Raw genomic sequence first — 57,671 nt, 5'->3', positions numbered from 1 at the left:
CGATGACCGCCGTGCAGCCCGCCGGCCTCGACTTGTGGAGCGCGCGCATTCCGCTGGAACGCGTGGGCCGTCACGAGTTCGTCGTGATGGCGTGGCGCGACGACTACGCGTCGCTGGTCGATCACATGCAGAAGAAGCTGAAGGCCGGGCAGACTGTAGAACTCGAAGTGGAGGAAGCGAAGCATCTGTTCGCGCTGATCCTCGCTGAAGTCAAGACCGCCGACGACGCCGACTCCAATAGCGCGCCGCTCGACGCCATCGTCAAGGAATTCACCAAGGCCAACGACGCGCGCAAGCTGGAACTGGTGCTTGCACCCGCGACCGCGAAGGCCGTGGCGGCGGCGCGGCACCGGCCGTTCCTGTCGCGCGATCCGGTGGTGTATCGCGTGGACGCCGAACGCGCCGCCGCGCGCTTCGCGAGCTGGTACGAGATCTTTCCGCGTTCGATGAGCGACGACGTGAACCGTCACGGCACGTTCATCGACGTGATCGGCAAGCTGCCGCGCATCCGCGAGATGGGCTTCGACGTGCTCTACTTTCCGCCGATCCATCCGATCGGCGTGGCGAACCGCAAGGGCAAGAACAACACGCTGACGGCCGAGCCGGGCGACGTGGGCAGTCCGTATGCCATCGGCGGCAAGGAAGGCGGACACACGGCGGTGCATCCGGAACTCGGCAATCTCGATGACTTCAAGCGCATGCTCGAAGCCGCGCATGAACATGGTCTGGAGATCGCGCTCGACTTCGCGGTGCAATGCTCGCCCGATCATCCGTGGCTGAAGGAGCATCCGACGTGGTTCGCATGGCGTCCGGACGGCACGCTGCGTTACGCGGAGAACCCGCCGAAGAAGTATCAGGACATCGTGAACCCGGACTTCTATGCACAGGACGCGAAGCCTGAGCTGTGGACTTCGCTGCGCGACGTGTTCCTGCACTGGATCGACGCGGGCGTGCGCATTTTCCGCATCGACAATCCGCACACCAAGCCCTTCCCGTTCTGGGAATGGGTGATCGGCGACGTCCGCGCGCGCCATCCCGACGTGATCTTCCTCGCGGAAGCCTTCACACGGCCGCGCGTGATGAACCGGTTGGCGAAGCTCGGCTTCTCGCAGTCGTACACGTACTTCACGTGGCGCGAGAGCAAGCGCGACTTCATCGAGTACATGCACGACCTCACGCAGACCGATGCAAAGGAATTCTTCCGTCCGAACTTCTTCGTGAACACGCCGGACATCAACCCGCGCTTCCTGCAAAGCTCGGGACGGCCGGGCTTTGTGATCCGCGCGGCGCTGGCCGCCACCTTGTCCGGCCTGTGGGGCGTGTACAGCGGCTTCGAACTGTGCGAGTCCGCCGCGCTGCCGAACAGCGAGGAGTATCTGAACTCCGAGAAGTACGAGCTGCGTGCGTGGGACTGGAACCGGCCCGGCAACATCGTCACCGAGATTACGGCGTTGAATCGCATCCGCCGCGCGAACCCCGCGTTGCAGTCGCATCTCGGCATCAACTTTTTGCCTGCGCATAACGACAACATCCTGTTCTTCGAGAAGGCAAACGCGGCGCGCGACAACGTCGTGCTGGTCGCGATCAATCTCGATCCATTCAACGAACAGGGTGCGGACATCGAACTGCCGTGGCAGACCCTCGAAGCCTGGGGCGTGCGCGAATGGGACGCCGTGAGCGTGGAAGACCAGGTGACGGGGGAACGTTTTGAATGGCGCGGTCGGCGTCAGCACGTGCGGCTCAATCCGCATTCGCTGCCGTTCGCGATATGGCGCATCGCGCCGACCTGGGGCCTGCCGAAACCTCAGCCGGACACGGCGGCATGAACCCGTAAGGCACAGACAGCAGCAGCGAGAGAGCACACCAGAAACAAGGGCGAACCGATATCGGCGGGCCCGACAGAACATTGGAGCGAAACCGTGGATACAAGGGTGAAGCGCAACAAGAAGGCGTCGATTCTCAACGACGATCCGCTCTGGTACAAAGACGCGATCATGTATCAGGTTCACATCAAGTCATTCTTCGATGCGAACAACGACGGCATCGGCGATTTTCCCGGCCTGCTCGCGAAGCTCGACTACATCGCGGAGCTGGGCGTCGATGCAATCTGGCTGTTGCCGTTCTATCCGTCGCCGCGTCGCGACGATGGCTACGACATCGCCGACTACCGCAACGTGCATCCGGACTACGGCACGATCGCGGACGTCAAGCGCTTCATCCAGGAAGCGCACGCACGCGGCATTCGCGTGATCACCGAACTGGTTATCAACCATACGTCGGACCAGCATCCGTGGTTTCAGCGCGCGCGCCATGCGAAGCCCGGCTCGGCGCACCGCAACTACTACGTCTGGTCCGACACGGACAAGAAGTACGAAGAGACGCGCATCATCTTCATCGATTCGGAGCCGTCGAACTGGACGCATGATCCGGTCGCGGGCCAGTACTACTGGCACCGTTTCTATTCGCACCAGCCGGACCTCAACTTCGATAATCCAGCGGTCCTGAAGGAAGTGCTTTCGGTGATGCGCTTCTGGCTCGACATGGGTATCGACGGCCTGCGGCTGGACGCGGTGCCTTACCTGGTCGAACGCGAAGGCACGAACAACGAAAACCTGCCGGAAACGCACGACATCCTGAAGAAGATCCGCGCGACCATCGACGCCGAGTATCCGAACCGGATGCTGCTCGCGGAAGCGAACCAGTGGCCGGAGGACGTGAAGGAATACTTCGGCGATGAAGACGAATGCCACATGGCGTTCCACTTCCCATTGATGCCGCGCATCTACATGTCGATTGCGAGTGAAGACCGCTTCCCGATCACCGACATCATGCGGCAGACGCCGGACCTCGCCGAGACCAATCAATGGGCGATCTTCCTGCGCAATCACGATGAACTCACGCTCGAAATGGTCACGGACTCCGAGCGCGATTACCTGTGGAACACCTATGCGAGCGACCGTCGCGCGCGTTTGAACCTCGGCATTCGCCGCCGGCTCGCGCCGCTGATGGAACGCGACCGTCGGCGTATCGAACTGATCAACTCGCTGCTGCTCTCGATGCCGGGCACGCCAGTCATCTATTACGGCGACGAGCTCGGCATGGGCGACAACATCCACCTGGGCGACCGTGATGGCGTGCGCACGCCGATGCAATGGTCGTCGGACCGCAACGGTGGTTTCTCGCGCGCCGATCCCGAACAACTGGTGCTGCCGCCCGTGATGGGCTCGCTCTATGGCTATGACGCGGTCAACGTGGAATCGCAGAGCCGCGATCCGCACTCGCTGCTGAACTGGACGCGCAAGATGCTCGCGGTGCGGCGCTCGAAACATGCGTTCGGGCGCGGCACGATCCGTTTCCTGCGGCCCGCGAACCGCAAGATCCTCGCGTATGTTCGTGAACTCGAAGGCGAGCCGCCGATCCTGTGCGTGGCCAACCTCTCGCGCGCGCCGCAGGCGGTGGAGCTGGACCTGTCGGAGTTCGCTGGCTCGGTGCCGCTGGAAATGACCGCCGACTCGCCGTTCCCGCCGATCGGCCAGCTGACCTATCTGCTGACCTTCCCGCCGTATGGCTTCTTGTGGTTCCAGCTGTGCCCGGGCAACATGCGGCCCGCGTGGGCGCAGGCGCCGTCCGAGCAGTTGCCGGAATTCGTCACGATGGTGATCCGCGCCGGCCAGACCGGACCGACGCCCGAGAACGTGCGCCTGCTCGAATCCGAAGTGTTGCCGAGTTATCTGAGCAAGCGCCGCTGGTTTGCGTCGAAGGATCAGAAGCTGCATGCGGTGCGCCTCGCCGCGTTGACGACGATCGAGAACGCGGGCTTTGCCTTCACCGAAATCGAAGCCGATGTCGGCGATCACTGCGAACGCTATGTGCTGCCGCTGTCGATTGCATGGGGCACGGAAACCACCTCGCCGCTGTACATGCAGCTGGCGCTGGCGCGCGTGCGCCGCAATCGCAACATCGGCCATTTGACCGACGCGTTCTCGGTGCCGCAATTCGCCTACGGCGTGCTGCGCAAGCTCAAGGAACGCGCGGTCGTGCCCACCGTGCAGAAGAGCGAGATCCGCTTCCTGCCGACGGAACGCCTCGACCAGCTCGACTTCAATCCGGCCCAGCCGCCGGAAATCCGCTGGCTCGCGGCCGAGCAGAGCAACAGCTCGCTCGTGGTCGGCGATACCGTCGTGCTCAAGCTGGTGCGGCGCGTGGTCGGCGGCATTCATCCGGAAGCGGAGATGAGCCGCTATCTGACGAGCCTCGGCTATGCGAACACGGGGCCGCTGTTTGGCGAAGTGGTGCGCGTCGATCCGGAAGGCGTGCCGCATACGCTCGTGATCCTGCAGGGCTTCATCGACAACCAGGGCGATGCGTGGAACTACGCGCTCGACTATCTGCGCCGCACGGTCGATGAACTGGCTGTGGTCGTCGAAAACGACGAGAACACCCAGGAACGCGATGCACAGGCCGAGGGCTTCACCGGCTACGCGAACATCGCGGGCGTGATTGGCAAACGGCTGGGCGAACTGCACGTCGCGCTCGCGAGTCCCACTGACGACGCGGCGTTCGCCCCGCAGCGCGCCAGTGAGGAAGACGTGAAGAACTGGAGGGACGGCACGCTGAAGCTGCTGGAATCGGCGCTGGATATCGTGGCGCAGAAGATCGGCGAGTTCAACGAACACGACGCGTTCCTTGCGCAGAGCCTGCTGGACCGGCGCGACATGCTGATCGAGGCCGTGAAGAAGCTGGTTGCGCCGTCCGCTGATGCACTGTGCATTCGCATTCACGGCGACTTCCACCTGGGTCAGGTGCTGATGGCGCAGGGCGATGCGTATCTGATCGACTTCGAGGGCGAACCGGCGCGCGCGCTGGACGAGCGCCGCAGGAAGACGAGCCCGCTGCGCGACGTGGCTGGCCTGATGCGTTCGCTGTCGTATGCGAGCGCTGCGGCGCAGTCGACCACGGAAGTGGCGCCGGCGTTGACTGCGGACCGCAAGCGCGCGTTGTTCGAACGGCTGCGGGCGATTGCCGAGGAAAGCTTCTTGCGCGAGTACATGGAAGCCATCGCCGCGTCGCCTGAACAGATCGCGGCTGAAGATGTCTTCGAACCCTTGCTCGATCTCTTCCTGATCGAGAAGGCCGCCTACGAAATCCGCTACGAAGCAGCGAACCGGCCGACCTGGATCGGCCTTCCGTTGCGGGGTCTCGCGTCGCTCGCGAGCCGCCTGCTGGGCGACACGGGCGAACCGCCCGCACCTGGCACGCGACCTGTGTACGGAGCAACCAAGGACAATCCGGATGGAACCCACCATGAACAATCGTAGCGATCCGGCGGATACCAGGAATCCGGCGCACGGCCTCAATCCGCTCGATATCGACGCGCTCGTCGACGCGCGCCATCCCGACCCCTTCTCGATGCTCGGCATGCATCAGACGGATGTCGGCCACGTTGTGCGCGCCTATCTGCCGGGCGCATCGGGTGCGAGCGTCGTCGATGCGGCGAGCGGCGAGCATCTGGGCGCGCTGACACGGATTCACGACGCGGGACTGTATGCGGGCTTCGTCGAACGGCCTGCGGCTTACCGCCTGAAGGTCGACTGGCACGGCACGCCGCAGGAAACGCACGACGCCTATTCCTTCGGCCCCACGCTCTCCGATGAATGGCTGACGCGTCTGTCGCACGCCGATCCCTATGCGGTGCTCGAGTGCCTGGGCTCACGGCCGGTCACGCATGGCAACGTGGCGGGCGCGCGCTTTGCCGTGTGGGCGCCGAATGCACGGCGTGTGTCGGTGGTGGGCGACTTCAACACCTGGGACGGCCGCCGTCATCCGATGCGTCTGCGTCACAACGCGGGTGTGTGGGAACTGTTCATTCCGGGCATCGGCGCGGGCACGCGCTACAAGTACGAGATTGTCACGCGCGACGGGCATACGCTGCCGCTCAAGGCCGACCCGTGCGCGATGCAAAGCGAGAAGCCGCCTTCGACGGCTTCGGTGGTTGCGGATGCGGATGCCATAGAACATTACGCGTGGACCGATTCCGACTGGATGGCCTCACGCGGCGGCAAGCAGACGGCCCAGTCGCCTATCACGATCTATGAGGCGCATGCCGAATCGTGGCTGCGCGTGCCGGAGGAAGCCAATCGCGGCATGAACTGGCATGAACTGGCGGAGCGTTTGATTCCGTATGCGAAGGGCATGGGGTTCACGCACCTCGAATTCATGCCGATCGCCGAGCATCCGTTTGGGGGCTCGTGGGGTTATCAGCCGCTTGGGCAGTTTGCACCTTCAGCGCGCTTTGGCACGCCGGAGCAGTTCGCCGAGTTCGTGAACCGCGCGCACGAGGCGGGACTGGGGGTCATCATCGACTGGGTGCCGGCGCATTTTCCGAACGATGCGCATGGACTGGTGCAGTTCGACGGCACGCCGCTCTATGAGCACGCGGATCCGCGCGAGGGCTATCACCAGGACTGGAACACGATGATCTACAACCTCGGACGCAACGAGGTGAGCGCGTTCCTGCTTGCATCGGGTCTGGCGTGGCTGAAGCGCTATCACGTCGACGGGCTGCGTGTGGACGCGGTGGCATCGATGTTGTATCGGGACTATTCGCGCAAGGCGGGTGAATGGGTGCCTAACATTTATGGTGGACGTGAGAATCTCGAATCCATTGCGTTTCTCAAGCGTCTCAATCATGAAGTGCGGCAGATTCCTGGTGCGATCACGATTGCGGAAGAATCGACAGCGTGGCCTGGGGTGACGGCGAGCGTCGAGAGCGGCGGACTGGGTTTCGACTTCAAGTGGAACATGGGGTGGATGCACGACACGTTGCATTACATGGAGGAAGACCCGGTTTATCGCCAGTACCACCATCATCTTTATACGTTCGGGATGGTGTATGCGTATTCCGAGCGCTTTGTGCTGCCGTTGTCGCACGATGAAGTGGTGCATGGCAAGGGCTCGTTGATTGGCAAGATGCCGGGGGATCGGTGGCAGAAGTTTGCCAATTTGCGCGCGTACTTTGGCTTCATGTGGACGCATCCGGGGAAGAAGCTGTTGTTCATGGGCGGTGAGTTCGGGCAGGTTGCGGAGTTCAATCACGATGAATCGCCGCATTGGCATTTGCTCGATGACACGCTGCATGGTGGGCTGCAGAAGTGCGTGCGCGACTTGAATCTGCTTTATACGGGTGAGCCGGCGTTGCACAAGCTGGATAGCGATCCGCGCGGGTTTGAATGGATCGTCGGGGATGACAATGGGAACAGTGTGTATGCGTATCGGCGGACGGATGCCGAGGGGCGCGATCTGGTTGTTGTTTGCAACATGACGCCGGTGCCCAGGCTGGCTTATCGGATCGGCATGCCGCGGGCTGGGCGCTGGAGTGAAGTGTTCAATTCGGATGCTTCGGTTTATGGAGGCTCGAATCTTGGGAATGGCGGGGTCATTCATACGGATGACTATCCGAGTCACGGGAAGGGGCAGTCGGCGGCGTTGACGTTGCCGCCGTTGGCGACGGTGGTTTTGCGGGCCGATTAGAAATTGGGGGTTGGGCGGGGCTCTTCGCTCTGGGCCTTCGCTTGGTTTGTTTCTGCTTGCTTGTGCTTCTATGGACTTCCTGCATTCATGTCGGTCTATTGGGACTGCCCCTCCCCGGGGCGGGGGTAACTTTCTTTGCGGCTGCAAAGAAAGTCACCAAAGAAAGCAGCTTTCTTATCGCCCAAGGTCCACTTAGCGGCGTGACACAGAACTGCCTCACTGGCCCGGCACTAGCGAGTGCCCTCATAGGCCTCACCGGGCGTGGATCGCGGACCCACCGTGAAATCGCACCACTGAACAGACTGGTGCAGCCATTGAAAGCGCCGGCCCAGCGCTACGCGCTGCCGAAGGGTATGCAAGGGAAACCAACGAGGGGCGGGGCGGTACAGTGAGATGGACGCGTTAGCCGAGATTGATGGGTCAGCAAGCAAGCACCGGCAGACCCGATGGACCGGACGGCGGCGCGTAGCGCAGCGCCGGAGCTTTGAGGGGCTGTACCAGTCTGTTCAGTGGTGCGATTTCACAGTGGGTCCGCGATCCAAGCCCGGTTGGGCCTATGAGGGCACTCGCTAGTGCCGGGCCAAAAACAAGGTTCTGTGCTGCGCCTGTAACTTGACCTTGGGCGGGAAGAAAAGCTGCTTTCTTTGGTGACTTTCTTTGCAGCCGCAAAGAAAGTTACCCCCGCCCCGGGGAGGGGCAGTGCTAATAGACCGACGTGAATGCGGGAAGTCCATGGAAGCGTATGGCAGACACAAAGAACCATGCGACGGCCAAGAGCGAAGAACCCCGCCCCGGGGAGGGCCAGTGCCAACAGACCGACGTGAATGCGGGAAGTCCATGGAAGCGTATGGCAAGCACAAAGAACCACGCGACGGCCAAGAGCGAAGAACCCCGCCCCGGGGAGGGGCAGTGCCAACAGACCGTCCATAGAAGCGCAAGCAAACATAAACCAGCGAACCACAAACCGCGCGCTATCGAACAGACAAATCCCCTGCGATCAGCAGTAAAGAAACCCAAACCCACAACCCAAAACCGCACCGAAACAAAGGCATAAACTTAACCCCTGCCGAACCGGCAGAAACTAAAAAACGAGGACGGGGCACATGGCAAATGCACTTCCCGACAAGTTGCTCCCTGGCGCGCCCTATCCGCTCGGAGCCAACTGGGATGGACTAGGCGTCAACTTCGCGGTGTTCTCATCAAACGCACATCGCATCGAGCTGTGCCTCTTCGACAGCACAGGCCGCAAAGAACTGATGCGCTTCGACCTGCCCGAATGCACCGACGAGGTGTGGCACGGCTATCTCCCCGGCGCGCATCCGGGCACCGTCTACGGCTTCCGCGCCCACGGCCCCTATCAGCCGCAACACGGCCATCGCTTCAATCCGCACAAGCTGCTGCTCGATCCCTACGCGAAAAAACTCGTCGGCCCCTGGCGCTGGTCGGACGCGCTGTTCGGCTATCGCGTCCATTCGAATCGCCTCGACATGTCCATGGACCGCCGCGATTCCGCCCCCGCCATGCCCAAGTGCATCGTCACCGACGACGCCTTCGACTGGTCGCGCGACGTCCGCCCCGACACGCCATGGGGCGAAACCATCATCTACGAAACGCACGTGCGCGGCACCTCGATGCTGCGCGACGATATCCGCCAGCACGAACGCGGTTCGTTCGCGGCGCTCTCGTCGCCGTGGTTCATCGAACATCTGCAGAAGCTGGGCATCACGGCCGTGGAATTCCTGCCAGTACACGCGTTCCTCAATGACCGCTTTCTCGTCGAACGCGGCCTCAAGAATTACTGGGGCTACAACACCGCCGCGTTCTTCGCGCCAGAGCCGTCGTATCTGTCCACCCACCGGCTCAACGAAATGCGCATCGCCGTGCGCCAGTTGCACGCGGCAGGCATCGAAGTGATCCTCGACGTCGTCTACAACCACACCTGCGAAGGCAACGAACTCGGCCCGACGGTCTCGTGGCGCGGCCTCGACAACGCCAGCTATTACCGCCTGATTCCCGGCGACGAACGCCATTACATCAACGAGACCGGCTGCGGCAATACCGTGAACCTGTCGCATCCGCGCGTGCTGCAAATGGTCATGGACTCGCTGCGCTACTGGAGCACGGCGTTCAACATCGACGGCTTCCGTTTCGATCTCGGCGTCACGCTCGGCCGCGAAGGTCATGGCTTCGATCCCGGCTCCGGCTTCTTCGACGCCATCCGCCAGGATCCGATCCTCTCCACCCGCAAGCTGATTTCCGAGCCGTGGGACATCGGACCGGACGGCTATCAGGTCGGCAACCATCCGCCCGGTTTCGCGGAGTGGAACGACAAGTATCGCGACGGCGTGCGCCGCTTCTGGCGCGGTGACGCCGGCATGCGCCCGGATCTCGCCGCGCGGCTCACGGGCTCGGCGGAACTGTTCAACCGGCGCTTTCGCAAGCCCTGGGCGTCGGTCAACTTCGTGGCGTCGCACGACGGCTTCACGCTCGCCGATGTCACCGCCTATTCGCAAAAACACAACGAAGCGAACCAGGAAGGCAACAACGACGGTCACAACGAGAACTGCAGCGCGAACTGGGGCGTGGAAGGCGCAAGCAACGACCCCACCCTGCTTGATGTCCGCGCCCGTCTTGCGCGTTCGATGATTGCCACCACCATGCTCTCGCTCGGCACGCCGATGATGCTGGGCGGCGACGAATTCGGCCGCACCCAGCGCGGCAACAACAACGCCTACTGCCAGGACAACGAGATCTCGTGGATCGACTGGGCAGCGGCGGCGCGCCCGGAAGGCGCCGAGATGACGGAGTTCATCGCGCGGGTTATTGCGCTGCGAAAAAACTACCCGGTCCTGCGCGAAACGCGCTTTCTCTACGGCGATCGTGAGGTGCTCCCCGGTCTCTACGATGTCAGCTGGTTCGACGAACGCGGCAACGCGCTTGCCATCGAGGCGTGGCAGGATCCCGAAGGACGCGCGCTGACGCTGCGGCGCGCGGGGCCGGGCGTCGACGGCAAGATCGACGTGCTGCTGCTCATGTTCAATGCATCGGCCCAGCCGCTCACCTTTGCACCGCCCGCGCCGCACTTGGAATGGAATGTGCTCCTCGATAGCGCGGAACCCGACGCGATCACGCGGCCGCTCGTGGGGAGCGAACTGGAGGTGGCCGCGCACAGCATCGTCGTGCTGCTGGCCGAGCCCACCGGCGAGGCGGACTGGCAGGCGGTATGGATGGCAGGCGCGCATCAGGGGCCGCGTCTTCTGACCGCACTGCCGCCCGATCCCGGCACGATGTCCCCGCAACGCGCGCCTGACGCCGATCCGTCCCATTGACACGCGGACCGCGCAGGGGCGCGGAAATCGTCGAAACACACTGCATTGCAGTCACGAGAACCAGGCAAGCCATCATGTCCGAACGTCCGATCGATCCGCACAAGCATCACCATGCGTATTGCCTTCCTTTCGGCGCTCATTTGACGGGCGCAGCGCGCGAACATCCGCGCACGCGCTTTCGTTTCTGGGCGCCGTCGCGCGAGTCCGTTCAAGTCGAGATCCAGCACGCAGGCGGCACGCCCGAGCGAATCGACATGCAGCCCACCGGCGACGGCTGGTTCGAAGCGGAAGCCGATGGCGGTGCCGGCACGCTGTATCGCTACCGGCTCGACGAGGATCTGGCCGTGCCCGATCCCGCCTCGCGCTTTCAACCCGAGGATGTGCACGGCCCGAGCGAAGTGATCGACCCGCGCGCGTATCGCTGGACCCATACGAACTGGCATGGCCGGCCCTGGGAAGAGACGGTGCTGTATGAACTGCACGTCGGCGCAATGGGCGGCTATGCGGGCGTCACCGCGCGCCTGCCCGAACTCGCGCAACTGGGCGTGACGGCCATCGAACTGATGCCGCTCAATGACTTCTCCGGCAGCCGCAACTGGGGCTATGACGGCGTGCTGCCGTACGCGCCGGACTCGTCGTATGGCCGCCCTGACGAACTGAAGCAGCTGGTCGATACCGCGCACGGATTGGGTCTGATGGTGTTCCTCGACGTGGTCTACAACCACTTCGGCCCGGACGGCAATTACCTGGATGCGTACGCGAAGACCTTCTTCCGTGAAGGCGTGCATACGCCGTGGGGACCGGCGATCGACTTCGAACGGCCTCAGGTGCGCGACCTGTTCTTCGACAATGCCCTGTACTGGCTCAACGAATATCGCTTCGACGGCCTGCGCCTCGATGCGGTGCATGCAATCAACGACGACGAGTGGCTGCGCGAGCTGTCGCAACGCATTCGCAGTACGGTGGAGTCTGGCCGGCATGTGCATCTCGTGCTGGAGAACGAACACAACACCGCGAACCTGCTGGAATCGCACTTCGAAGCGCAATGGAACGATGACGCGCACAACACGCTGCACGTGCTGTTGACGGGCGAGAGCGAGAGCTACTACGGCGCGTACAGCGACCGTCCCATCGAGAAGCTGGCGCGGATCCTCACCGAAGGCTTCGCGTATCAGGGCGATCCGTCGCCGATTCACGACGGCAAGCCGCGCGGCGAGAAAAGCGCGCATCTGCCGCCAACCCGCTTCGTCATGTTCCTGCAGAACCATGATCAAGTGGGCAACCGTGCGATGGGCGACCGTCTGCGCGCGCTGACCGACGACGAAGCGCTCTACGCGGCGACGGGCCTGCTGCTGCTTTCGCCGCAGATTCCGCTGCTGTTCATGGAGGAGCAATACGGCTCGACGCAGCCGTTCCTGTTCTTCACCGACTATCACGACCAGCTTGCCGACGCAGTGCGCGAAGGCCGTCGCAAGGAGTTTGCGAAGTTCTCCGCGTTCAGCGATGAAAAGCGCCGCGCGCAGATTCCCGATCCGAACGACATCAAGACCTTCGAGATGTCGTCGCCTCATGCGACCAGCAACACCGCCAATTCCACCCACAAACAGGATGAGGAAGACCGGCTCGCCTGGCTGCACTTCTACCGGTCGGCGCTGACGGTGCGCGCGAAGCTCGTCACACCGCGCCTGAAGGGAGCGAAGGCGTTGGGCGCGCAAGTGCTCGGCGAGAAGGCGTTGATCGCGCGCTGGAAACTCGGCGACGGCCAAACGCTGACGGTGGCACTGAACCTCGATGAAGCGCCTGTCGCGCTCGGCGAGACGCCCCAGGGCAAGCTGATCTTCGAGACCCCCGCGCGTGCGCAGGATCGCGGCCGCGACGGCGAACTCGGCGGCCGCACCTTCCTCGCGTGGCTGACCGGCGACGTGAACGAATACGCAATCGCGCATGATGCGCGCCGCTTCGAACCGGCGTCGGCCGAGGGGAAACGCCTGTGAGCGCCGCCGACAAATTCGCTCCCGGTTCGCCGAGCAGCATCGAAACCCTCGCGGCGCGCGCCGGCTTCGAGGTCGAATGGCAGGACGCGCACAAGGCCATGCGGCGCGTGCCCGAAACGACGCTGCGCATCCTGCTGGAAAAGCTCGGCCTGCCCTGCGGCAATGCCACGCAGATCAAACAGAGCATGAGCACCATCGATGCCGAAACGAGCGGCCGCAAACTGCCGCCGCTCATCACGGCCGAAGTGGACCGCGCCATCGCGCTGCCGGTGTCGGCGGCAAAGTCGGGGGCGCGCTATCGCATCGAACTCGAAAACGGCGCCGTGATCGACGGGCGATTCACGTCGCCGAAGGGCGAGACCGCGCTGCTCTCGCCCATCGCCGAGCCGGGCTATCACACGCTCGTCATCAACGACCATCGCACAACGCTGGCCGTCGCGCCCGCGCGCTGCTACACCATCGACGACGCCTGGCGCGCGCTCGCCGATGACGCCGAACACGCGCCGCCGCTGTGGGGCGTCGCGGCCCAGGTCTATGGCCTGCGCCGCAACGGCGACGGCGGCATCGGCGACTTCACCGCGCTTGCCGCGCTCGCCACGCAAACGGCCCGGCGCGGCGGTCATGCCGTCGCCATCAGCCCGATGCATGCGATGTTCAGCGCCGAGCCGAACAAGTTCAGCCCTTACTCGCCGTCGTCGCGGCTGTTCCTCAACGTCGCGCACGTCGATCCCGCCGCCGTGCTCGGCGCGCCCGCCGTGCGCGCCGCCATCGAACATGCCGGTCTCGCCGATGAACTCCGCGCGCTCGAAGCACTGACGCTGATCGACTGGCCGCGCGCCAGCCAGGCGCGCCTCGCCATTCTTCGTGCGCTGTTCGACACCTTCTCGCAGGATCACGACTCCGCTTTCGCGAAGGACTTCGCCACGTTCGTCGAAGAAGGCGGACGCCCGCTCGAAGACCACGCGCGTTTCGAGGCCTTGCAGGCCGCGCAACTCGCCGCGAACGGCGAAGGCCACTGGCGCAACTGGCCCGAGGCGTTGCGCGATCCGCGCAGCGAGGCGGTTGCCGAGTTCGCCCGCGCCAATCGTCGGGAAGTCAACTTCCATCTCTTCACGCAATGGCTTGCGGCGAAAGGGCTGCTGCATGCCCAGCACGCCGCGCGCGATGCGGGCATGGCGGTGGGACTCGTCGCCGATCTCGCCGTGGGCTGCGACAGCGCCGGCAGTCACGCCTGGTCGTATCGCGATGAAATGCTCACCGGCGTCTCCGTGGGCGCGCCGCCCGACCTGTTCAATCAGGCGGGCCAGTCGTGGGGACTCACCACGTTTTCGCCGCGCGCGATGCGCACGCAAGGCTTCTCCGCGTTCATCGACATGCTGCGCTGCGCCTTCAAATGCGCGGGCGGCATCCGGATCGATCACATTCTCGGCTTGCGCCGCCTGTGGCTCGTGCCGGAAGGCGAGAGCGCGAAGGACGGCGCCTATCTGCGCTATCCGCTGGAAGACCTGTTGCGGCTAATCGCGCTGGAATCGTGGCGGCATCGCGCGATCGTGGTCGGCGAGGATCTTGGCACGGTGCCGCCTGGTTTCACCGAACGTTTGCAGGAACATGGACTGCTTGGCATTCGCGTGCTGTGGTTCGAGCGTGAAGTGGGCGGACCCGGTTTCAAGCCGCCGCGCGAATGGGACAGCGGCGTCACCGCGACGACCACCACGCACGATCTGCCGACGGTCGCCGGATGGTGGCGCGGCGAGGACGTCGTGTGGCGCTCGAAGATCGGCCAGACAATGGCGCGCGCCGACGGCCGCGATGCGGTGGAAGTAGCGCTGGAAGAGCGTGGTGAAGATCGCGAACATTTGTGGCGCGCGTTCCAGGACGCAGGCATTGCGCCCGCCGACGTCGCTGCGCCCGATCTCGACAACGCGCCGGTGGACGAGGCACTGGCCTTCGTCGCCGCGACGCCCGCGCCGCTCGTCACCTATCCGCTCGAAGACCTTCTGGCGCTGGTGGAGCAGCCCAACCTGCCCGGTTCCATCGACGAGCATCCGAACTGGCGCCGGCGGCTGGCCCTGCCCGTGGATGAACTGTTTCTGGACGACGCCTTTGCCGACCGGCTGCTGGCCGTCGATACCGCGCGCAAGCGTTCCGCCCAACCGAACGAACCCACTTCGAATCCGACCGACTCACCATGACCGTTCCGCGCTCCACGCTCAGGCTCCAGCTGCACAAGGATTTCACCCTCGATCACGCCGCCGCGCTCGTGGACTACTTCGCGTCGCTCGGCGTGAGCCATGCGTATGTGTCGCCGATCACGACCGCCACCGCCGGCTCGACGCATGGTTATGACGTCGTCGATTACACGCGGATCAATCCCGAACTCGGCGGCGAAGACGCGCTGCGGCGTTTCGTCGAGAAGCTTCGTGCGCACGACATGGGCCTCATCGTCGATATCGTGCCGAACCACATGGGCGTGGGCGGCTCGGAAAACGCGTGGTGGCAGGACATTCTCGAATGGGGCCGGCACGCGACGCACGCGCGCTTCTTCGATGTGGACTGGCACTCGCCGGACCCCGCGTTGCGCGGCAAGGTGCTTGCGCCGTTCCTCGGCGCGTCGTATGGCGACGAGTTGCAGGGCGGCAAGATCAAGCTCGACTATCGCGCGGATGAAGGGCGCTTCGTGATCGCGTATTACTCGCACGTGTTTCCGGTGTGTCCGGTCGACTATCCGGCCGTGTTCCAGGAAGCGCCCGAACTGGCGCAGCGCTTCGCCGGTCTCACGACGCAACCCGCCGACCAGCCGCGCGCCGCCGATGCCCGCACGGCCCTCGTCACGATTGCGGGAACGGAAGGTGGCAAGGCCGCGATCGAGGCCATTCTCGCCGCGCATTCGCCCGATACGCCCGCGGGCCGCGACCGGCTGCATCGCCTGCTGGAACGACAGCATTACCGGCTGGCCTGGTGGCGCACGGCCGCCGATGAAGTGAACTGGCGGCGCTTCTTCGACGTGAGCACGCTGGGCGGCGTGCGCGTCGAGCGTCCCGAAGTGTTCGAGGCTTCGCATGCGCTGATCTTCCGGCTCTTCACCGAAGGGCTGATCGATGGCGTACGCGTCGATCACGTGGACGGCCTCGCCGAGCCGCGCGAATATTGCCAGCGTCTGCGCGCGCGGCTCGAAGAGTTGTCGGCCACGCGTCCCGAGGCATTGAGACATGGCAACGGCCATACCTACTTCGTGGTCGAGAAGATTCTCGGACGCGGCGAACCGCTGCGGCGTGACTGGCAAGTGGACGGCACGACCGGGTATGACTTCATGAACGACGTCGGCGCGCTGCTGCACGATCCGGCCGGCGCCGAACCGCTCGCGGCACTCTGGGCGGAACTGACGGGCAGGAGCGCGAGCTTTGCGGAAGAAGCGCTCAGCGCGCGCCGCAAGATTCTTGCGGAGAACCTCGCGGCAGAACTGGATCGCGTGACGCGCGCATTGCACCGGATTGCGCGCGACGCGCAGAACACGCGTGATTTCGCCTTCACGTCGATTCGCCGCGTGGTCGCGGAACTGGTCGTGCACTTTCCGGTGTATCGCATCTATCCGCTGGGCAGCGTGCGCAGCGCCGAAGACGAACGCTTCTTCTCGCAAGCGCTGGACGCCGCGCGAGCGACGCTCTCGAGCGCGGATCATGTCGTGCTCGATCAGGTCGCGCAATGGCTCGGCGGCAAGCTGCCCGACGAAGCGCCGCAAGAGCCGCGCGCCGAGCGCAGCGAGCGTGGACGGGAACGCGCGGCGGAGCGCAACCGAAATCATGCTCAAGCGCAAGGCCAGGCGCAGGCCGGACAGAATGCGCAGCCGCCGTCGAGCGGCTCTCAACGCCGCGCCGCACAGACCTTGTTCTCGCAACTGACCTCTCCAGTGGCGGCGAAGGCGGTCGAGGATACGGCGTGTTATCGCTATGGCCGGCTCATCTCGCGCAATGAGGTCGGCGCTGATCCGGGCGAGTTCGCGTTGTCGGTCGCGGATTTTCATGCGGGCAACCAGGAACGTTTCGCCGCATTTCCTCACGCGATGTTGTGTACCGCCACGCACGATCACAAACGCGGTGAGGACGTACGCGCCCGCATCGCGGCGCTGAGCGAGATCCCGGATGAATGGGCCGCGACGCTGCGGCAATGGTCCACGCTGAACACGCCGCTACGGCGCGGCGCGAACGGCGGCCTGGCCGAAACCGGCGACCTCAACGACTGGGCGCCCGGACCCGCCGCGGAAGCGATGCTCTATCAGACGCTCGTCGGTTGCTGGCCGCTCACCCTTGCACCCGATGATGAAGCTGGCGTTCATGAACTGGCGGAACGCGTGGCACAGTGGCAATTGAAGGCGCTGCGCGAAGCCAAGCTGCGCACCAGCTGGTTCGCGCCGGATGAAGCCTATGAACAGGCATGCAAGGAGTTCCTGTTCGATATCGTCTCGCCGCAAAGGCGCAATGGTTTTCTACGGGAACTGTCCGCGTTCGTCGCCCGGCTCGGGCCGCTGGGCGCCGTGAACAGCTTCCAGCAGACGCTCCTGCGTCTGACGGCGCCCGGCGTGCCGGATCTGTATCAGGGCACCGAGCTATGGGACTTCAGCCTCGTGGACCCGGACAATCGTCGGCCTGTCGATTTCGACTTGCGACGCACATGGCTTGCCGAAATCGAGGAGAAAGGCGCGCCTTCGGAACAGATCGGCAACTGGCGCGACGGACGCGTGAAGCTGGCTGTCGTGCGGCGCGCGCTGGCGTTGCGCAAGCACTGCGAGTCGCTGTTCGCGCAGGGCGAGTACATTCCGCTCGAAGTAACGGGCGCACAGGCCGGACAGGTGATTGCCTATGCGCGGCATGCGGGCAGCGCGTTTGCAGTTGTCGTCGCGACGCGGCTTGCGGCGCCCTTGCTCGATGCAGATGCAGACGTTCCGCTGGTCGCAGCAGAGCGTTGGGGCGATACGGCCATCGTGCTGCCGGAAGCGCTGCACTCGCGTGCGCTGTTCGACTGGCTGAGTCCGAATGCGCCGAAAGCCGAAGGCGCGCAACTCTTCGTGCGCGACGCATTGGGTGCGATGCCGGTGGCCTTGCTGGTGGAAGAAGGCGTGCCCCGGCCTTGAGCATGTCATGGCGTGCGCGATGCCGGCCGAGGCATCGCGCCGCTCATGCTGACGGCTCTCCCTTGAATTCACTTCCACAGCAGCGGCTCACCGGGTTTCGACTGCGCGACGCGGGTTGTGAAATCCTCGAATCTCGGCGGATCAGCCCGGATGTCATTCAGCACGAGCTATTCGTGCGACGGTGGCGCGCACTCCCTCCGCAAGGGTCCGCTCTGCTCTCAGAAGGCGTGAAATGCCGACGCCCACCTCCTCTCCCGTACTGTTCCATCCCCGAGCGTTCGCGTTGACAAACGCCGCCGACGGTCGTGCTTCCCGCGGTGGACCATCGAACACGAACATGCCATATGTCTGCGAGTGTTGATCGATAAACACTTCGTGGTGAGCGATTCGTGTTGGATCGCGCAAGACTGTGCGCCATGGGCCGGAGTGTTATTCATTGTTATCGTACCCGGACCCGGTCGCACGGCTTAGCCCGCGACACTAATCGACATTGCGCAAGCAAGCATCTGACGGAAAAGTTCTGCTTTGCGGCAGTCGTCAACCGGTTGATCGACTTATCAACCGGTATAACTTTTTAATCGCAATGTTATTTGATTCAGCAGCGGATGCGCTGTTGCGCCAATCGAAACCGATCAGCGCCCACTCACTCCGTTTCTTCGAGCGCTTCTTCTCGTGGATAGACCCGCACCAGCACGATACGCGGTCCCTTCATCTTCTTCACCACGATATCGAACTGTTCGAACTCCACACGCTGCCCTTCGCTCGGCAGATCGCCCAGCGCATTGATCACGAGGCCACCGACCGATTCGGCACGGCCTTCATCGATATCGATGCCCAGCGCCCGTTCCAGCGACACCACAGGCAAACTGCCCTTGCCCATCAGTGTGCCGTCGTCCATGCGTGACCAGTCCGCATCGCCTTGACGGAACTCGTCGTGGATCTGACCCACGAGCGCGCCGAGCAGGTTGTCGAGCGTGATGAAGCCGATCGGCTTCGCGCCCTTGCGCCCCACGATAGCCAGATGCGGCGCGCCCTTGCGGAAGCGGCGGAACAGTTCGAGCGCCGAGAGGTTCGGCGCCACGTATTGCACCGGCCGCACATGACGGGCGAGTTGATCGAGCTTCTCGGCACTCTTCGTGAGATGGAAGTTGAAGCCGCGTCCTTGTCCGTCACCCGCGAGCAGCAAATCCTTTAAATGAATCATGCCGATCACGCGTTCACCCGATGCATCCGCGTACAGCGGATAACGCGAGAAACGATGCCGCGAGATCACGGCAAGGTTATCGCGCGTCGGCAAGTCGTTACGCAGGCCGACCAGTTCGTGCGCGGGGCGCATCAGGTCGGACACGGTCATGCGGCTGAAATCGAGCGAGTGCGCGATGGTGTTCCACTCGTCCTCGTTATAGGAGGACGCGCCGCCGTGACGCCGGCCGCGCAGGATCAGCTTGAGTTCATCCGTGGAGTAATGCGTGTCGTGACCGTGTTCCTCCGACATGCCGAAGAGGCGCAACACGAAGTTAGCGCTCGAATTCAGCACCCAGATGAACGGATACATCAGCCAGTAGAAGCCGTACAGCGGCATGGCGAGCCACAGCCCCACTTGTTCCGAGCGGCGGATGGCCCACGACTTCGGCGCAAGCTCGCCCACCACGATATGCAGGAACGAGATGACCGTGAAGGCGAAGAACAGCGAGATGGATTCGATGAGCTTTTCCGACTCCACGCCGATCAGCGCGAAGAGCGGATGCAGCAAGGTCGCGAATGCCGGTTCGCCGATCCAGCCGAGACCGAGGGAAGCCAGCGTGATGCCGAGCTGGCAGGCGGACAGATAGGCGTCGAGCTGCCCGTGAACCTTCGCGAGCAGACGGCCCGGCAGGCCGTTGGTCCGCGCGATTGCCTTGACGCGCGTGGGCCGCAGTTTGACGAGCCCGAACTCCGCCGCGACGAAGAAACCATTCAACGCGACGAGCAACAATGCGCCGATCAGCGCAACGACCTGAGCCAAGGCAACTCTCTTCGAAAGTGGAAAGCGTCAGTATAGAGGCGACAGCAAATCGAAAGTAAATTCACATCCCTGCGACAGGAATGCGCACCGACAACGTGACCTCGGCGTTGTCCGCGATGTCGCTCTGCTCGAAACCGCCGCCATGCGCCTCGGACACGCGCTTGCACAGCGCGAGCCCCCACGCGATGCGCCCGCCTTCACGCGGTTCCAGCGCCTGCCGGCGCGCGAACGCTTCGAGCACATGCGGGGACGCCGTGTCGCTGAGCGCCTGCGCGGACGCGGTGAAGCGGACATCAGTGCGCCACATGCTGCCTTCGATATTGCTGGCCGCCCGTACGGTCGCGCCGGCCGGGCCCGCCTCGGCGGCGAACGCCAGCATCAGCCAGAGCGTTTGCAGAAGGCGCTCTGCGTCGCCTTCCACTTGTTCTTCGGCGAGCGGCGTGTCGAGTTCGATGCTCACGCCGCGCGCATTTGCCACACTCGCACGCGCCAGCGCCGCGCTTTGCTCCAGCAGCGGACGCAACGCGACCGGCGCCACCGCGACCTGCAAGGCCTTGGTCTCGGCGCGCGTGGTATCGACGGATTGCTCGATCAGCTTCACCTGCTGCTCGACGCCCGAGCGAATGCCGGCGAGCGCACGTTGCGCGGCGGGATCGTTTGCGTCGACCTTGCGCTCGAGTACATAACCCCAGCTGTGGATGGCGTTCAGCGGACCGCGCAAGTCGTGCGACACGATGGACAGCACATGGTCGCGCATGAAGAGCGCGGCCTCGGCGCGCAGATGCGCCACACGATCGAGATGTTCTTCAGCGCGTTCGGACGCTGACGGCGACACGATCAGCGTGACGCAATCCTGGCCCGGCAGCGCGATGATCGCAAAGGAACGCGTTGCAGCGTCCGCGCCGATGCTCACCTGCGCGCGGCGCGTGCCGTTGCCGGCCAGCGCGGCGTCGGCGGTTTCGCCGAGCACGGTTGCAAGCGGACCGGGCAACGGCGTTTCCGCCAGCGTACGGCCGTTCAATGAAGCGGAATCGAGATCGAAGAGATGAGCAAAGACGGCGTCGGCCGACAGGCACCGCTGAGCGGCGTCGAGCACCAGCACGCCGTCGTTTCCTGCAACGGCCGCGTCGAAGGTCCGGGCGCCGCCCGTTTCGACCGTACTGGAAAAAGACGTTGTCACGGTTAGGGTCCTTGCTGTTGGGCTAGTGCGGTTGATGTCAAGGGAAGGCAACGCTTCGCAACGACGGTGAAGACCTGCGGATCATGCAGGCAGACGGCCCTCATGAATGGATTCTGCAAGTCATTATATGTGAGTGCCTTCCGTGCATGCTGTCGCCCTCCGCGCCCGTTTCCCGCCTGAAGCCGACGCGCAAACGTTACACGCGTTCAAGTTCGGCGCTTCATCGGATCTGACGAACAAGCTTCCAGTCCGTAAGATGCGAGCGTTTTGAGCTCGCAGCACGTTTCGCTCCTGGCATAAAGCGGCGTTACTCTCCTTGCATTTTCTTAAACACGCGTTACAAATTCTCGGGTTATCCGTTCTGATATAGCCGCACTCCGCATTTAATCAAAGCGCGCAGTCAGAAGTTAAGCGGTGCCCGCAAACGCAATAGGGGCGTGGCATTGCCCGTATCGATGATTGATATGCACTGATTTGGACCAGCCTACTCGATTCAACCGGCTTAGCGCCCGCTTTCAAATAGGCGCCGGCGCGCAAATAAAAAAACAAACCGGCAACGGCTAATTTCCATGCGTGCGTACGCGAACATTCCCGGCTTACAACTGCCTATAGGATTCCACCTGACCAATGACGCATTGGACAGCCGGCGCGCATGAACCGGCCTCTGCCACGGTGGCCTCAATACCAACACTAACCGGTGACACGAGCTATGACACGCGTCCACAACGGTACTCGCAAGACCCTGCTGTCGGTGATCATCCCCGCGTATAACGTGGAGCATTTCATCGCTGCCTCGCTGGCGTCCGCGCTCTCGCAGCCGCGCTCGGAGGAGATCGAGCTCATCGTCATCGACGACGGTTCAACCGATCACACGCTCGAACGCATTCTCGAGGTGCAGCGTACGGAGCTGGGCCGCCACATCCGCGTGATCCATCAGGAGAACCGCGGCGTGTCCGCCGCGCGCAATCGCGCGATCGCCGAAGCGACGTCGCCGTACATCGGCTTCCTCGATTCGGACGATGTCTGGTCCGAGGACTTCACGCAGAAGATCATGCCGTTGCTGGACCAGAACGTTGCCGACATCATCGAGTTCAATGTCGGGATCATCAATTCGGCAGGCAAGGTGATCGACAAGGTTCAATTGATCGATCCCGCGACGGTCGGCACGCGTCCATGCAATCTCGATGCGCTGCTGGACTTCGCCCGCGTCTATCAAGTGTTCCCGGCCGCGCGCGTGTACCGGCGCGCGCTGTGGGACGGCATCGAGTTTCCCGCGGGCCGCGTGTACGAGGACGCCGCGGCCATTCCGCTCGTCTATGCGCGCGCCAGCACGCTGTTCCGTCTCGCCGACAACCTCTACTTCTATCGCCGCCGCGCCGGCAGCATCACGACGCGGGCAACGCCCTTTACGGTCACGTCGCTCACGATCTGCGCCGAAGAAACCATGGAACGCTGCAATGGCGGCCCGCTCGATGCCTTCTGGCTCGCGATGTTCCACAAGGTCTTCTCGTACGCGTGCCATCAGGCGGCCCGTGTCGATGCAAGCGCGTTCGCCGAAGCCATCCGGACCGTCGAAGCCACGGCCGCGCACTATCGCGCGTTCGCGGTGAATCGGCGGGATACGCCCGGTGAGTTGTTGTTTCACAAGAAGATCGTCGCGGATCGCCGCTGGTTCCAGGCCAAGCGCATGGTCAAGCGGGTGCTCGGACTCGAACTGCGTCCGCCTGCCGCGCCGGCGCGCGCCGTGCCGTCCGCCAATCTGCGCGGGCGTCCGTCCGCGGGCAGTCAACAATGATAAAAATGTCGTAAGGGGCCTTCAGCATGCAGATCTACCCGAAGAGGCCCGGCTTCACCGCGGGCGAGTCGTTCGAACTCGCGGTGCAGCCGGGTTCGCGTTTTTCTGTCGCGATCTATCACCAGGGCAATGACGAAACGCTGACCAGCATGGGCGGCATCGCCGTGCAGCCGGGCGGCGCCGTGCAGGCACAGTTGCAGAACGGCAAATACGTCTTTCAATCGCCGGGACGCGCGGGGCGTCCGCGTCACGATGAGGACTGGAACTGGCCGACCATTTCGATCCGTCCGAATGCCGACGACATCGAGAGCGGCGCATACGTTGCGATCGCCTACGAAGTGGGCGCGAACGGCGAGCCGCTCGACGAACTGGGCCGGCGCGCCGCCGCGCACAAGCCGATCTTCGCAGGACCGCCCGCCTCCGACAGCATGGCGCTCATCATCGCGCGGCCACGCAAGCCGTCGGCGGAGATCGCCTATATCGTGCCGATCAACACATACCACGCCTATAACTCGATGGGCGGCGGCTGTTACTACGGCGACCCGATCCACCGCACGCAGCCGCAGACCACAGTGAGCGTTCAGCGTCCGGGCGGCGGACTCGGTGCGCAACTCGGCGAGCCGACCGATCCTTATGATCCGCGCTCGCCGCGTCAACAGTTCACGCACTGGGATGCGAAGTTCATTCGCTGGCTGCGCGCGGAAGGCATTGCGTGCGACTTCTATACCGATCACGACCTGCATCGCGGCACGGATCTGAAGCTCGAGAACTATCGCTGCATGCTGAGCGTCGGGCATCACGAATACTGGTCGACGCAGATGCGCGAGCGCGTGGCGCGGTTCATCGCGCAAGGCGGCAATCTCGCCATCTTCAGTGGCAATACCTGCTTCCGTCCGATCGACTTTGGCGACGCGCCGATCGAAGGCGACTATACGGTGATGAACCGGCTCGGCGAGAAGTGGCCGGGTTATGACGAATCCAGTCTGATTGGTCTGAGCTACGCTTATGGCGGCGGCAAGTACGGCGTGTGGAAGCGTTTGCGCGGCGGCTGGATCAAGCGCGAACGCGAGGCGATCGGCTACACCGTGCGGCAAGCGGACCACTGGATCTTCGCGGGTACGGGTCTCGTCAATGGACAGACCTTCGGCGCGCAAGACCGCCTCGTGGGCTATGAAGTCGATGGCGTGCCGCCCGAGCCGAATGGCTTCGTGACGCTCGCGGACACGGTGCGATTGACCGGATGGGACATGGGCGGCGTCGGCGCGATGGGCGTGTTCCAGCCCGATCGCAACGGAGGCCCGCGACAAGGCCTCGTCTTCAACGGCGGCACGACCGACTGGCCGCGCGTGCTGATGGACCCGGAAGCGGAGAGCCGTGTGATCGTCGATCAGATCACGCGCAATGTGGTGCGCCGCTTCATCGGCATGCAATCCCGCGTCATTGCACGCACGGACGTGGCAGCGGATGAACCGCCGGCATGCGCCGTGCAACGCGCAAGAGACGGTGCCTTCGCCTGAGCGGAAGCGTGCAGCCCGTGCTCGTTTCTTGCCTGCGCCCTAACAGGGTTATGCCGGATTTTCAATCGCTCAAAAGCGTTGCGAATCCTGCATTGCGTGGGCCAACCCACTGATGATTGCGGCCGCGACCTGTCAAATGCATACGGTAGTACAAGTGTCGCCGTCATCGGGCTATAGGGTGCCCGGAACCGGTGCGTTGTGCGCAGCATCCGTTCACTCGACCCGGGCGGCGCCCGGGTATGCAGACAGCTTTCTCCGCATGCCGCATTGACGGCGCGGCCTACAAGCGAAACTATTCGCTTGTGGCACTGTCATGTTTAGGCCCACCGCTCAGGCGCAAACGCAAGACGTTTGCGATCTTTGCCCCTCAGTCATCAAGATCACGCACAGCTCCAAGCCGGGAAAACCGTTCAATGGCTTCATTCAAGAAGAACTTTACGATTTTGATGACGCTGCAGGTATCGACCTACCTTGCACCGCTCTTGACCTTGCCGTGGCTCGCACGCGTGCTGGGGCCAAGCGAATATGGACGCCTTTCGTTCGGCCTGGCATTTACCGCATATTTCATTTCACTCACGAATTACAGCTTCTCTCTCACTGCCACGCCCAAGGTGTCCATCAATCGCGGAGACCGTGCGTTGCGTTCGCAGGTCTTCTGGGAAACGATCCTCACGCAGGCTGCGCTGGCTGTCGCCGGCCTGATCGTCCTGGTCGTGCTGACTTCCGCCATTCCCTATCTCGAAGAGAACCGCGAACTGCTGTTGCTAGGCTACGGCCAGGCCATCGGCGCGATGCTGATCCCGACGTGGTACTTCCAGGGCATCGAAGATCTGGGGATGTTGAGCGGCTTCGTGTTCGTGGGCCGCGCGCTCAGCATTCCCGCGATGTATTTGTTCGTGCGCCAGCACGACGACGTGTATATCGCGATGGCCGTGAATGCGCTCGTCCCACTTTTGTCAGGCGTCGCAATTTGCATTTATTTGTATTTTCGACGTGAACTGGATTTCGTCAGCGTGTCGTTCAGGACCATCCTGGAACGTCTGAAGGAAGGCTGGAGCGTGTTTATCGCGACGTCGCTGGTGGACATCTACGCATCGAGCAACATCGTGTTGTTGACATTCATCTCGGGCAATGTGGCGGCAGGCTACTTCGCTGCAGGCGACAAACTGATCCGCGCGGCATTGAATATGCTCCAGCCGCTCAAGACCGCCGCTTATCCGCGTATCAGCTTCCTCATGCACCATGCCAAGGATGATGCGTTCGCGTTCTTGCGCAAGATGTTCGTATTGCAAGGGTCGATTGTCTCGCTGATCTCGCTGTGCATCTTCTTCGCCGCTCCGCTTGCAGTAAAGCTCTTGTATGGTCCGCAGTTCTTGCCTACGGTAGAAGTGCTGCGCTGGATGGCGTTCGTGCCGCTCATGGCCGGGCTCTCTGATCTCTTCGGCGTTCAGACGATGCTTCCGCTCGGCATGAAGAGCCATTTCAGCCGTGTGCTGATTGGTTCGGCGGTCCTGAATTTCGCCTTGCTTGCCGTGCTGGCGAAGCTCTTCGGCGAGCAGGGCGCAGCGGCCACGGTGCTGATCGTCGAGACCTGTGTGGCAGGCGCGATGGCCCTGACGCTGCATCTCGAGAAGGTGCCGTTCCTGCGCCGGCCCATCACCGAAGGCGCGGGATCGGGCACGTAATCGCGTTATGTGACCTGCCTCTCCTAAGCCGCGGAGTTACACGGTCGAGCGCACGTAAAGGCGTAACAGGTGCGTGCTATAAAAGCAGCAAGGGTGTCGTGCAGGTTGATGAAGGCCTTGTGAACCAGCCGCGTGAATGACTGCCCCTTGATGAAGAATCGGTGCGCGGCGTTGGTGCGGCGCCGCGCGTTCGATAGCGGCCTACTCCAAAAGTTGCATGCTTGTATGTGGAGCAGCGCACGGACCAGAGCGAGTCGAGTCCGATATCGTATTGGTACGAACAGTTAATTAATTAAGTGAGCGGTCCGACATGGAATCAGAGGATACGTCCATCGAACGTGTGCAGAAGCTGGTGGACCAGGCGCAGAGCCTGCGCATGCAATCGGTCGCAGTGCCGCTCAAGGATCTGCGCATGCTTCTGCAGGTTTGTGAAGCGGTGATGGCTCAGCACAATTCGTCTACCGCCAAATAGCGGTGACGCAGTGAGTAATGAAACAGTCATATCAGCAGAGTAAGGCTTTGGTTTGATGGGTCCTGAGCACGGGCTCAAGGAAAGTGCTCAAGCCGTTCCGAAAGGCACGGCTTGGAGAAGTCAAAAATATGATTGATCAATCGGGCTTTACGTCTCGCAACAGGTGGTCGTAGTCAGACGATCGACCTGCGCCCTATCGGCGCGACGCGGAGCAATGTTCGCAAAGACCGGTATCGGAGTGTCTTCCGTGCCAGTGCGAGCCGGACGAATGCTTCTGGAATCCAGGCTTGGGAAGCAAGCTTGACGGGGGTTCCTCGTGGAAACAGTCGCGAGGAACGAGTAATGCTTGGGTCGGAGCGCGCGGCAGGGATGGAGCGGTTTGTTTTGCGCTCCATTAGTACTCCAACGCGCACATTACCGGATTCTTTAATGTGCTCTTCGAGGTGGGCAGGCGCCCTCCCATCTCGCATGCATTCGGCGCGCTTGAAAGTGTGATGTCCTTAACTGATAACGATTAGGCCGCTTCCTTCTCATGTGGTCGCCGCGGGCACTCGGCGACACGACAAACGATGAGTTCAATATGAAAGAGATCGTCCATATAACCGAGGCTTTCGGAGGCGGAGTTCTGTCAATGCTGACGCAGCTTTCCAATCGCGCAGCGGCCGCTGGAGTCGGCGTAACGATCCTTCATTCGATTCGGCAGGAAACACCGATTAACTTTTCCAAGCTCTTTCATCCGGCAGTCAAGCTTACTTACGTCAGCATGTTCCGCGAAGTGAGCGTCAAGAACGACTGGACCAGCTTGTGGAGCCTGGTGCGCAAGCTCAAGGAGCTCGATCCTTCGGTGGTGCATCTGCATTCGTCGAAGGCGGGCGTGCTGGGCCGCGCCGCCGCCCGCATCGCCGCGCCCCGTGCCCGCGTGTTCTACTCGCCACATGGCCTTGCGTTCCTGCGTCGCGATGTGTCGCCTGTCAAGCAATTCGCTTATCTGAGCTTCGAACGCATTGCTGCACGCATGGGCGGCACCATCGTCGCGTGTTCGAAAAGCGAGCTGAGCGAGATCGAAACCCGCATGGGCGCGCGCGAGGCGCGCATGATCGAGAACGGTGTGAATGTTCCCGAGATTCCGCCGCGCATCGAGCGCAATCCTGGCGATGTCGTGGTCGGCATGAGCGGTCGCGCTTCCTATCAGAAGAACCATCAGGCATTCGTGAAGCTTGCCAGCGACTTGAGCGGCCCGTCCGTCAAGTTCCTGTGGATTGGCGGCAATCTCGAGGAGCTGCCGGGTCAAATGAAGAGCGGCGCGGTCACGTGCAGCGGCTGGGTGACGCGCGAACGCGCGCTCGAGCTGACTTCCGAACTCGACATCTACGTGCAGACTTCACGCTGGGAAGGCATGCCGATCGCGCTGATCGAAGCGCAGGTTGCGGGCATTCCCGCCGTCGTGACCGATGTGGTCGGCAATCGCGATGTCGTGCAACATGGCGTGACCGGCTTCGTCGCAACGAGCGTTGAGGACATGGCCAAGTACATTGCCATGCTGCGCGACGACCCCGCATTGCGCGCCCGCATGGGTGCTGCATCGAGGGAATCCGCAAGCAAGCGTTTCTCGATGGACACGATCTTCCGCCAGTGGCTCTCGGTCTATCAGCTTGGCTCCGACCGGCCCACGCGCGAGCTCGCCTCGAAAGAGGCAGCCTCGTATGAAACCAGCTCCGACTCCCAGTTCTGACGCCTCTTCCATGGACACTTCCATCGCTACGAACAAGCTTGTCTATAACGGGCGCTTCACGAGCCAGAAAACCACCGGCGTCCAGCGCGTCGCGCGCGAACTCGTCGCGGCGCTTGGACAACTGCCGCAGGGTTCGCATGTCACGCTCGCCGTGCCGCCGCAACCGGGTCTCGATCCCGTGGATGGCGTCGAGACGGTCAAGCTTGGCTTCGGCAAGGGCGTCTTCTGGGAGCAGCTCGTGTTGCCGCTGTTCGCAGGACGCTCGCGCATCGTGAACCTTTCGAATTCCGGCTCGATCTTTCGCGCGAACCAGATCATCTACATGCACGATGCCGCGGTGTTCGATACCCCGTCGCATTTCTCGTGGAAGTTTCGCACCTGGTATCACGTGATGTTCTGGATCCTCGCGCGCACCTCGAGCTGCGTGCTGACCAATTCGAAGTTCTCGCGCGACCGCCTGGCGCATCATGTGGGCGTGCCTGCCGAGCGCATCGGCATCGTGCCGCTCGCGGCGGATCATCTTGATCACATCACGCCGGATACGTCGGTGCTCGACGAGCTCAAGCTCACGAAGAACCGTTACGTGCTCGCCGTGAGCAGCATGAACCCGACCAAGAATTTCAAGCGGCTGGTCGAGGCGTTCATGCGCCTGAACGATCCGTCGATCGATCTCGTGATCGTCGGCATGAAGAACGCCACGATCTTCGGCAAGGCCCAGGACCTGTCCAGCGCGCCCAACATCAAGCAGGCGGGCTACGTGAGCGACGAACAACTCCGGGCGCTGTATCAGCATGCCGCGTGTTTTCTCTATCCGTCGATCTATGAAGGCTTCGGCATTCCACCGCTCGAAGCCATGCGCAACGGCTGCCCGACGCTCGTCGGACGCGCCGCGGCCCTGCCGGAAACCTGCGGCGATGCGTCGGTGTACTGCGATCCCTATTCCGTCGACGACATCGCGGGCAAGTTGCGTGAACTGCTCGACTCGCCCGCGCTGAGCGAAGAATTGCGCCAGCGTGGTCTCGCGCATGCCGAACGTTTCCGCTGGACGGAGAGCGCGCGTCTGCTCAAGCAGTACATCGACACGCCGCAATGACGGGCGCACGCGCGCTGCAAGGGAGAAAGCCGGTGAAGTTGGGAATCTATTGCGACTCGGGCGTCAACGGCGGCCATGAGGAAATGCTGAAGCGTTTCATGCTCGCGCTGGTTGCGAGCGCGCAGGTCGACACCCTGCACGTCCTCGTGCCGGCTGCGAACGAAGCACTGTCGCGTCATGTGCGCGAACTCGCCGCCCAGCATCCGAAGGTCAAGGTCATCGCCCTGTCCTACACGGCTGAGTCCATTCGCGGCAACGTCTTCGCGCTGCTGCGCATGATCCGCTCGACCGCGGCCACGTTGCGCACGCTGCGTCTCGACAAGCTGATGATCGCGCAAGGCACGATCGCTTCAGGGCTCGCGGGGCTGATCGCCGCGCGCCGTGCACGCACGACGGCGGTAAGCTATCTGCCGCTGGTGGATGACGCGCCCGTGAAGGCCGGCCGCGCGGAACAGGTCAAGTGGCTCGTGAAACGCGTGCTGTATCGCATGCCGGACGAATACGTGACGCTCAACGAGCATCTGCGCGACAAGCTGCGCTCGCTCGCGCCCAAAGCGCGCACGATGATCCTGGAGAATTACGTCGACGACCGTTTCAGCCGTTCGACGCTCTCGAAGGAAGCCGCGCGCGCCACGCTCGGACTGCCTGACGATGGCACGACCATCGTCGCGCAGATAGGCCGCTTGAATTTCCAGCAGAAGCGTCAGGACTTCTTCATGGAGGCCATCGAGCGTAACGCGAAGGCTTTCAGTCATACGCTCGTGCTGATCGTCGGAGAAGGACCGGATGACGCGCGCCTGCGCGAGCGCATCGCGGCCAGTCCCGCGCTGTCCGCATGCGTGCGCATGGTCGGACCGCAAAAGGACGTGCTGCCCTATATCATCGCAAGCGATGCCCTGGTGTTGCCTTCGGCGTATGAAGGCGTGCCGCTCGTGATGATCGAGGCCGTGCTTGCGGAGCGGCCGATCGTCGTATCGCGGGTCTCGGGCCTCGATTCCTATCTGCCCGACGCACTGCTGTTCCCCGCCGACGACCGCGAAGCCTTTGTACAGCGTCTGTTCGCGGCGCGCGATTTCTCCATGACATCGTTGCGCGCCGAATTCAGGCGTCGTTTTTCGCGCGAAGCTTTCGACGCGCAAGCGCAACAGGTGCTGCTGCCCACCAGCGCCCCGCGCGATGCAGGCGCTCATTCCGCGCCCAACCATTCCGACGTGCTGGCCAAGTAACCGCGCGCACCTTTTCAGAGGTCAACGCCGATGCGTACCTTCCTGGTCGCCGTCTCCGTATTGGGCGCACTGTCGTGTGCGGCCCTCCTGATGTCCTCGCGCAGCGGCTCGCACGATGCGCATCACAGCAATCGCTCGATCATCGCCGATGCCGAAGCAGCCGAGCCGCCCGCGCCAAAGCTCGCGTGCGGCAAGGGGACAACCGGCGTGTTTTATGGCATTGCAGGTCATCTCGAACATCGCGGCGCGTATCGCATGAGCGATTACGATCTGCAGATTTCGCAACTGCGTGATCTGGGCATCACGATGTACGCCCAGGATGTCTCCAGCGAAGGCAGCGCGAACATGGTCGCGGATTTCGCCCGCGCGGCCGCCAAGCAATGCATCGGCGTGCTCGCGCTCGTCACGCCCTTCGAACAGGAGAAGCGCGCGAACGAGCAGGAGACGTACGAACGCGCCTATGCGCTCGGCAAGACCGCGGGCCGCGTGCTCAAAGGGGTGGTTACGTACTATCAGGTGGGCAACGAGTACGACAACTGGACCATCAGGGGCGCCGACCGCAGCGGCGAGCATCCGTCCGACTATGACAACGCGATGTTCATGAAGGCGCGCGGTTCGATTCTCGGGCTCATCAAAGGCATTCGTGAGAGCAATCCGGATGCGAAGATCCTGCTGACATCGTTCAGCTGGCTTCACTATGGCTTCACGGACATGCTGTTCGCCGGCACGCAGCCGGACGGATCGAGCGGTCATCCCATCCCGCAGTGGGACATCACCGCGTGGCACTGGTATTCGAACATGGGTTCGATCACGGCGGCGGGCCAGAACAAGGTCAACGTGCTGGAGCGCCTGCGCGACAGCTATGGCAAGCCCATCTGGATCACCGAGTACGGCGTGCGTCCGAATCATCAGGATCCGGGCGGCTATCTCGTGGGCAAGGATGCATTGAAGGGTTTCGTGTCGCTTGCGAAGACCTACAATGTTCAGAACGTGACGCTCTACGAGCTCTATGACGATCAGCGCTATGGCGGCGATGGCAACTACGGCGTAATTGCAGACGATGGAAAAACGCGCAAGCCTCGCTTCAACACCGTGCGCGATTTCATCAAATCCAACCCGATGCCTTAAATTTTTAACGCTTTGATGCTACAAATACGGCGGCCGCAGAACCGCCGATTATCGCGCAAAACGGCCCGTGCGCAAGTGGCGTTCCCGACCTTGCAGGGCATCGAACGTTCGCTACTTAACAGACGCGCTCACCTCCTGACAGGAAGATGGCTTTGACGCTAATTGCTTCAAGGCCTTTTGTATCGTTGCGCAAGCGAATCGTCGCAATGAAGGTGCGGTGACGCGCACGAGTCGGCGGGCACGGGTCGAGGCACGAAGTGTGCTTCCACTCACCAGCGATCGTACTCCGACGGGCCCACGCGTTCCGTCAATGCGAACCAGAAGCGCCACGCGCTTCGCTCGTTCTACCTGCCTCTCGCGTCTCTGGTCTTGAAGTTCCAACGGCCATGCGCCGGATCAACAACAACGTAAGTCGCAACGCGGACATGCCGCGCGGATCTTCGCTTTTTCAATGGTCCGGGAATAACTGCTCAACTTATCGAACTGAGGACGGCGCCTTTGAACACCCTCTATGTCAACTCAGCATCTTCGCGGCACGGCAAGGAAGACGGTGAATTCACCGCCGGCGACATGCTCCGGCTACTGCGCGATCACCTCGGCATGCTGCTCCTGTTCGTCGGAGTCGCGGCTGCGCTCGCGTCCGCGTACGCATTTCTTGCCAAGCCCATCTATTCATCGGACGTAGTCGTGCGGGTCGATCCGCCGGATCCGAACGCGCTCGGCATCGCCCCGCAAAACCAGCAGCAGATGCAGCAGCAAGGTCAGACCGTCAACCAGATCGCGCCCGCCGAGATCTCGGTGATGCAGAGCCGCTCGGTGCTCGAGCCGGTCGTCAAGCAGTTTCACTTCGATGTGCGGGTGAAGGCCAACACCTTCCCGATCCTCGGCCAGCTTGCCAACATGTTCGCCAAGAAGGGGCATCTTGCACCGGCATGGTTCGGGCTCGATTCGTACGCATGGGGCGGTGAAGACCTGCAGATCGGTCGCCTCGATGTTCCGCCCGCGCTCGAAGACCAGAAGCTCGACTTCGTTCTCCTCGACAACAATCAATACGAGCTGCGCGATCCGGACGGCGAAGTGATCCTGCATGGCACGGTGGGTCGTCCCGCAGCGGCGAACGGCGTATCGATGCTCGTCAATCATGTCGTGGGCCACCCGGGCGTGCATTTCGACGTGACCCGTCTCAACACGCTCGACGCCATCGCGCTGATGAAGAAGACGATGAAGGTCGCGGAATCGTCGAAAGATACGGGCGTCGTGCAGATCACCTTCAACGCCGACGATCCGCAACTCACCGCCGACGTCGCCAACGCGCTGGCCCAGGCGTATCTCGGCGCCGCCGTGCAGGCGCGTCAGGCGAACGATACGAAGACGCTCGAATTCATCCGCGGAGAACTGCCGCGTCTCGAATCCGATCTGAAGAAAGCCGAAGGCAACCTGAGCGCCTACCGCGCGAAGTCGCAATCGGTCCAGCCGATCAACGAAGCGCAAGCCTATTTGCAAGGCAGTATCGTGTCGATGCAGCAACTCGCCACGCTCAAGCTGCAACGCACGCAGATGCTGCAACGTTTCCAGCCGAGCAGCCCGCAGGTGCAGAACCTGGACCAGCAGATCGCGCAGCTCGAGTCGTCGAACCAGCAGATCCAGTCGCGCTTCGACAGCATGCCGGCCTCCGAGCGCCAGAACGCGGAACTCACGCGTGATGCGCGCGTGGCCGAGACCATCTACATGGGCATGGTCAACAAGTCCGAGGAACTCTCGGTGCGCCGCGCGAGCACGAGCGGCGGCGCGCATATCGTCGATAACGCACTGCGTCCGTATCGTCCGGTGAAGCCGAACAAGCCGCTGGTGATTCTCGCGGGCACGGGCCTGGGCTTCTTCATCGGCACGTTCTTCATCTTCCTGCGTCGTCACGCGATGATCGGCGTCACGGATCCGATGTTCGTGGAACGCCGCCTGTCCGTGCCGGTGCTGGGCGAAGTGCTGTACAGCCGCCAGCAGGCAATGCTGGATCACGAGATTGCAGTGTCGCCGGTCGAGCATGCGCCGCTCACCTATGCGGGCGCGCAAGGGCATGCCGCGCCCAAGGCGCTGGCCTACACCGAGGCGCCGCGGCATGACGCATTCGCAATGCCGCACGTGCCTGAATCTCGCGACGCCCGCGTGCTTGCTTCGCGTTATCCGCACGATCCGGCCGTGGAAGCCCTGCGCGCGGTGCGTACAGACCTCTATCGCGACCTCGCCAACGCGCCGAACAACATCGTGATGCTGACCGGCCCGATTCCTTCGGCAGGCAAGAGCTTCGTCGCGACGAACCTGGCCGTGCTGCTCGCGGAAATCGGTCTGCGCGTGTTGCTGATCGACGCCGACATGCGTCGTGGTCATATCGCCTCGTTCTTCAAGCAGTCGAATCCGGGCGGGCTCTCCGAAGTCCTGAAGGGCGAAATGGAACTCGCCGACGCGCTGCGCTATGTCGGCGTGCCGGGGCTGTCCTTCCTGTCGTGCGGCGGTTATCCGGAGAATCCGTCCGAGCTGCTGATGATGCCCGGCTTCCGCGATACGCTTGCACGCATGAGCGATCAGTTCGATCTCGTGCTGGTGGATACGCCGCCGTTCCTCGTCGTCACCGACGCGGCGATCGTGGCGAGCGATGCGGGCTCCACGGTGCTCGTGTTGCGCTCGGGCATCCAGAGCGAGGAAGAGATCGAAGAGACCGTGAAGAAGGTGCAGCGCGCGGGCGGCAGGCTCGTGGGTTCGGTATTCAACGCAATCCCGCGCCGTCCGAGCAATCGCCGCACTTATGGTTATGCGGCGGCTTATACGAGCACCTTCAAGACACAGAACTGACGTCTGCATTCTGATGTCGAACACAGCGCCGCGTGACATGTCACGCGGCGTTTCAAGTTGTAGGGCGACAAAAGGTTGTAGGGGTTGCGGCGCGGATGCCGACGTCCGGCGCGCAGCCGACCTGATCGGGGAAGAGTACGCACAAGGTGAACCTATGGGCGCGCGTTTTTCCTTCAGGCATCGGCTCAAGCAGTGTCCGCGTTGTCGCAGGCCGGTGGGCGCCGATGTGCCGGTCTGTCCGCATTGCGACTTTCATCGGCTGCCGGAGCGCGCCTTCGTCCCGCGGTTGCCCGCGCCGGCGAATGCGACGCAGCAGCCACGCGTCGTGAAAGCCGCCCGCAGGCGAACGCCGTTGCGCGCCCTACTGGTTCTCGTGATGGCGCTGCTGGCCATCAGCGGCTACATCTCGCTGCGTGAAGCGGGCATCGAAACCCGCTTGAAGTCGTTGAGTTCGCATCACTGGCTCGGCTCCGTCGACGAACAGCCGAACCATGCACCCGAAAACGAAGCTGCAAGCAGCGCGCCGGTTCCGATCGGTTCACTGAATTTCAAGGAAGCCCGTTCCACGCGGGCATAACCATTCGACGATGAAAGAAAAAGCGGCGCTAACCGACCTCTACTACCGGATCTGGGCCTTCGCGATGCCGGTGACGTCGTTTCTGCTCGTCCCGTCCATCCAGGGCACGACCATCGGCTACATGATGTGCTTCCTCTCGGTACCGCTCGTGCTGCTGTTCGGCGGCCGGGCGCGCAAGAGCTGGATGCACTTCGTGGGCGCGGCGCTCGTGGTGTGGCTCTTGATGCTCTGCACCACGCAGGTGGCGGATGTCATGGCCCCCTACGATCCTGACTTCTCCCGGATCGTACTGGTCGAGGATACCGATCCCTTCACCTTCATCCTGCGCAAGAGCATGTTCACGCAGTCGGTCTATGTGGCGGCCGTCGTGCTCTACGCGGGCTACGTGTACCACTACTACAAGCCCACCTGGGACCAGTGGCTGCTCGCCGCCGTCACCCTCTTCGCGCTCTATGGCATGTTCGAGGTCGCGTACTTCGTCATCACGGGCCAGCCGGGCGACTTCATCTCCAACCGTGCCTTCGGCGACCAGTTCGGCAAGGGCATCGTGCGCTCGGACGGCACGGTGAACGGCAGTTCGTTCCAGCAGATGGACATCGGCGGCTTGCGCTTCCAGCGCCTCAAGGCGCTGACCGGCGAACCCTCGATGTACGCCATGTCCATGTTCCCGTTCTGGGTGTATTTCAACGCCACCTCACGGGTGCGCTGGCCGGTGTGGATCCTCGGCATCTCGCTGCTGATGAGCACCTCGTCCACCGTGCTGATCGGCTATGCGGTGTTCGCGCTGATCCGCATGCGCAAGCTCGGCATCAACCCGGTCAAGGCGCTCATCGGGCTGTTCGTGCTGTGCGTGATCGCGTATATCGCGCAGGACTACATCGCCGATCTCTTCAAGCAGATGGTCACGAACAAGCTCGAACAGAAGGACGAGTCGGGTTCCGACCGGGCGCTGCTGTTCGTCGAGTCGATGCGCCTCTGGTACCACGGGTCGCCGATGAACCAGCTGTTCGGCATCGGCTTCGGCTACGTGCGCTCGACCGACCTGTTCTCGACGCTGATGGTCAACACCGGCATTGTCGGCACGATCTTCATCAGCGGGCTGATGCTCTATCCGGCATTCAAGCTCGATTGGGACGCGCGCGGCATGGCGCTGCGGCAGTGCTGCGTCGCCACCTGGACGATGATGATGGTCTCCGTGCCCGAGTTCGCGTATCTCGCGCCATGGACTTTGGTCGCGATGGCCTATGTCCGGGTGCGTGCGCTCAAGCTCGCGAAGCAACAGCGAGGCGACGATGCCGCCGCCACGGCCATGGAAGACGCGCAACTGGGCGCGAACATCGGCACCTCGATTGGCCGGCATGTCGCGCCGGAACTCGGGCCGCGCATCGGCTCGCGCTTCGGGCCGCGTGGCCGGCATCTCTGAAGACGTTCAATCCTTCAACCCATGAGGTTCACGCGCCGCCTGCTTCCGGCGGCGTTTTACAATGGCGGTTTCGACCACCGACAACCTGGGAGCAACCATGTCGACTGTCACGACCGATTCCGGTCTCAAATACGAAGATCTCACCGTCGGCGAAGGCGCCGAAGCTGTCGCTGGCAAGACGGTCAGCGTGCATTACACGGGCTGGCTCACGGATGGCCAGAAGTTCGATTCGAGCAAGGACCGCAACGACCCGTTCGCCTTCGTGCTGGGCGGCGGCATGGTGATTCGCGGCTGGGACGAAGGCGTCCAGGGCATGAAGGTCGGCGGCGTGCGCCGTCTCACCATTCCGCCGCAACTCGGCTACGGTGCGCGCGGCGCGGGCGGCGTGATTCCGCCGAACGCCACGCTCGTGTTCGAAGTCGAACTGCTCGACGTCTAAGCCGGGCCCGCGTGAACGCGCCGCGGCCCCGTCCCGCCGTCGCGCTGCGCCGCTATGCCGCGACGCAGGCGTCCGAGGTCCACGACTTCCATCAGATCGTGCTGGGCGTGGAGGGATCGATGGACATGGCCGTGGACGGCCGCGGCGCGCGTATCGACCGAAGTGGCGCGTGGATCATCCCGGCGGGTGCGCGTCACGATTACTGGGCCGTTGGCGACAACCGCCAGCTCGTGCTCGATCTTCCCCTGACGTCGCTTGCCGTGCCCGAGCGCTTCTTCGAGCAGGCGCGTTGCATCACGCTTCACCCTTCCATCACGCGACTCGTCGCCGGGTTCGCGCAAGGCGCGAGCGGCAATCAATCGAGTGAGTGTCAGCGCTTTGCGTGGCACGCGGCCGCGCATCTGTGCGGCGCGCTCATGCACGATGCCGGTCATGCCGCGTTCCCTTCGCAAGGCCTCGATTTCGCGCGCATCGACGCGTGGCTGCGCCGGCATCTTGCCGAGCCGCTGCGCATCGCCGATCTCGCGGCGCATTGCGGTTTCGGCATGCGGCGCTTCCACCAGTTGTTCAACGATGCCTTCGGCGAGACGCCGCATCGCTACCTGCAACGCTTGCGCCTCGATACCGCGCTGACACGGCTTGCCGATCCTCACGCCGCGCTCATGGACATCGCGCTCGATTGCGGTTTCGCCGATCAAAGTACGTTCACGCATGCCTTCACGAAACGTTTCGGCATGGCGCCGGGGCAATGGCGTGCGGGCGGCATACGTACGCATTGATCGCGTACCAAACGTCTTCACGTTCCCCTAGGACGCAAAAAAGCCCGCTTGTCCTCACAGACGAAGCGGGCTTGTACAAACACGCCGAAGTCGCGCTATTCGACCGATAGTTGCAAATGCAACTGCGAGCGCGCCATGCCGCCATCCATCGCTTCGCTCGCGGCATCGCGATCCGACTGCGATTGCGGAGCAAGACGCGCCGACTCGATGCGATCGAGATAATCGGTCGTCACGTCGCCGGTGATGTAGTTGCCGTCGAAGCACGACGCCTCGAAGTCCTTCAGCTCCGGATTGATGTCACGGATCGCGTTCTTCAGGTCTTCCACGTCCTGATACACGAGATAGTCCGCGCCGATCATGCGCGCCACTTCCTCATCCGTGCGGCCGTGGGCCACGAGTTCGCCGCGCGTCGGCATGTCGATGCCGTACACATTCGGGAACTTCACCGGCGGCGCCGCCGATGCGAAGATCACCTTGTTTGCGCCCGCGTCACGCGCCATCTGCACGATCTCGTGGGACGTCGTGCCGCGCACGATCGAATCATCGACGATCAGCACGTTCTTGCCCTTGAACTCGATGCCCATCGCATTGAGCTTCTGGCGCACCGACTTCTTGCGCACCGCCTGGCCCGGCATGATGAAGGTGCGGCCCACGTAGCGATTCTTGAAGAAGCCCTCGCGATACTCGACGCCCAGTTTCGCGGCGACCTGCATCGCGGCGGGACGCGAGGAATCGGGAATCGGCATGACGACGTCGATGGCCACGTCCGGCAGCACGCGCTTGATCTTCTCGGCGAGGTAATCGCCCATGCGCAGGCGCGCGTTGTAGACCGGCACGCCGTCGAGGCACGAATCCGGACGCGCGAGATACACGAGTTCGAAGATGCACGGATTCAGCGCGGGCTTCTCGGCGCACTGATGGCTGTGCAGGTTGCCGTCGCTGTCGACGAAGATCGCTTCGCCCGGTTCCACGTCACGCACGAATTCGAAACCAATGCCTTCGATCGCCACCGATTCCGACGCCACCATCCATTCGACGCCCGTCGTCGTTTCCAGCTTGCCGAGCACCAGCGGACGAATGCCGAACGGATCGCGGAACGCCACGAGGCCGTAGCCCGCGATCAGCGACACGATCGCATACGAGCCCTTCACGCGCCGATGCACGCCGGCCACGGCCTTCCACAGCGCGGCGGCATCGAGCTGCAGGCCCGAGCTGGCGAGCTGCAGTTCGTGGGCAAATACGTTGAGCAGGACTTCGGTGTCGGATGCGGTGTTGATGTGCCGGCGGTCGATGCGGAACATCTCGTCCTTCAACTGCGGCCAGTTCGTCAGATTGCCGTTGTGCGCGAGGATGATCCCGAACGGCGCATTCACGTAGAACGGCTGCGCTTCTTCCTCGCTCGCCGCGGAACCGGCGGTCGGATAACGCACCTGGCCGATGCCGACGTTGCCCGGCAGGCTGCGCATGTTGCGCGTGCGGAACACGTCGCGCACCATGCCGTTGGCCTTGTGCATGTGGAAGTTGTTGCCGTCCGCCGTGGCAATCCCCGCCGCGTCCTGGCCGCGATGTTGCAGCAGGAGCAGGCTGTCATAGATCAGCTGGTTGACGGGGTTTTGCGAAACTACACCTACGATGCCGCACATGGCATGGTCCTTCAAAGAGTCGAAACGGTAGAGAAGGCGTTGCTGGTCCAGCGGACGCATTCACGCGTCCGGCTGCACGAAGCCGCCCAGACCGGGTCGAAGTGGGACTTCGAGCCGTCGCGCGCCCCATGTAGCCGGCCGTTCGTCTATTGTGCGGCGTTTGGCGCCAGGCCGCTGGAGCCAACAGCGGGGGCGACGTGCACATACGCGGCGAGCGTATCGGGGAGCAGCAGTTTCAGTTCACGCACGCCCTGCTCGGCCGTCGGCCTCAGCAGCGCGTTGCGCCAGAAATCTTTCTCGGGTAGTTCGGTCAAGCCCGCCAGGGCGACCAGGATCACTACCAATAGTGCGCCTCTGACGAGGCCGAAAAGCAAACCCAGCGAGCGGTCCACGCCGCGCAGGCCGGTAACTTCCGTGATGCGCGTCAGCAGTGCGGACAGCACGCTCGACAGCAACAACACCGCCGCCACCACCAACACGAACGCCACCAGCCATTGCGTGAGCGCGCCGCCCGGCCAGGTGTCCGGAATGTACGGAACGACAAACCCGACACAACGCCCCGCGATCAGGATGGCGGCAATCCACCCGACCAGCCCGAACGCCTCGGCCAGCAGACCGCGCCACATGCCGCGCAGAGCGGACAGGCCGATCACGGCCATCACGCCATAGTCGAAAGCGGTGAACATCGGACGCGCTTAGTTCGATGTCGACCGGGTGCCGCCGCCGAGACCGGCCTGGCGCACCTTGACCAGCGCCGCCTGCGCCGCCGCGCGATCCGCAAACGGTCCGGCGCGCAGCAGCGAGCGGGTCGAGCCGTCCGATTGCTTGCGATGTTCGAGATATGCGGGCACGCCCGCGGACTTCAACTTGTTGACCCAGTTCTGAGCGGCGGTTTCGTCGTCGAACTGGCCGATCTGCAGCACGAAGCGGCTGCCGGCCGGCGAGGCCGGCGTGTTCGGGGCGCTCGCGGCGGCGTTGGCCGCAGTGGTCGCGTTGGCGTCTTCGGAGGGCTTGACCGCCGGAGTCTTGGCGGCCTGAGTAGCGGTTGCGGCGGGCTTCGATGCCTGCGGCTTCGCTTCAGGCTTGGGCGCTTCCTTGGTGTCCGGCTTGGCTTGCGCCACCGCCGCTGCAGACGACGACGCAGCCTGCGGCGGCGTCATGCCGCCGGTGACACTACCCGACGCGTTCGCCGGGCCGTCGTGGGCCACGCCGGCTTGCGTGTCGGCGTCGTTCGCGTCGCGCGACGGCTTCATGGCCGGCGCGGGGCGATTGGGAATGTCGATGGAAATGTCGTCGGTGACGGGCTTCGGGCGGGAGTCGAGCACCATCGGCAGGACGATGACCGCCGCCAGCACCAGCGCGATGGCGCCTACCAGCCTGCGGCGCGCGCGCTGCTTTTCCGGCAGCGTGGGGTCGAGCATCATGGCGTCGGCGTCGGTGCGCTCGGACCTGCGCGTGCGGCGTTCCGTGCGGACGGTGTGACGCGAACCGCGTCCGGAGTCCGAATATGCGTCGCGACCGGAGTCGTCTTTCTTGCCGAACGAGAAGAGTCCCATGTATCGCTTGGTGCAGACGGGTGCCCGCGAGTGCCGATCCTGCGTATGGTGCGATCAGCGCCGACGGCCGCCCGTCTCAGTGATGCCGCTCAATGATGTTGCGACTTGCGGTAGGCCATGACGCCGGCCACCGTGTAGAAACTGCCGAAAACCAAAATTCTATCATTTTCGGAGGCCCTGCTTAACGCGTCTTGAAAGGCGGCGGCAGGGTTTTCAAAACGGGAAACGCTGCTGTCGGGTCCGTCGTTGACACCGGCGTCGCGCAACGCGCTTTCGAGTTGCTCCGCCGAAGCGCCCCGCGACGTAGGCAGCGCGGTCACGTTCCAGTGATCGATCTCGCCTTTCAAATGCGTCAGCACGCCTTCGATGTCTTTGTCGCGCATGGCGCCGAACACCGCGTAAGTGTACGGAAAGTAGCCCATGTTGCCGAGATTTTGCGCCAGCACTGCGGCTGCATGCGGATTGTGCGCGACGTCGAGAATGACTTGCGGCTTGCCGGGCAACACCTGGAAGCGGCCCGCCAGTTCGACGTTGGCCAGTCCGAGCCGGATGTCCTGCGCCGACACCGGCACGCGGCCGCGCAAGGCTTCCAGCGCTGCCAGCGCCGCCGACGTGTTGATCAGCTGATTCGCGCCGCGCAGTGCCGGATACGCGAGCGCCGAACGACGCTGCTCGCGGCCGAGATAGCTCCATTGCTGACGCTCATTGCCCGGTTGCGCTTCGTAGCGGAAATCGCGGCCGACCAGCCAGAGATCCGCGCCCACCGCTTCGGCGTGATCGATCAGGCTTTGCGGCGGCGACGGATCGCCGCAGATCGCGGGCTTGCCCGAGCGGAAGATGCCCGCCTTCTCGAAGCCGATCTTCTCGCGGGTATCGCCGAGAAAGTCCGTATGGTCGATGTCGATGCTCGTGATCACCGCGCAATCCGTATCGACGATATTCACCGCGTCCAGACGACCGCCGAGTCCGACTTCGAGCACCACCGCATCGAGCCCGCGCGATGCGAAAAGATGCAGGATCGCCAGCGTCGTGAATTCGAAGTAGGTCAGCGAGACCGGCTCCGGCAGGCTCGCGCGTGCCTTCTCAACGGCCTCGAAATGTTCGAGCAGGTCGGCGTCGCTGGCGTCGACGCCGTCAATGCGCGCCCGCTCGTTGAACGTCAGCAGGTGCGGCGAGGTGTGGCAACCGACGCGATAACCCGCGCGCAGCAGGATCGTTTCGAGGATGGCGCAGGTCGAGCCCTTGCCGTTCGTGCCGCCGACCGTGATCACCGGGCAGTCGAAGCGCAGGCCAAGCGCGTCCTTGACCCGGCCGATGCGCGTCAGCCCCATGTCGATGCCGACCGGATGCGCGGCTTCCAGATGGGTGAGCCAGGCGTCGAGGGAGGGAAAAGTGTTCATATTCGGAATGATGAAAGCAAAAACGCCGCGCGGAACCTTGAGGGTTCACGCGCGGCGCGGCGCTGCGTGGGGCATGCTCAGGCGACGGCGTCGGCCGGCTGGCGCGTCATCAGCGCCATCAACTGGGCGATTTCCTCGCGCAGCTTGCGACGGTCCACGATCATGTCGACCGCGCCCTTCGTCAGCAGGAATTCGGCGCGCTGGAAGCCTTCCGGCAATTTCTCGCGCACGGTCTGCTCGATCACGCGCGGACCGGCAAAGCCGATCAGCGCCTTCGGCTCGGCGATGACCACGTCGCCCAGGAACGCGAAGCTCGCCGACACGCCGCCCATCGTCGGATCGGTCAGAACGGAGATGAACGGCAGCTTGGCGTCAGCCAGTTTGGTCAGCAGCGCCGTGGTCTTGGCCATCTGCATCAGCGAAAGCAGGCTTTCCTGCATGCGGGCGCCGCCCGATGCCGTGAAGCAGATGAACGGCACGTTCTGTTCAAGCGCGTTACGCGCGCCGCGAGCGAAGCGCTCGCCGACCACCGAGCCCATCGAGCCGCCCATGAAGGAGAACTCGAAGCAGGCGACCACGCACGGAATCGTGTGGATGGCGCCGCCCATGACGACCATGGCGTCGGTTTCGCCGGTGTCGTCCATCGCTTCCTTGATGCGATCCGGGTACTTGCGGCTGTCCTTGAACTTGAGCGCGTCGACCGGCACGACTTCCTGGCCGATTTCATAGCGGCCTTCCGGATCGAGCAGGCGGTCGAGCCGCTCGCGCGCGCCGATGCGCATGTGATGGCTGCACTTCGGGCAGACATGCAGGTTCGCCTCGACGTCGTTGCGATACAGCACGGCCTCGCACGACGGGCACTTCACCCACAAGCCTTCGGGAATGCCCTTGCGGCTTTTGGGATCGGTTTGCTTGATCTTGGGCGGCAGCAGTTTGTCGAGCCAGCTCATCGTTTTTCCTTGACTATTCAGTCGCCGCACGGCGCGCCCGAAATCAGGCGGGCCGCGGCGGCGCGTATTTTACTCAGGCATCGAGCGCCTGACGAATTTCCGCGATGAAACTCGTCAGCGACGCGGCAGCGGTGTCCGGCTTGGCTTCCTCGAGCAGTTGCACGAGGCGGCTGCCGATCACGACGGCATCCGCGACTTCGGCGACGGCGCGGGCGGTTTGCGCGTCGCGAATGCCGAAACCGACGCCAATCGGCAGGGGCACATGCGACTTGATCGCCGGGATTTTACTCGCGATGCTGGAAACGTCCAGATTTGCCGAGCCGGTCACGCCCTTGAGGGAGACGTAATAGACATAGCCGCTCGCGATCTTGCCGACCGCCGCCACGCGCGCGTCCGTGGACGTGGGCGCAAGCAGGAAGATGGGATCGATGCCGGCCGCGGTCATGGCTCGACCGAAGTCTGCAGCTTCCTCGGGCGGGTAATCCACCACCAGCACGCCGTCCACGCCGGCTTCCTGAGCGGCCTTCGCGAAGTGCTCGGCGCCCATGCGTTCGATCGGATTGGCATAGCCCATCAACACGACGGGCGTCGTGTCGTTGGTTTCGCGGAAGCGCGCCACGTCGGCGAGTACGCGCTTCAGCGTGACCCCGCGCGCCAGCGCTCGCTCCGACGAACGCTGGATGACGGGGCCGTCGGCCATCGGGTCGGAAAAGGGCACGCCGAGTTCAATGACGTCCGCGCCGCCCTTGGCCAGCGCATGCATGAACTCCACCGTTTGTTCCGGGTTCGGGTCGCCGGCGGTGATGAACGGGATCAATCCCTTCCGGCCTTGCGCGGCCAGTGCCGCAAAAGTGTTCTTGATACGGGACATGAGAATTCTCGAAGTCGGATTCGTTGACCTCCGACGTCACGTAGACATCGGAGGCGATCTGCGACGAAAAAGCGTGCTACGGGCGTTATTCGGCCGCCTCAGTGGCGGCATCGATGATAACGGGCGCTCGGCGACGCGTCTCCGGCACGCGAGGCTTCCGAGCCTCCGCCAGCCGGTTTTCCGCAATCGCACAGTAATCCGCGTTGATCTCGTAGCCGGTGAAGGCACGGCCATGGCGCGCACAGGCCACGGCCGTCGTGCCGCTGCCCATGAACGGATCGAGCACGCGGCCGCCCGGCGGGCAGCTTGCCAGCACCATGCGTTCGACGATCTCCAGCGGCTTTTGCGTCGGATGATCGACCCGCTCCGCGTGCTGCCGATGCAGCCGCGACACGGACCAGACATCTTTCGGGTTGTAGCCCAGCTCCAGCCACTTGCTGCCTTCGAAGATCTTGCGCGAGCGCGCTTTTTTCGTCTCTGCGTCGTAGGGGATGCGCACCGGATCGAGATCGAAGTAATAGTCCTTCGATACCGCGAAATAACCGATGTTGTCATGTACTGACGTGAATTTACGCGTCGTTCCTCCCATGCTCGGCACGCGGCGGTCCCAGACGATCTCGTTGATCATCAGCAAACGCCGCTTCAGGAACACGAAAAGTTCAGGCGAGTATTGCCACGTGCAGAAGATGTACAGCGAGCCGCTGGGCTTCAGCTTCGGGATCGCCAGGTCGAGCCAGCGATACGTCCACTCCAGAAAGGCCTCGCCGGACAGCATGTCCGAGTCGTTCCCGTAATCCTTGCCCAGGCCATAAGGCGGATCGGCGACGATCAGATCGATCGACGCATCGGGAATGTGCTCGGCATCAGCCAGAAAGTCACGGTTGCGAATATCGCTGCCGGCGCTGGTGAGAGCGCCGGCGGACAAGGGCTCGTCGATGACGGTGCGCATCTATTGGGGGCTCAGAACTGGATGCCCGATCGCTCGGCGACCGTGTGCATGTCCTTGTCACCCCGGCCCGACAGATTGACGAGCAGCACCTTGTCGCGCGGCAGCGTCTGGGCGAGCTTGGCGCCATACGCCAGCGCGTGGCTCGACTCGAGCGCGGGGATGATGCCCTCGATGCGGCAGCAGTCGTGGAAGGCCTTGATCGCTTCGTCGTCGGTGATGCCGACGTACTCGGCGCGTCCGGCGTCCTTCAGCCACGCGTGCTCGGGGCCCACGCCCGGATAGTCCAGACCCGCTGACACCGAATGCGTCTCGATGATCTGTCCGTCCCCGTCCTGCAGCAGGTACGTGCGATTGCCGTGCAGCACACCCGGACTGCCGCCGATCAGCGAGGCGGCGTGACGGCCGGTGTCGATGCCGTCGCCGGCCGCTTCGACGCCGATCAGCCGCACGTCCTTGTCTTCGATGTACGGATAAAAGATGCCCATGGCATTCGATCCGCCGCCAACGCATGCGATCACCGCATCCGGCTGACGTCCGGTCATTTCCGGCATCTGCACGCGGCATTCGTCGCCGATCACGCGCTGGAAGTCGCGCACCATCATCGGATACGGATGCGGACCCGCCACCGTGCCGATGATGTAGAACGTGTTTTCCACGTTGGTGACCCAGTCGCGCATGGCTTCGTTGAGCGCGTCCTTCAGCGTCTTCGAGCCGGATTCCACCGGCACCACCGTCGCGCCGAGCAGCTTCATGCGATAAACATTCGCGGCCTGCCGGCGCACGTCTTCCGAGCCCATGTAGACCACGCACTCCATGCCGAAACGCGCCGCGATGGTTGCCGTTGCGACGCCGTGCTGGCCTGCGCCGGTTTCCGCGATCACGCGCGGCTTGCCCATCTTGCGGGCGAGCAACGCCTGACCGATCACGTTGTTGACCTTGTGCGCGCCCGTGTGATTCAAATCTTCGCGCTTCAGATAAAGCTGCGCGCCACCCAGCATCTCGCTCCAGCGCCGCGCATGATAAATGGGCGACGGACGGCCCACGTAGTGCTTGAGCTCGTATTCGTATTCAGCGATGAATTCGGGATCTTGTTGAGCCGCTTCATACGCGACGCGCAGTTCATCGAGCGCGTGGATGAGCGTTTCGGAGACGAACACGCCTCCATATTGGCCGAAATGGCCTCTTTCGTCTGGCAAGTTGTACATTGTGTCACTCTCGGTTACGCGGACGGCTGTGCGTTCCGCGTTCGATTCACCCAGCATCCGCTGCGCGCACCGCGCGCACGAATGCCGCCATTCGGGCGGGATCCTTCACGCCCTTGGCGCCCGGTACTTCTATGCCGCTGGAGACATCGACCGCGTACGGGCGCACACGACGAATGGCGTCATGGACGTTTTGCGCGTTCAAGCCACCACTCAAAACGGCCTGATGCCCGAGATCTGTTGGGATAAGTGACCAATCGAATGCCTTTCCACCGCCGCCGAAGCCCTCGACGAGGGCGTCGAGTAAAAGGCCGCCTGCGGCTTTGAACTGTTTGGACGATTCTATCAAATGGCCTGGGGACGCATCAGGCCCAATTCGCAGTGCGCGCCAATAGGACAAACCCGCAATCTGCGCCAGTTCCTCGCATTGCTCGGGGGTTTCGTCGCCGTGGAACTGAAGCAGCGAGAGCGGCACGTTCGACGTGACTTCGCGGATCCATTCGGGCGTCGCGTTCACGAACAAACCGACTGCCGTCACGAGCGGCGGCACATGCCGGGCCAGTTCGGCCGCCTGCGCGACGCTCACCGAGCGCGGGCTGGGCGGATAAAACACGAAGCCGACGGCGTCCGCGCCCAGCGCCACGGCGTGCTGCACCTCCTCGGCGCGCGACAGTCCGCACAGTTTGACGCGGGTTCGATGCAGATCGGTTTCGTTCATGTCGACTCGGCCCAGACGGCGCTCCAGGGCATGGCGGCGAGGTGCGGCGGCGGCACCGCGAAGTGTTCAGGATAGCCGACCTCGGCGAGATACAGCCCGTCCGGCATGAAAGTGGGCGCGGCGATGCGCCGGTCGCGTGCGGCAAGCACATCGGCCATCCAGGACGCCGGATGACGCCCCCGGCCGATCGCCACGAAACATCCCATCAGGTTGCGCACCATGTGATGCAGGAACGCATTGGCGCGAAAGCGGAAATGGACGAAGTCGCCCTGTTCGCGCACGTCGATCTGATGCAGATGCTTGACCGGCGTCTTCGACTGGCAATCGGCGGCGCGGAACGACGAAAAATCATGCTCGCCGATCAGGCAGGCGGCCGCGTCGCGCATCGCGGCGACATCGAGCGGCGTGTGGACCCAGCCCGCGCGCCTCGAGAGCATTGGCGAGCGCACCGGATTCACGTAGAGCACGTAGTAGTAGGTGCGCTCGAAGGCCGCGAAACGGGCATGGAAGTCGTCGGGCATCGACCGGGCCCATTGCACGGCCACGGTCTCCGGCAGAAAGGCGTTGGTGCCGCGAACCCACGAGAACTCGGCGCGATCGAGCCCGGTGTCGAAGTGCACGACTTGCCCCAGACCGTGAACCCCGGTATCCGTGCGGCCGGCGACGACCGTCGGCAGCGGCGTCTGCGCGAACTCCGCGAGCGCGCGCTCCAGCGCGTTCTGCACGGTCTTGCCGTGCGGCTGCGACTGCCAGCCGCAAAACGCCGAGCCGTCGTACTGAATGCCTAAAGCAATGCGCATTTCAGGAGTGCGGCGCGAGCGTCGAAAGCAGCGTGGCAGCCTGCTGGCGCGTGGCGGAATCGTTCGATTCGATCACTTCCTGCAGCAAGGTGCGCGCGCCCTGGAGATCCCCCAGCTCGATGTACTCGGCGGCCAGTTCGAGCTTGTTGCGCGCGATGGTCGCAAGCTGCGCGGGCGTGAGCGCGGGCAGCGGCTCGGTCGTGCTCGACGACGGTCCCAGATCGAAATCGAGACTCAGCGGCCCGAAGCCCGTTGCGCCAAGCCCCGCCACCGATGCCGCGCCCGCCGTGCCCGCTTCGATCTGCGACGCCACGGAAGGCTGCTCCGAAGCCTGCGCCGGAGGGTCCGCTACCGGCTGCGGCACGAACGGCGCCTGTTCGATCGGCGTCGGGTCGATCTCGTGTTCACCCGCGGATCGCGCGGTGAGCGGCGGCGTCTCCGGAAGTGTTTCGCGCGGCGGCGGCTCGAGCGCCACTGTCGGTGCGCGTTCGACCGGCGCAGCGGGCGCCGCCTCGGCCTTCAGCTCCATGCGCGGCGGCAACGCCATGTCGAGCGAATCGAGCGCCTGGATGGCCTCCTGCGGAAACTTCGGCATCGGGAAACTGTGCGCGAGGACAGGCTCTTCGCCAGGCGAGAGATCAGGCGTTTGCGCCGGCTCGTCGGCCGTGCGGGCCTGCAGGTCGCGAAGTTCCGCTTCCCGCCCGACGATTTCCTTCTCCGCCGCTTCGCGCGCCTGCGCTTCGCGCTCGGTCATCTTGCGCAGTTCGGCTTCGCGAATTTCGGCCTCGCGAGCAGCCGCTTCCCGCACGCTGCGTTCGTGCTCCAGCGCCTCTTGCGCCTCCTGCGCCGTGGCGTCGCGCGCGTTGGCTGCGGAATCGGCGGCTTCCTCGCCGTTCGGCAGGGTGCCGGGCAGCGGCGGAACGAAATCGGGGTGATGCGCGGCCGGCGCAACGGGCGCGAACGCTTCGGTTTCGGCGGATGCTTCCGGCTTCGCGCGGGCCGACATCGAAGAGTGCGCTTCGGTTGTCGGGGGCAAGTCGGATTCGGCGCGTGCCGCGGGGGTCTGCGGTGCGTCGGCGCGGTCGAGACTTGCCGCAGCCGCGTCGATTTCAGGCTGGCTTTCCTCGTCAGGCTCGTCAGCACGCGCAAGCGCAACACCGCCGGCCGTAGCCGCAGCCGCCGCGCTCGTGGCACTGGACACGCCGCCGGCCGCCGGGCCTGCTTCGGGTCCCCGCTCGGCGCGAGCATCGGCCTGGCGCTGTTTGCCTCGCCGCATCCGCATCACCACCATCAGCACGACGATGACCGCGATCACAAGGCCGATCAGCATCGGCGACATACCGCCGCTTTTGGCAGGCGCGGTGCTGGCGGGTGCGCTGGCAGTGACGGCGGGCGCGGGGGCCGTTTCGGTCGTCTGCGTGGGCGCGGATGCGACGTCCGCCGGCGCGCTCGCGGCGGGAGCAACAGACGATGCGGGTACGGCGCTTGCCGCCACGGCTGACGCGCTTTCCGACGCCAGCGCGGAAGCGGCAGTGGCCACCTCGACCGGGGCTGAAGCCGGCGCCGATGCCGCTGCCGGCGCCGACGCGCCGCTCAGATCGGCAGGCACATTCAGCACGGCGCCGAGCTTCAGCTTGTTGATATCGTGACCACCGAACGAACTTGGATTCGCGTCAAACAGTGCGCGCGCCGCGCGGGCCTTGACGTCACGATCCTTCGATCCCGTGAGTTCGCCGGCAATGTCATTCAGCGACTGCCCCGGCTTGACCGCATAGGTCTGACCCGGCGCCTGGGCCGGCGCGGCGGCGGAGGCCGCATCGCTTGCCTGGGCGAGCGCGTCGCCGGGATGCGCCCAGAACACCGCGCAAACGGTGAGGCTGACCGCGGCCAACGCTGCACGCGACGTCGAAACGAGAGACCGGCGAGGTCGTTGGATCATTGAGGCTCCGGAGTACGGCGAGATTGACGCGAAACGGGCACGGCCCGTTCGCTCGAATACGGTTATGCCGCCATGCGGCGCGCGACTGCCGAAAAACAAAAGGCGCCGCGTGAAACGCGACGCCTTTCTCTTTCAGCTACACGCTTCAGGCGCGTAGTTTACTTTACTTGTCCAACAGAATGCGCAGCATGCGGCGCAGCGGTTCGGCGGCGCCCCAGAGCAACTGGTCGCCGACCGTGAAGGCCGACAGATACTCGCCGCCCATGGCCAGCTTGCGCACGCGGCCGACCGGCACCGTCAGCGTACCCGTGACGACCGCAGGCGACAGATCGCGCATCGACGCTTCGCGCTCGTTCGGCACGACCTTCACCCAGTCGTTGGCCGAAGCCAGGATGCTGTTTACTTCGTCAAGCGGCACATCCTTGTTGAGCTTGATGGTGAGCGCCTGCGAATGGCAGCGCATCGCGCCGATGCGCACGCACAGGCCATCGACGGGAATCGAGCCCGGCTGGCCCATCGCCGGCTTGCCGAGAATCTTGTTGGTTTCCGCGCCGCCCTTCCACTCTTCCTTTGACATGCCGTTGCCGAGATCCTTGTCGATCCACGGAATCAGCGAGCCGGCGAGCGGCACGCCGAAGTTGTCGACGGGCATGCGTTCGCCGTTCATCGCGGCGAGCACGCGGCGGTCGATATCCAGAATGGCCGAGGCCGGGTCCGCCAGATCTTCCTTCGCCGCGCCGTAAAGCACGCCCATCTGCTGGAGCAGTTCGCGCATGTTCTGCGCGCCCGCGCCCGATGCGGCCTGGTACGTCATGGCCGTCATCCAGTCGACGAGGTTCTCGCGGAACAGGCCGCCCAGCGCCATCAGCATCAGGCTGACCGTGCAGTTGCCGCCGACGAAATCACGCCCGCCCTTGACCAGCGAATCCTTGATGACGTCGAGATTGACCGGATCGAGAATGATGACTGCATCGTCCTTCATGCGCAGCGCCGATGCCGCGTCGATCCAGTAGCCCTTCCAGCCTGCCGCGCGCAGCTTCGGATACACCTCGTTGGTGTAGTCGCCGCCCTGGCACGTGATGATGGCGTCGCACTTCTTCAGGTCGTCGATGCTCGTTGCATCCTTGAGCTTCGTCTCGTTTTTGGCGAACGACGGCGCGTTGCCGCCCGCATTGCTGGTGCTGAAGAACACCGGTTCGATCAAGTCGAAATCGCCTTCCTGCTGCATGCGTTGCATCAGGACGCTGCCGACCATGCCGCGCCAACCAACGAGACCTACGTTCATGACTCACTACCCTTGAAGTGGACGCTTCCCCGCATCTTTACCCGGCGTGGCCGCGCGGGGAAGACGCTCGGACACGAGGGACGATCAGCGAATCGTGATCGCTTTGATGGAGATTTTCGTCATGCGCGTGGATTTGAAAAACCCGGACGCGCTTTGAATCGCGTCGATACGCGTGCCAATGGCGAGTTCCGTGGCGACGGCATGTGCGCCGTGTCCGATGGAAACCAGAGAGAATTGAGAGTTCTTCGCCATGACGAAAGAATATACACGATAAGGCGGCGTTTTCGTCGGCCCGAATGAGCTTTCGGCCAAAATTCGCGTGGATCGTGCGTGAACAGCGGCAAAAAGAGACGATCGGCCGCGTTCATACCCTAACGGCCGATCGTTTTTCAGCGTATTACAGCGCCTTCAGCACTGCATCGCCCATTTCCTTCGTGCCGACGATCTTGCCGTCCGGCGTGGCGATATCACCCGTGCGATAGCCCTGCTCCAGCACCTTCTTCACCGCGTTTTCCACGCGCGCAGCCTGGTCCGTCTTGCCGAGCGAATAACGCAGCATCATCGCGGCCGAGAGGATCGTCGCGAGCGGATTTGCGACGCCCTTGCCCGCGATATCCGGCGCGGAACCGTGCGACGGCTCGTACAAGCCCTTGTTGTTCTTGTCGAGCGAAGCCGACGGCAGCATGCCGATGGAGCCCGTCAGCATCGCCGCTTCGTCCGACAGGATGTCGCCGAACATGTTGCCGGTCACGACCACGTCGAACGCCTTCGGCGCCTTCACGAGCTGCATCGCGGCGTTGTCGACATACATGTGCGACAGCTCGACGTCCGCGTATTCCTTCGCCACGTCGATCATCGTGTCGCGCCACAGCTGCGAGGTTTCGAGCACGTTGGCCTTGTCGACGCTGGTCAGCTTCTTCTGGCGCTTCTGCGCCGCCTGGAAAGCGACGTGTGCGATGCGGCGTACTTCGGGTTCCGAGTAGCGCATCGTGTCGAAGCCCTCCTTCGCGCCTTCGAACGGACCATCCGGCGCCTGACGCACGCCGCGCGGCGCGCCGAAGTAGATGTCGCCGTTCAGTTCACGCACGATCAGGATGTCCAGACCCGACACGATCTCCGGCTTGAGCGACGACGCACCCGTCAGCTGCGCATAACAGATGGCCGGACGGAAGTTCGCGAACAGCTGCAAGTGCTTGCGCAAGCCGAGGATGGCCTGCTCGGGACGCAGCGCGCGTTCGAGCTTGTCGTACTTCCAGTCGCCTACTGCGCCGAACAGGATGGCATCGGCTTCCTTCGCCAGCTTGAGCGTCGACTCGGGCAGCGGATGACCCTGCGCTTCATAGCCCGCGCCGCCCACCGGCGCCTCTTCCAGTTCGAACTTCTCGCCGAGCGCGTTCAGCACCTTGACCGCTTCGGCCATGATTTCCGGACCGATCCCGTCGCCGGGCAGCACTGCAATCTTCATCGTATGTTCCTTTCCTGATCGTGATGGATTTAGCCGGCGAGCCGGTGATTCAGCCACGGCTGCTTCGCGAGGCGCTCGGCTTCGTACTGGCGAATCTTGTCGGCGTGACGCAGCGTCAGGCCGATATCGTCGAAACCGTTCAGCAGACAGTACTTGCGGAAGCCCGGCACGTCGAACTTGTACTCGGTGCCATCGCCGGTGCGCACGACCTGCGCTTCGAGATCGATGGTCAGCTTGAACCCGACGAACGCGTAGGTTTCGTTGAACAGCCGGTCCACGTCCTGCTCCGACAGCGCAACCGGCAGCAAGCCGTTCTTGAAGCAGTTGTTATAGAAGATGTCCGCGAAGCTCGGCGCGATGATCGCGCGGAAGCCGTACTGGTCCAGCGCCCACGGCGCGTGCTCGCGCGAGCTGCCGCAGCCGAAATTCTTGCGCGTCAGCAGAATGGACGCGCCCTGATAGCGCGGCTGGTTCAGCACGAAGTCGGGGTTCAGCGGACGCTTGCTGTTGTCCTGGCCGGGCTCGCCCACATCGAGATAGCGCCATTCGTCGAACGCGTTCGGGCCGAAGCCGGTGCGCTTGATCGACTTCAGAAACTGCTTCGGGATGATCGCGTCGGTGTCCACGTTCTCGCGATCGAGCGGCGCCACAAGGCCGCTATGCACATTGAATTTTTCCATGACGTTCGGACCTTTTCGGAATGTTTAAGCGAGCTTGCGCACGTCGACGAAGTGACCTTCGATCGCCGCGGCGGCAGCCATGGCCGGACTCACGAGGTGCGTGCGTCCGCCCGCGCCCTGACGACCTTCGAAGTTGCGGTTCGACGTCGACGCGCAGCGCTCGCCGGCATCAAGCCGGTCAGCGTTCATCGCGAGGCACATCGAGCAGCCCGGTTCACGCCATTCGAAACCGGCGTTCGTGAAAATCTTGTCCAGGCCCTCGCGCTCGGCCTGCGCCTTCACGAGTCCCGAGCCCGGCACGACCATCGCCAGACGGATGTTCGACGCCACGCGCTTGCCCAGCGACTTCACGACATAGGCGGCGGCGCGCAGATCCTCGATGCGCGCGTTGGTGCATGAGCCGATGAAAATCTTGTCCGGCCTGATCGCTTCGATCGGCGTATTCGGTTGCAGCGCCATGTAGGTCAGCGCGCGTTCCATTGCGTCGCGCTTGACCGGATCCTTTTCCTTCTCGGGATCGGGCACGCGGCCGTCGATGGACGTCACCATTTCCGGCGACGTGCCCCACGTTACCTGCGGCACGATCTCGGCGGCGTTGAGTTCGACGACGCGATCGAACTGCGCATCCGGGTCCGACTTGAACTGGCGCCAGTACTCGACCGCATGGTTCCACTCGACGCCCTGCGGCGAGTACGGCCGGTCCTTCAGGTAGCTGATGGTGGTGTCGTCCACGGCGACCATGCCGGCGCGCGCGCCCGCTTCGATGGCCATGTTGCAGACGGTCATGCGGCCTTCCATCGACAGCGCGCGGATGGTGGCGCCGCCGAATTCGATGGCATAGCCCGTGCCGCCCGCCGTGCCGATCTTGCCGATGATGGCCAGCACGATGTCCTTCGCGGTGCAGCCGCGCGGCAACTGACCTTCCACCTTGACGAGCATGTTCTTGCTCTTCTTCTGCAGCAGCGTTTGCGTGGCGAGCACATGCTCCACTTCCGACGTGCCGATGCCATGCGCCAGGGCGCCGAACGCGCCGTGCGTGGAGGTGTGCGAGTCGCCGCAGACAATGGTCATGCCGGGCAGCGTCGCGCCCTGCTCGGGCCCGATGATGTGCACGATGCCCTGACGCAGGTCGTTCATCTTGAACTGCGTGATGCCGAAGCTATCGCAGTTCTGGTCGAGCGTGTCCACCTGCAGTTTCGAGACCGGATCGGCGATGCCCTGCGTGCGGTCCGTGGTCGGGACGTTGTGATCGGACACTGCCAGGTTCGCGCTGATGCGCCATACCGGGCGCTGTTCGAGCTTGAGGCCTTCGAAGGCCTGCGGACTCGTCACTTCGTGCAGCAGATGACGGTCGATGTAGAGGATCGAGGTGCCGTCCTCTTCCGTGTGGATCACGTGCGTGTTCCACAGTTTGTCGTAGAGAGTCTGTGCCATGGTGAGCGCTTTCGTATGTGACTGCGGGGAATGTGCCGTCGTGCATCGACGGCTTGTTGATCGATTATGCCACTTCCGCGCGCGCACTGGGTACTAGGCTGAGGGAAAAACCTATTAAAAACAATGCTTTATGCTAGTGGTGCCAGTACCCGGATCAGCACTACCAGCCTGTTTTGTTTCTCGTTGGGGTCAGCCATTTGGCCGAATGGCGGCATCGAAGCCGGGTCGGTAGCCTGTGCTGGAGCGTTCGGTCAGGCGCGCGTACCAACATTGTATTGACCACAACCCTATGGAGTTATAACATCGTGCTTCCTGTTCTGATCACGAGCGATTCCATGAAAACCACTATCCGGAAGATGGGCAACTCCCAGGGCGTTCTGATTCCGAAACCGTTTCTCGCCCAATTGGGCCTGGAGAAGGAGGTTGAAATGGAAGTTGAAAATGACGCAATCGTCTTGCGTCGTCCGCGCAGCAAGGCGCGTCACGGCTGGGCGGAAGCCAGCAAGTCCATCTCGCAGAGCGGCGGCGACCGGCTCATCATGGGCGAGTTCGGCAACGGCGAAGATTCGGAGCTGGAATGGTAGCCCGCGGCGACATCTGGCTGACGGCGCTCGACCCGACCTTGGGCAGTGAGATTCAGAAAACGCGACCCTGCGTCGTTGTTTCGCCGCCTGAATTGCACGACCATTTGCGCACGGCCATCGTCGCGCCCATGACCACCAAGGGCAGGCCGGCGCCGTTTCGTATCCCGGTCACGTTCAATCGCAAGCAGGGGTTCATCCTGCTGGATCAGATCCGCACCGTGGACAAGGTAAGGCTGGTCAAGCTGGAAGGATCCATTGAACCGAGCACGCTCGGTAGCGCCCTGGGCGCGTTGCAGGAAGTGTTTGCGGACTAGCGGCGCGCTGTTCCGCTGTGTTTCGCTACGCGTAGCTCGGCATATGCCTGTCGCGCACGCAATAAAAAACCCCGGCGGTTGCCCGCCGGGGTTTGCTTGCAGCGTTCCGAAACGAACGCGGCTTAACGCTTCGACAGCGGCTTTGCTTCGCGCGGCGTCTGGCCGATGAACAGCTGACGCGGACGGCCAATCTTCTGCTCGGAGTCCGCAATCATTTCGTTCCATTGCGCGATCCAGCCCACCGTACGCGCCATGGCGAAGATGCACGTGAACATCGAAGTCGGGATGCCCAATGCGCGCTGCACGATGCCCGAGTAGAAGTCGACGTTCGGGTACAGCTTGCGCGACACGAAGTATTCGTCTTCCAGCGCGATCTTTTCGAGTTCCATCGCGAGCTTGAAGAGCGGGTCGTCATGCAGGCCGAGCTCGTTCAGCACTTCGTGGCAGGTCTCGCGCATCAGCTTGGCGCGCGGGTCGTAGTTCTTGTACACGCGGTGACCGAAGCCCATCAGCTTCACGCCCGAGTTCTTGTCCTTCACCTGCTTGATGAACTCAGGAATGTTGTCGACCGAGCCGATCTCTTCCAGCATGTTCAGCGCGGCTTCGTTGGCGCCGCCGTGCGCCGGGCCCCACAGGCAGGCGATACCGGCCGCGATACACGCGAACGGATTCGCGCCCGACGAACCCGCCAGACGCACGGTGGAGGTCGAAGCGTTCTGCTCGTGGTCCGCGTGCAGGATCAGGATGCGGTCGAGGGCGCGCACGAGCACGTCGTTGACCTTGTACTCCTCGCACGGGTTCGAGAACATCATGTACATGAAGTTCGCGCTGTACGAAAGCTCGTTCTTCGGATAGACGAACGGCTGGCCAACGCTGAACTTGTAGGCCATGGCGACGAGCGTCGGCAGCTTCGCGATCATACGGATCGCGGAGACTTCGCGGTGACGCGGGTCGTTGATGTTCAGCGAGTCGTGATAGAACGCCGACAGCGCGCCCACCGCTGCCGTCAGCACGGCCATCGGGTGTGCGTCACGGCGGAAGCCGCGGAAGAAGAAGTGCATCTGCTCGTGCACCATCGTGTGACGCGTAACCGTGTCCACGAATTCCTTGGCTTGCGCTTCATTGGGCAGTTCGCCCTTCAGCAGCAGGTAGCAGGTTTCGAGGAAGTCGGCGTTCACGGCCAGCTGCTCGATCGGGTAGCCGCGGTACAGCAGCTCGCCCTTGTCGCCGTCGATGTAGGTGATCGCGGAATTGCACGCGGCCGTCGACATGAAGCCCGGGTCATACGTGAACTTGCCGGTCTGACCGTACAGCTTGCGGATGTCGATCACGTCCGGGCCCATCGTGCCCTTGTAGATCGGCATTTCGACGCTCGGCGAGTTGTCGCTGAACGATAGCGTGGCTTTAACATCTGACGGGGTCATAGCACATCCTCAATCGAAGTATGGATACAGGTTTTCGATAATTTGCACGATGGAAGCTGCGCGGCAAAAACTGTACTGTTGGCCGTTGGTCTCAGTACGGCCTTGTCATTTCAGCCGATGCGTTGCAAATCGCAACCATCCGCCTATTTTGCAAAACTCCGCGCATTCCTGCTGAAGTCACACGGTGCGCAGCAAGCCGAGCAAGCGGATCACATCCGGCGTTGCCAGGTCGCCTTCCGGCTCCGTACGGGCCAGCAGCAGGTCCATCAGTTCGTTGTCGCTCAGCTCGAGCAGACGGGTCAATGCGGCCACGTCGGCATCACTGAGGTCTTGCTCATATCGGCTGAAGAAACGATCGAAGATCAGATCGTTTTCCAGCAGGCCGCGCCGCGCGCGCCAGCGAAGGCGTGCGCGACGCAGGGGGTCGGACTGATGCGGAGAATCGTCTTGGGTATCGACCATCACATTGCCCATCTCAGACCGCCCGGCGCACCATCAATTCCTTGATCTTGCCGATCGCCTTGGTCGGGTTGAGCCCCTTCGGGCACACGTCGACGCAATTCATGATCGTGTGGCAA

41 protein-coding genes and 1 pseudogene (1 of these 42 cut by a window edge) are annotated in these 57,671 nt (G+C 63.3%); 22 read left to right on the top strand and 20 right to left on the bottom strand.

The genetic code is table 11. The annotated features are described in order from the left end of the window. The 7 genes from QCE88_RS33205 to treY all read left to right on the top strand — a co-directional run. A protein-coding gene (locus QCE88_RS33205; RefSeq protein ID WP_309909587.1) for a maltotransferase domain-containing protein crosses the window boundary here: on the top strand, positions 1-1,826 show its 3' portion. Its footprint begins 1,579 nt before the window's first position; the window shows 1,826 of its 3,405 coding nt (coding positions 1,580-3,405); the start codon falls outside the window, past its left edge; it ends in the stop codon at positions 1,824-1,826. A gap of 168 nt (positions 1,827-1,994) precedes the next feature. Beyond that, entirely contained in the window at positions 1,995-5,318 is a 3,324-nt protein-coding gene (gene treS, locus QCE88_RS33200) for a maltose alpha-D-glucosyltransferase (protein WP_409018296.1), read from the top strand. Further along, a complete protein-coding gene (gene glgB / locus QCE88_RS33195) occupies positions 5,305-7,530 on the top strand; it encodes a 1,4-alpha-glucan branching protein GlgB (RefSeq protein WP_309909586.1) in 2,226 nt (741 codons plus the stop codon). Before treS ends, glgB begins: the two co-directional genes overlap by 14 nt. Before the next feature lie 1,103 nt (positions 7,531-8,633). Continuing rightward, on the top strand, positions 8,634-10,859 hold the full coding sequence (gene glgX, locus QCE88_RS33190) for a glycogen debranching protein GlgX (protein WP_309909585.1): 2,226 nt from the start codon (positions 8,634-8,636) through the stop codon (positions 10,857-10,859). A gap of 74 nt (positions 10,860-10,933) precedes the next feature. Then, positions 10,934-12,853 carry a malto-oligosyltrehalose trehalohydrolase gene (gene treZ / locus QCE88_RS33185; RefSeq protein ID WP_309909584.1) on the top strand — a complete coding sequence of 640 codons (1,920 nt, stop codon included), beginning with the start codon at positions 10,934-10,936 and terminating at the stop codon, positions 12,851-12,853. After that, on the top strand, positions 12,850-15,045 hold the full coding sequence (gene malQ / locus QCE88_RS33180) for a 4-alpha-glucanotransferase (protein ID WP_309909582.1): 2,196 nt from the start codon (positions 12,850-12,852) through the stop codon (positions 15,043-15,045). The genes treZ and malQ overlap by 4 nt, the downstream gene beginning before the upstream one ends. Continuing rightward, positions 15,042-17,981, top strand: coding sequence for a malto-oligosyltrehalose synthase (gene treY / locus QCE88_RS33175; RefSeq protein ID WP_309909581.1), 2,940 nt, complete (start codon positions 15,042-15,044; stop codon positions 17,979-17,981). The genes malQ and treY overlap by 4 nt, the downstream gene beginning before the upstream one ends. Positions 17,982-18,624: 643 nt before the next feature. On the opposite strand, the gene QCE88_RS33170 is transcribed toward treY, so the two are convergent. Beyond that, complete coding sequence (locus QCE88_RS33170; RefSeq protein ID WP_309909579.1) at positions 18,625-19,986, bottom strand: hemolysin family protein; 1,362 nt, start codon at positions 19,984-19,986, stop codon at positions 18,625-18,627. A gap of 61 nt (positions 19,987-20,047) precedes the next feature. Continuing rightward, positions 20,048-21,166, bottom strand: coding sequence for a HAMP domain-containing sensor histidine kinase (locus tag QCE88_RS33165; protein WP_309909576.1), 1,119 nt, complete (start codon positions 21,164-21,166; stop codon positions 20,048-20,050). A gap of 709 nt (positions 21,167-21,875) precedes the next feature. Between QCE88_RS33165 and QCE88_RS33160 the strand changes: the two genes are divergently transcribed. From QCE88_RS33160 to QCE88_RS33100, 13 genes are all read left to right on the top strand, one after another. Then, entirely contained in the window at positions 21,876-22,961 is a 1,086-nt protein-coding gene (locus tag QCE88_RS33160; protein WP_309909574.1) for a glycosyltransferase family 2 protein, read from the top strand. A 26-nt stretch (positions 22,962-22,987) separates the two neighbouring features. Beyond that, on the top strand, positions 22,988-24,478 hold the full coding sequence (locus tag QCE88_RS33155; RefSeq protein ID WP_309909573.1) for a N,N-dimethylformamidase beta subunit family domain-containing protein: 1,491 nt from the start codon (positions 22,988-22,990) through the stop codon (positions 24,476-24,478). A gap of 413 nt (positions 24,479-24,891) precedes the next feature. Next, a complete protein-coding gene (locus QCE88_RS33150; protein WP_309910995.1) occupies positions 24,892-26,163 on the top strand; it encodes a flippase in 1,272 nt (423 codons plus the stop codon). Positions 26,164-26,473: 310 nt separating this feature from the next. Beyond that, the gene (locus QCE88_RS33145) at positions 26,474-26,635 is read left to right on the top strand and encodes a hypothetical protein (RefSeq protein WP_309909572.1); all 162 of its coding nucleotides are present in this window, start codon (positions 26,474-26,476) and stop codon (positions 26,633-26,635) included. A 580-nt stretch (positions 26,636-27,215) separates the two neighbouring features. Then, complete coding sequence (locus QCE88_RS33140) at positions 27,216-28,367, top strand: glycosyltransferase (RefSeq protein WP_309909571.1); 1,152 nt, start codon at positions 27,216-27,218, stop codon at positions 28,365-28,367. 10 nt (positions 28,368-28,377) lie between these two features. Beyond that, on the top strand, positions 28,378-29,460 hold the full coding sequence (locus tag QCE88_RS33135) for a glycosyltransferase family 1 protein (RefSeq protein WP_309909569.1): 1,083 nt from the start codon (positions 28,378-28,380) through the stop codon (positions 29,458-29,460). A gap of 32 nt (positions 29,461-29,492) precedes the next feature. After that, positions 29,493-30,686: a glycosyltransferase gene (locus tag QCE88_RS33130; RefSeq protein WP_309909568.1), complete on the top strand. Its 1,194-nt coding sequence runs from the start codon at positions 29,493-29,495 to the stop codon at positions 30,684-30,686. A 30-nt stretch (positions 30,687-30,716) separates the two neighbouring features. Then, positions 30,717-31,814 carry a glycosyl hydrolase gene (locus QCE88_RS33125; protein ID WP_309909567.1) on the top strand — a complete coding sequence of 366 codons (1,098 nt, stop codon included), beginning with the start codon at positions 30,717-30,719 and terminating at the stop codon, positions 31,812-31,814. Between the two features lie 498 nt (positions 31,815-32,312). Then, a complete protein-coding gene (locus tag QCE88_RS33120; RefSeq protein ID WP_309909566.1) occupies positions 32,313-34,661 on the top strand; it encodes a polysaccharide biosynthesis tyrosine autokinase in 2,349 nt (782 codons plus the stop codon). Positions 34,662-35,013: 352 nt separating this feature from the next. Beyond that, positions 35,014-35,238 carry a hypothetical protein gene (locus QCE88_RS33115; protein WP_309909565.1) on the top strand — a complete coding sequence of 75 codons (225 nt, stop codon included), beginning with the start codon at positions 35,014-35,016 and terminating at the stop codon, positions 35,236-35,238. Between the two features lie 10 nt (positions 35,239-35,248). Further along, complete coding sequence (locus tag QCE88_RS33110) at positions 35,249-36,661, top strand: hypothetical protein (protein WP_309909564.1); 1,413 nt, start codon at positions 35,249-35,251, stop codon at positions 36,659-36,661. Positions 36,662-36,758: 97 nt separating this feature from the next. Beyond that, entirely contained in the window at positions 36,759-37,100 is a 342-nt protein-coding gene (locus tag QCE88_RS33105) for an FKBP-type peptidyl-prolyl cis-trans isomerase (RefSeq protein WP_309821126.1), read from the top strand. An 11-nt stretch (positions 37,101-37,111) separates the two neighbouring features. Next, entirely contained in the window at positions 37,112-37,879 is a 768-nt protein-coding gene (locus QCE88_RS33100; RefSeq protein WP_309909562.1) for an AraC family transcriptional regulator, read from the top strand. A gap of 95 nt (positions 37,880-37,974) precedes the next feature. Here QCE88_RS33100 and purF read toward each other — a convergent pair whose 3' ends face one another. The 15 genes from purF to leuC form a co-directional block, all read right to left on the bottom strand. Then, positions 37,975-39,522, bottom strand: a complete 1,548-nt coding sequence (purF, locus tag QCE88_RS33095) for an amidophosphoribosyltransferase (RefSeq protein ID WP_309909561.1) — start codon at positions 39,520-39,522, stop codon at positions 37,975-37,977. Between the two features lie 146 nt (positions 39,523-39,668). Continuing rightward, positions 39,669-40,208 carry a CvpA family protein gene (locus tag QCE88_RS33090; protein WP_309909560.1) on the bottom strand — a complete coding sequence of 180 codons (540 nt, stop codon included), beginning with the start codon at positions 40,206-40,208 and terminating at the stop codon, positions 39,669-39,671. A 9-nt stretch (positions 40,209-40,217) separates the two neighbouring features. Beyond that, complete coding sequence (locus QCE88_RS33085; RefSeq protein ID WP_309909559.1) at positions 40,218-41,078, bottom strand: SPOR domain-containing protein; 861 nt, start codon at positions 41,076-41,078, stop codon at positions 40,218-40,220. 89 nt (positions 41,079-41,167) lie between these two features. After that, positions 41,168-42,478 (bottom strand): bifunctional tetrahydrofolate synthase/dihydrofolate synthase, encoded by a 1,311-nt coding sequence (folC, locus tag QCE88_RS33080; protein WP_309909557.1) that lies wholly within the window; start codon positions 42,476-42,478, stop codon positions 41,168-41,170. Between the two features lie 77 nt (positions 42,479-42,555). After that, complete coding sequence (gene accD / locus QCE88_RS33075) at positions 42,556-43,428, bottom strand: acetyl-CoA carboxylase, carboxyltransferase subunit beta (RefSeq protein WP_309821132.1); 873 nt, start codon at positions 43,426-43,428, stop codon at positions 42,556-42,558. Between the two features lie 73 nt (positions 43,429-43,501). After that, positions 43,502-44,299 (bottom strand): tryptophan synthase subunit alpha, encoded by a 798-nt coding sequence (gene trpA / locus QCE88_RS33070; RefSeq protein ID WP_309909556.1) that lies wholly within the window; start codon positions 44,297-44,299, stop codon positions 43,502-43,504. A gap of 85 nt (positions 44,300-44,384) precedes the next feature. Further along, positions 44,385-45,248: a site-specific DNA-methyltransferase gene (locus QCE88_RS33065; protein ID WP_309909554.1), complete on the bottom strand. Its 864-nt coding sequence runs from the start codon at positions 45,246-45,248 to the stop codon at positions 44,385-44,387. 11 nt (positions 45,249-45,259) lie between these two features. After that, positions 45,260-46,453 (bottom strand): tryptophan synthase subunit beta, encoded by a 1,194-nt coding sequence (trpB, locus tag QCE88_RS33060; RefSeq protein ID WP_309909553.1) that lies wholly within the window; start codon positions 46,451-46,453, stop codon positions 45,260-45,262. Between the two features lie 46 nt (positions 46,454-46,499). Then, complete coding sequence (locus QCE88_RS33055; protein ID WP_309909552.1) at positions 46,500-47,168, bottom strand: phosphoribosylanthranilate isomerase; 669 nt, start codon at positions 47,166-47,168, stop codon at positions 46,500-46,502. After that, positions 47,165-47,968: a tRNA pseudouridine(38-40) synthase TruA gene (truA, locus tag QCE88_RS33050; RefSeq protein WP_309909551.1), complete on the bottom strand. Its 804-nt coding sequence runs from the start codon at positions 47,966-47,968 to the stop codon at positions 47,165-47,167. Before truA ends, QCE88_RS33055 begins: the two co-directional genes overlap by 4 nt. A gap of 1 nt (position 47,969) precedes the next feature. Next, a complete protein-coding gene (locus QCE88_RS33045) occupies positions 47,970-49,907 on the bottom strand; it encodes a FimV/HubP family polar landmark protein (RefSeq protein WP_309909549.1) in 1,938 nt (645 codons plus the stop codon). A gap of 163 nt (positions 49,908-50,070) precedes the next feature. Continuing rightward, the gene (asd, locus tag QCE88_RS33040; protein WP_309909547.1) at positions 50,071-51,192 is read right to left on the bottom strand and encodes an aspartate-semialdehyde dehydrogenase; all 1,122 of its coding nucleotides are present in this window, start codon (positions 51,190-51,192) and stop codon (positions 50,071-50,073) included. Positions 51,193-51,589: 397 nt separating this feature from the next. After that, the gene (leuB, locus tag QCE88_RS33035) at positions 51,590-52,657 is read right to left on the bottom strand and encodes a 3-isopropylmalate dehydrogenase (protein ID WP_309909546.1); all 1,068 of its coding nucleotides are present in this window, start codon (positions 52,655-52,657) and stop codon (positions 51,590-51,592) included. Positions 52,658-52,686: 29 nt separating this feature from the next. After that, positions 52,687-53,337, bottom strand: a complete 651-nt coding sequence (gene leuD / locus QCE88_RS33030) for a 3-isopropylmalate dehydratase small subunit (protein WP_309909545.1) — start codon at positions 53,335-53,337, stop codon at positions 52,687-52,689. A 24-nt stretch (positions 53,338-53,361) separates the two neighbouring features. Beyond that, positions 53,362-54,771 (bottom strand): 3-isopropylmalate dehydratase large subunit, encoded by a 1,410-nt coding sequence (gene leuC, locus QCE88_RS33025; protein WP_309909544.1) that lies wholly within the window; start codon positions 54,769-54,771, stop codon positions 53,362-53,364. Between the two features lie 335 nt (positions 54,772-55,106). Between leuC and QCE88_RS33020 the strand changes: the two genes are divergently transcribed. Further along, complete coding sequence (locus tag QCE88_RS33020; protein ID WP_309909543.1) at positions 55,107-55,355, top strand: AbrB/MazE/SpoVT family DNA-binding domain-containing protein; 249 nt, start codon at positions 55,107-55,109, stop codon at positions 55,353-55,355. After that, positions 55,349-55,669: a type II toxin-antitoxin system PemK/MazF family toxin gene (locus tag QCE88_RS33015; RefSeq protein WP_309838906.1), complete on the top strand. Its 321-nt coding sequence runs from the start codon at positions 55,349-55,351 to the stop codon at positions 55,667-55,669. The genes QCE88_RS33020 and QCE88_RS33015 overlap by 7 nt, the downstream gene beginning before the upstream one ends. Before the next feature lie 122 nt (positions 55,670-55,791). Here the strand turns inward: QCE88_RS33015 and QCE88_RS33010 are convergent, their stop codons facing one another. The 3 genes and pseudogenes from QCE88_RS33010 to sdhB form a co-directional block, all read right to left on the bottom strand. After that, entirely contained in the window at positions 55,792-57,093 is a 1,302-nt protein-coding gene (locus tag QCE88_RS33010) for a citrate synthase (protein WP_309838909.1), read from the bottom strand. Positions 57,094-57,270: 177 nt separating this feature from the next. Continuing rightward, positions 57,271-57,567, bottom strand: a complete 297-nt coding sequence (locus tag QCE88_RS33005; RefSeq protein WP_309909542.1) for a succinate dehydrogenase assembly factor 2 — start codon at positions 57,565-57,567, stop codon at positions 57,271-57,273. 1 nt (position 57,568) lies between these two features. After that, positions 57,569-57,671, bottom strand: a pseudogene (gene sdhB / locus QCE88_RS33000) (succinate dehydrogenase iron-sulfur subunit); the annotation flags it as partial.

This window comes from Caballeronia sp. LZ035, from assembly GCF_031451175.1.
Classification (GTDB): Bacteria; Pseudomonadota; Gammaproteobacteria; order Burkholderiales; family Burkholderiaceae; genus Caballeronia.
The sequence above is the reverse complement of the archived record's forward strand: the minus strand, read 5'-3'. Positions and strand labels throughout refer to the sequence as shown.

What these genes read in the sequence shown, in the direction of transcription:
- asd (WP_309909547.1), bottom strand. Translation starts at nt 51,192, where the DNA reads ATGAACGTAGGTCTCGTTGGTTGGCGCGGCATGGTCGGCAGCGTCCTG.
- QCE88_RS33105 (WP_309821126.1), top strand. Translation starts at nt 36,759, where the DNA reads ATGTCGACTGTCACGACCGATTCCGGTCTCAAATACGAAGATCTCACC.
- QCE88_RS33055 (WP_309909552.1), bottom strand. Translation starts at nt 47,168, where the DNA reads ATGAACGAAACCGATCTGCATCGAACCCGCGTCAAACTGTGCGGACTG.
- glgB (WP_309909586.1), top strand. Translation starts at nt 5,305, where the DNA reads ATGAACAATCGTAGCGATCCGGCGGATACCAGGAATCCGGCGCACGGC.
- QCE88_RS33150 (WP_309910995.1), top strand. Translation starts at nt 24,892, where the DNA reads ATGGCTTCATTCAAGAAGAACTTTACGATTTTGATGACGCTGCAGGTA.
- QCE88_RS33135 (WP_309909569.1), top strand. Translation starts at nt 28,378, where the DNA reads ATGGACACTTCCATCGCTACGAACAAGCTTGTCTATAACGGGCGCTTC.
- leuC (WP_309909544.1), bottom strand. Translation starts at nt 54,771, where the DNA reads ATGGCACAGACTCTCTACGACAAACTGTGGAACACGCACGTGATCCAC.
- treS (WP_409018296.1), top strand. Translation starts at nt 1,995, where the DNA reads ATGTATCAGGTTCACATCAAGTCATTCTTCGATGCGAACAACGACGGC.
- QCE88_RS33085 (WP_309909559.1), bottom strand. Translation starts at nt 41,078, where the DNA reads ATGGGACTCTTCTCGTTCGGCAAGAAAGACGACTCCGGTCGCGACGCA.
- QCE88_RS33155 (WP_309909573.1), top strand. Translation starts at nt 22,988, where the DNA reads ATGCAGATCTACCCGAAGAGGCCCGGCTTCACCGCGGGCGAGTCGTTC.
- glgX (WP_309909585.1), top strand. Translation starts at nt 8,634, where the DNA reads ATGGCAAATGCACTTCCCGACAAGTTGCTCCCTGGCGCGCCCTATCCG.
- treZ (WP_309909584.1), top strand. Translation starts at nt 10,934, where the DNA reads ATGTCCGAACGTCCGATCGATCCGCACAAGCATCACCATGCGTATTGC.
- QCE88_RS33020 (WP_309909543.1), top strand. Translation starts at nt 55,107, where the DNA reads ATGAAAACCACTATCCGGAAGATGGGCAACTCCCAGGGCGTTCTGATT.
- QCE88_RS33145 (WP_309909572.1), top strand. Translation starts at nt 26,474, where the DNA reads ATGGAATCAGAGGATACGTCCATCGAACGTGTGCAGAAGCTGGTGGAC.
- QCE88_RS33160 (WP_309909574.1), top strand. Translation starts at nt 21,876, where the DNA reads ATGACACGCGTCCACAACGGTACTCGCAAGACCCTGCTGTCGGTGATC.
- QCE88_RS33110 (WP_309909564.1), top strand. Translation starts at nt 35,249, where the DNA reads ATGAAAGAAAAAGCGGCGCTAACCGACCTCTACTACCGGATCTGGGCC.
- leuD (WP_309909545.1), bottom strand. Translation starts at nt 53,337, where the DNA reads ATGGAAAAATTCAATGTGCATAGCGGCCTTGTGGCGCCGCTCGATCGC.
- folC (WP_309909557.1), bottom strand. Translation starts at nt 42,478, where the DNA reads ATGAACACTTTTCCCTCCCTCGACGCCTGGCTCACCCATCTGGAAGCC.
- QCE88_RS33015 (WP_309838906.1), top strand. Translation starts at nt 55,349, where the DNA reads ATGGTAGCCCGCGGCGACATCTGGCTGACGGCGCTCGACCCGACCTTG.
- QCE88_RS33010 (WP_309838909.1), bottom strand. Translation starts at nt 57,093, where the DNA reads ATGACCCCGTCAGATGTTAAAGCCACGCTATCGTTCAGCGACAACTCG.
- trpA (WP_309909556.1), bottom strand. Translation starts at nt 44,299, where the DNA reads ATGTCCCGTATCAAGAACACTTTTGCGGCACTGGCCGCGCAAGGCCGG.
- QCE88_RS33065 (WP_309909554.1), bottom strand. Translation starts at nt 45,248, where the DNA reads ATGCGCACCGTCATCGACGAGCCCTTGTCCGCCGGCGCTCTCACCAGC.
- trpB (WP_309909553.1), bottom strand. Translation starts at nt 46,453, where the DNA reads ATGTACAACTTGCCAGACGAAAGAGGCCATTTCGGCCAATATGGAGGC.
- leuB (WP_309909546.1), bottom strand. Translation starts at nt 52,657, where the DNA reads ATGAAGATTGCAGTGCTGCCCGGCGACGGGATCGGTCCGGAAATCATG.
- purF (WP_309909561.1), bottom strand. Translation starts at nt 39,522, where the DNA reads ATGTGCGGCATCGTAGGTGTAGTTTCGCAAAACCCCGTCAACCAGCTG.
- truA (WP_309909551.1), bottom strand. Translation starts at nt 47,968, where the DNA reads ATGCGCATTGCTTTAGGCATTCAGTACGACGGCTCGGCGTTTTGCGGC.
- QCE88_RS33045 (WP_309909549.1), bottom strand. Translation starts at nt 49,907, where the DNA reads ATGATCCAACGACCTCGCCGGTCTCTCGTTTCGACGTCGCGTGCAGCG.
- QCE88_RS33125 (WP_309909567.1), top strand. Translation starts at nt 30,717, where the DNA reads ATGCGTACCTTCCTGGTCGCCGTCTCCGTATTGGGCGCACTGTCGTGT.
- QCE88_RS33005 (WP_309909542.1), bottom strand. Translation starts at nt 57,567, where the DNA reads ATGGGCAATGTGATGGTCGATACCCAAGACGATTCTCCGCATCAGTCC.
- treY (WP_309909581.1), top strand. Translation starts at nt 15,042, where the DNA reads ATGACCGTTCCGCGCTCCACGCTCAGGCTCCAGCTGCACAAGGATTTC.
- QCE88_RS33090 (WP_309909560.1), bottom strand. Translation starts at nt 40,208, where the DNA reads ATGTTCACCGCTTTCGACTATGGCGTGATGGCCGTGATCGGCCTGTCC.
- accD (WP_309821132.1), bottom strand. Translation starts at nt 43,428, where the DNA reads ATGAGCTGGCTCGACAAACTGCTGCCGCCCAAGATCAAGCAAACCGAT.
- QCE88_RS33140 (WP_309909571.1), top strand. Translation starts at nt 27,216, where the DNA reads ATGAAAGAGATCGTCCATATAACCGAGGCTTTCGGAGGCGGAGTTCTG.